The 55,350-nt window shown below is 58.1% G+C and carries 59 protein-coding genes (2 of these 59 running past the window's edge); 26 read left to right on the forward strand and 33 right to left on the reverse strand.

Annotation, left to right across the window (positions count from 1 at the left end; all coding sequences use genetic code 11):
• Positions 1-295, reverse strand: partial view of an exonuclease subunit SbcD gene (gene sbcD / locus HMPREF3142_RS05255; protein WP_012542712.1) — the start only. 911 nt of this gene lie to the left of the window's left edge; 295 of the gene's 1,206 nt are visible here — the first part of the coding sequence; the start codon lies at positions 293-295; the stop codon falls past the left edge of the window.
• A 182-nt stretch (positions 296-477) separates the two neighbouring features.
• On the opposite strand from sbcD, the gene phoB reads away from it, so the two are divergent.
• Both phoB and phoR read left to right on the forward strand, forming a co-directional pair.
• On the forward strand, positions 478-1,167 hold the full coding sequence (phoB, locus tag HMPREF3142_RS05260; RefSeq protein WP_002890343.1) for a phosphate response regulator transcription factor PhoB: 690 nt from the start codon (positions 478-480) through the stop codon (positions 1,165-1,167).
• 21 nt (positions 1,168-1,188) lie between these two features.
• Positions 1,189-2,484 carry a phosphate regulon sensor histidine kinase PhoR gene (phoR, locus tag HMPREF3142_RS05265; RefSeq protein ID WP_012968845.1) on the forward strand — a complete coding sequence of 432 codons (1,296 nt, stop codon included), beginning with the start codon at positions 1,189-1,191 and terminating at the stop codon, positions 2,482-2,484.
• 79 nt (positions 2,485-2,563) lie between these two features.
• Here the strand turns inward: phoR and HMPREF3142_RS29275 are convergent, their stop codons facing one another.
• Positions 2,564-2,905, reverse strand: a complete 342-nt coding sequence (locus tag HMPREF3142_RS29275) for a hypothetical protein (RefSeq protein WP_153242733.1) — start codon at positions 2,903-2,905, stop codon at positions 2,564-2,566.
• Here HMPREF3142_RS29275 and brnQ point away from each other — a divergent pair.
• From brnQ to malZ, 3 genes are all read left to right on the forward strand, one after another.
• Positions 2,897-4,216, forward strand: coding sequence for a branched-chain amino acid transporter carrier protein BrnQ (brnQ, locus tag HMPREF3142_RS05270; protein ID WP_012542710.1), 1,320 nt, complete (start codon positions 2,897-2,899; stop codon positions 4,214-4,216). The genes HMPREF3142_RS29275 and brnQ overlap by 9 nt on opposite strands.
• A gap of 86 nt (positions 4,217-4,302) precedes the next feature.
• Entirely contained in the window at positions 4,303-5,676 is a 1,374-nt protein-coding gene (gene proY, locus HMPREF3142_RS05275) for a proline-specific permease ProY (protein ID WP_070611727.1), read from the forward strand.
• A gap of 150 nt (positions 5,677-5,826) precedes the next feature.
• Entirely contained in the window at positions 5,827-7,644 is a 1,818-nt protein-coding gene (gene malZ, locus HMPREF3142_RS05280; protein WP_064170781.1) for a maltodextrin glucosidase, read from the forward strand.
• Here the strand turns inward: malZ and HMPREF3142_RS05285 are convergent.
• Positions 7,641-8,543 (reverse strand): LysR substrate-binding domain-containing protein, encoded by a 903-nt coding sequence (locus HMPREF3142_RS05285; protein ID WP_012968843.1) that lies wholly within the window; start codon positions 8,541-8,543, stop codon positions 7,641-7,643. The two genes, malZ and HMPREF3142_RS05285, sit on opposite strands and share 4 nt — an antisense overlap.
• Positions 8,544-8,811: 268 nt before the next feature.
• On the opposite strand from HMPREF3142_RS05285, the gene HMPREF3142_RS05290 reads away from it, so the two are divergent.
• From HMPREF3142_RS05290 to HMPREF3142_RS05300, 3 genes are all read left to right on the forward strand, one after another.
• Positions 8,812-9,453: a hydrolase gene (locus tag HMPREF3142_RS05290; RefSeq protein ID WP_002890357.1), complete on the forward strand. Its 642-nt coding sequence runs from the start codon at positions 8,812-8,814 to the stop codon at positions 9,451-9,453.
• Positions 9,454-9,638: 185 nt separating this feature from the next.
• Positions 9,639-10,184, forward strand: coding sequence for an antibiotic biosynthesis monooxygenase (locus HMPREF3142_RS05295; RefSeq protein WP_008805362.1), 546 nt, complete (start codon positions 9,639-9,641; stop codon positions 10,182-10,184).
• 24 nt (positions 10,185-10,208) lie between these two features.
• Positions 10,209-12,077, forward strand: coding sequence for an amidohydrolase (locus tag HMPREF3142_RS05300; RefSeq protein ID WP_046620445.1), 1,869 nt, complete (start codon positions 10,209-10,211; stop codon positions 12,075-12,077).
• Between the two features lie 59 nt (positions 12,078-12,136).
• On the opposite strand, the gene fba is transcribed toward HMPREF3142_RS05300, so the two are convergent.
• From fba to HMPREF3142_RS05325, 5 genes are all read right to left on the reverse strand, one after another.
• On the reverse strand, positions 12,137-12,991 hold the full coding sequence (fba, locus tag HMPREF3142_RS05305) for a class II fructose-1,6-bisphosphate aldolase (RefSeq protein WP_162493339.1): 855 nt from the start codon (positions 12,989-12,991) through the stop codon (positions 12,137-12,139).
• Positions 12,992-13,026: 35 nt separating this feature from the next.
• Complete coding sequence (locus HMPREF3142_RS05310; RefSeq protein WP_008805365.1) at positions 13,027-13,989, reverse strand: carbohydrate kinase family protein; 963 nt, start codon at positions 13,987-13,989, stop codon at positions 13,027-13,029.
• Positions 13,990-14,054: 65 nt separating this feature from the next.
• Complete coding sequence (locus HMPREF3142_RS05315) at positions 14,055-15,446, reverse strand: PTS ascorbate transporter subunit IIC (RefSeq protein WP_012542705.1); 1,392 nt, start codon at positions 15,444-15,446, stop codon at positions 14,055-14,057.
• Positions 15,447-15,466: 20 nt separating this feature from the next.
• On the reverse strand, positions 15,467-15,754 hold the full coding sequence (locus tag HMPREF3142_RS05320) for a PTS sugar transporter subunit IIB (RefSeq protein ID WP_012968839.1): 288 nt from the start codon (positions 15,752-15,754) through the stop codon (positions 15,467-15,469).
• A gap of 5 nt (positions 15,755-15,759) precedes the next feature.
• Complete coding sequence (locus HMPREF3142_RS05325) at positions 15,760-16,203, reverse strand: PTS sugar transporter subunit IIA (protein ID WP_012542703.1); 444 nt, start codon at positions 16,201-16,203, stop codon at positions 15,760-15,762.
• 55 nt (positions 16,204-16,258) lie between these two features.
• Between HMPREF3142_RS05325 and HMPREF3142_RS29280 the strand changes: the two genes are divergently transcribed.
• Positions 16,259-16,405: a hypothetical protein gene (locus HMPREF3142_RS29280; RefSeq protein WP_012542702.1), complete on the forward strand. Its 147-nt coding sequence runs from the start codon at positions 16,259-16,261 to the stop codon at positions 16,403-16,405.
• A 144-nt stretch (positions 16,406-16,549) separates the two neighbouring features.
• Here HMPREF3142_RS29280 and HMPREF3142_RS05330 read toward each other — a convergent pair whose 3' ends face one another.
• Both HMPREF3142_RS05330 and acpH read right to left on the reverse strand, forming a co-directional pair.
• Positions 16,550-17,152, reverse strand: coding sequence for a peroxiredoxin (locus HMPREF3142_RS05330; protein WP_004178733.1), 603 nt, complete (start codon positions 17,150-17,152; stop codon positions 16,550-16,552).
• Positions 17,153-17,279: 127 nt separating this feature from the next.
• Positions 17,280-17,861, reverse strand: coding sequence for an ACP phosphodiesterase (gene acpH / locus HMPREF3142_RS05335; RefSeq protein WP_070611729.1), 582 nt, complete (start codon positions 17,859-17,861; stop codon positions 17,280-17,282).
• 74 nt (positions 17,862-17,935) lie between these two features.
• Here acpH and HMPREF3142_RS29285 point away from each other — a divergent pair, with 74 nt between their 5' ends.
• The 8 genes from HMPREF3142_RS29285 (at position 17,936) to HMPREF3142_RS05370 (ending at position 24,851) form a co-directional block, all read left to right on the forward strand.
• Positions 17,936-18,052, forward strand: a complete 117-nt coding sequence (locus tag HMPREF3142_RS29285) for a hypothetical protein (RefSeq protein WP_004218831.1) — start codon at positions 17,936-17,938, stop codon at positions 18,050-18,052.
• Positions 18,053-18,116: 64 nt separating this feature from the next.
• A complete protein-coding gene (gene queA / locus HMPREF3142_RS05340) occupies positions 18,117-19,181 on the forward strand; it encodes a tRNA preQ1(34) S-adenosylmethionine ribosyltransferase-isomerase QueA (RefSeq protein WP_002890390.1) in 1,065 nt (354 codons plus the stop codon).
• A gap of 109 nt (positions 19,182-19,290) precedes the next feature.
• Complete coding sequence (gene tgt, locus HMPREF3142_RS05345; protein WP_002890395.1) at positions 19,291-20,418, forward strand: tRNA guanosine(34) transglycosylase Tgt; 1,128 nt, start codon at positions 19,291-19,293, stop codon at positions 20,416-20,418.
• Positions 20,419-20,440: 22 nt separating this feature from the next.
• The gene (yajC, locus tag HMPREF3142_RS05350; protein WP_002890398.1) at positions 20,441-20,773 is read left to right on the forward strand and encodes a preprotein translocase subunit YajC; all 333 of its coding nucleotides are present in this window, start codon (positions 20,441-20,443) and stop codon (positions 20,771-20,773) included.
• Positions 20,774-20,799: 26 nt separating this feature from the next.
• A complete protein-coding gene (secD, locus tag HMPREF3142_RS05355; RefSeq protein WP_008805370.1) occupies positions 20,800-22,647 on the forward strand; it encodes a protein translocase subunit SecD in 1,848 nt (615 codons plus the stop codon).
• A gap of 10 nt (positions 22,648-22,657) precedes the next feature.
• Entirely contained in the window at positions 22,658-23,629 is a 972-nt protein-coding gene (secF, locus tag HMPREF3142_RS05360) for a protein translocase subunit SecF (RefSeq protein ID WP_008805371.1), read from the forward strand.
• 136 nt (positions 23,630-23,765) lie between these two features.
• Positions 23,766-24,131, forward strand: coding sequence for a VOC family protein (locus HMPREF3142_RS05365; RefSeq protein WP_023322139.1), 366 nt, complete (start codon positions 23,766-23,768; stop codon positions 24,129-24,131).
• A gap of 24 nt (positions 24,132-24,155) precedes the next feature.
• A complete protein-coding gene (locus HMPREF3142_RS05370) occupies positions 24,156-24,851 on the forward strand; it encodes a helix-turn-helix transcriptional regulator (RefSeq protein ID WP_008805373.1) in 696 nt (231 codons plus the stop codon).
• 42 nt (positions 24,852-24,893) lie between these two features.
• On the opposite strand, the gene HMPREF3142_RS05375 is transcribed toward HMPREF3142_RS05370, so the two are convergent.
• Positions 24,894-25,778, reverse strand: a complete 885-nt coding sequence (locus HMPREF3142_RS05375; protein WP_004204836.1) for a nucleoside-specific channel-forming protein Tsx — start codon at positions 25,776-25,778, stop codon at positions 24,894-24,896.
• 300 nt (positions 25,779-26,078) lie between these two features.
• Positions 26,079-26,618: a SadB/YajI family lipoprotein gene (locus HMPREF3142_RS05380; protein ID WP_008805374.1), complete on the reverse strand. Its 540-nt coding sequence runs from the start codon at positions 26,616-26,618 to the stop codon at positions 26,079-26,081.
• A 147-nt stretch (positions 26,619-26,765) separates the two neighbouring features.
• On the opposite strand from HMPREF3142_RS05380, the gene nrdR reads away from it, so the two are divergent.
• The 6 genes from nrdR (at position 26,766) to pgpA (ending at position 30,860) form a co-directional block, all read left to right on the forward strand.
• Positions 26,766-27,215, forward strand: a complete 450-nt coding sequence (gene nrdR, locus HMPREF3142_RS05385; RefSeq protein WP_002890417.1) for a transcriptional regulator NrdR — start codon at positions 26,766-26,768, stop codon at positions 27,213-27,215.
• Between the two features lie 3 nt (positions 27,216-27,218).
• Entirely contained in the window at positions 27,219-28,322 is a 1,104-nt protein-coding gene (gene ribD / locus HMPREF3142_RS05390) for a bifunctional diaminohydroxyphosphoribosylaminopyrimidine deaminase/5-amino-6-(5-phosphoribosylamino)uracil reductase RibD (RefSeq protein ID WP_008805375.1), read from the forward strand.
• A gap of 87 nt (positions 28,323-28,409) precedes the next feature.
• Positions 28,410-28,880 carry a 6,7-dimethyl-8-ribityllumazine synthase gene (ribE, locus tag HMPREF3142_RS05395; RefSeq protein ID WP_001021161.1) on the forward strand — a complete coding sequence of 157 codons (471 nt, stop codon included), beginning with the start codon at positions 28,410-28,412 and terminating at the stop codon, positions 28,878-28,880.
• Positions 28,881-28,899: 19 nt separating this feature from the next.
• Positions 28,900-29,319: a transcription antitermination factor NusB gene (nusB, locus tag HMPREF3142_RS05400; RefSeq protein WP_008805376.1), complete on the forward strand. Its 420-nt coding sequence runs from the start codon at positions 28,900-28,902 to the stop codon at positions 29,317-29,319.
• Positions 29,320-29,392: 73 nt separating this feature from the next.
• On the forward strand, positions 29,393-30,364 hold the full coding sequence (gene thiL, locus HMPREF3142_RS05405) for a thiamine-phosphate kinase (protein ID WP_012542699.1): 972 nt from the start codon (positions 29,393-29,395) through the stop codon (positions 30,362-30,364).
• Positions 30,357-30,860, forward strand: coding sequence for a phosphatidylglycerophosphatase A (gene pgpA / locus HMPREF3142_RS05410; protein ID WP_008805378.1), 504 nt, complete (start codon positions 30,357-30,359; stop codon positions 30,858-30,860). The genes thiL and pgpA overlap by 8 nt, the downstream gene beginning before the upstream one ends.
• A 45-nt stretch (positions 30,861-30,905) precedes the next feature.
• Here pgpA and HMPREF3142_RS05415 read toward each other — a convergent pair whose 3' ends face one another.
• From HMPREF3142_RS05415 to xseB, 4 genes are read right to left on the reverse strand one after another with little or no spacing between them, the layout of a single operon-like run.
• The gene (locus HMPREF3142_RS05415) at positions 30,906-31,880 is read right to left on the reverse strand and encodes an aldo/keto reductase (protein WP_012542698.1); all 975 of its coding nucleotides are present in this window, start codon (positions 31,878-31,880) and stop codon (positions 30,906-30,908) included.
• 60 nt (positions 31,881-31,940) lie between these two features.
• On the reverse strand, positions 31,941-33,803 hold the full coding sequence (dxs, locus tag HMPREF3142_RS05420) for a 1-deoxy-D-xylulose-5-phosphate synthase (RefSeq protein ID WP_016160374.1): 1,863 nt from the start codon (positions 33,801-33,803) through the stop codon (positions 31,941-31,943).
• Positions 33,804-33,821: 18 nt separating this feature from the next.
• On the reverse strand, positions 33,822-34,721 hold the full coding sequence (ispA, locus tag HMPREF3142_RS05425; RefSeq protein WP_070611731.1) for a (2E,6E)-farnesyl diphosphate synthase: 900 nt from the start codon (positions 34,719-34,721) through the stop codon (positions 33,822-33,824).
• A 1-nt stretch (position 34,722) separates the two neighbouring features.
• The gene (gene xseB, locus HMPREF3142_RS05430; protein ID WP_002891398.1) at positions 34,723-34,965 is read right to left on the reverse strand and encodes an exodeoxyribonuclease VII small subunit; all 243 of its coding nucleotides are present in this window, start codon (positions 34,963-34,965) and stop codon (positions 34,723-34,725) included.
• Positions 34,966-35,146: 181 nt separating this feature from the next.
• Here xseB and thiI point away from each other — a divergent pair, with 181 nt between their 5' ends.
• Complete coding sequence (gene thiI / locus HMPREF3142_RS05435; RefSeq protein WP_064170783.1) at positions 35,147-36,595, forward strand: tRNA uracil 4-sulfurtransferase ThiI; 1,449 nt, start codon at positions 35,147-35,149, stop codon at positions 36,593-36,595.
• 70 nt (positions 36,596-36,665) lie between these two features.
• Here thiI and HMPREF3142_RS05440 read toward each other — a convergent pair whose 3' ends face one another.
• From HMPREF3142_RS05440 to panE, 3 genes are read right to left on the reverse strand one after another with little or no spacing between them, the layout of a single operon-like run.
• Positions 36,666-37,142: an SRPBCC family protein gene (locus tag HMPREF3142_RS05440; RefSeq protein WP_008805383.1), complete on the reverse strand. Its 477-nt coding sequence runs from the start codon at positions 37,140-37,142 to the stop codon at positions 36,666-36,668.
• Positions 37,143-37,192: 50 nt separating this feature from the next.
• On the reverse strand, positions 37,193-37,786 hold the full coding sequence (yajL, locus tag HMPREF3142_RS05445; RefSeq protein WP_008805384.1) for a protein deglycase YajL: 594 nt from the start codon (positions 37,784-37,786) through the stop codon (positions 37,193-37,195).
• A complete protein-coding gene (gene panE, locus HMPREF3142_RS05450) occupies positions 37,749-38,660 on the reverse strand; it encodes a 2-dehydropantoate 2-reductase (protein ID WP_008805385.1) in 912 nt (303 codons plus the stop codon). Before panE ends, yajL begins: the two co-directional genes overlap by 38 nt.
• Before the next feature lie 217 nt (positions 38,661-38,877).
• Here panE and HMPREF3142_RS05455 point away from each other — a divergent pair, with 217 nt between their 5' ends.
• Complete coding sequence (locus tag HMPREF3142_RS05455) at positions 38,878-39,369, forward strand: YajQ family cyclic di-GMP-binding protein (RefSeq protein WP_002891465.1); 492 nt, start codon at positions 38,878-38,880, stop codon at positions 39,367-39,369.
• A 42-nt stretch (positions 39,370-39,411) separates the two neighbouring features.
• Here HMPREF3142_RS05455 and HMPREF3142_RS05460 read toward each other — a convergent pair whose 3' ends face one another.
• From HMPREF3142_RS05460 to HMPREF3142_RS05495, 8 genes are all read right to left on the reverse strand, one after another.
• On the reverse strand, positions 39,412-40,776 hold the full coding sequence (locus tag HMPREF3142_RS05460; RefSeq protein ID WP_012542696.1) for an MFS transporter: 1,365 nt from the start codon (positions 40,774-40,776) through the stop codon (positions 39,412-39,414).
• 159 nt (positions 40,777-40,935) lie between these two features.
• The gene (locus HMPREF3142_RS05465; protein ID WP_008805388.1) at positions 40,936-42,114 is read right to left on the reverse strand and encodes a Gfo/Idh/MocA family protein; all 1,179 of its coding nucleotides are present in this window, start codon (positions 42,112-42,114) and stop codon (positions 40,936-40,938) included.
• Positions 42,115-42,443: 329 nt separating this feature from the next.
• Complete coding sequence (locus HMPREF3142_RS05470) at positions 42,444-43,808, reverse strand: MFS transporter (RefSeq protein ID WP_012542695.1); 1,365 nt, start codon at positions 43,806-43,808, stop codon at positions 42,444-42,446.
• 10 nt (positions 43,809-43,818) lie between these two features.
• Positions 43,819-44,637 carry a sugar phosphate isomerase/epimerase family protein gene (locus tag HMPREF3142_RS05475; protein ID WP_070611732.1) on the reverse strand — a complete coding sequence of 273 codons (819 nt, stop codon included), beginning with the start codon at positions 44,635-44,637 and terminating at the stop codon, positions 43,819-43,821.
• Positions 44,638-44,696: 59 nt separating this feature from the next.
• On the reverse strand, positions 44,697-46,388 hold the full coding sequence (locus HMPREF3142_RS05480; RefSeq protein ID WP_070611735.1) for an FAD-dependent oxidoreductase: 1,692 nt from the start codon (positions 46,386-46,388) through the stop codon (positions 44,697-44,699).
• A 10-nt stretch (positions 46,389-46,398) separates the two neighbouring features.
• The gene (locus HMPREF3142_RS05485) at positions 46,399-46,719 is read right to left on the reverse strand and encodes an NIPSNAP family protein (RefSeq protein WP_004204812.1); all 321 of its coding nucleotides are present in this window, start codon (positions 46,717-46,719) and stop codon (positions 46,399-46,401) included.
• A gap of 13 nt (positions 46,720-46,732) precedes the next feature.
• On the reverse strand, positions 46,733-48,409 hold the full coding sequence (locus HMPREF3142_RS05490; RefSeq protein ID WP_046620475.1) for an FAD-dependent oxidoreductase: 1,677 nt from the start codon (positions 48,407-48,409) through the stop codon (positions 46,733-46,735).
• On the reverse strand, positions 48,406-49,227 hold the full coding sequence (locus HMPREF3142_RS05495) for a shikimate dehydrogenase family protein (RefSeq protein ID WP_012542692.1): 822 nt from the start codon (positions 49,225-49,227) through the stop codon (positions 48,406-48,408). The genes HMPREF3142_RS05490 and HMPREF3142_RS05495 overlap by 4 nt, the downstream gene beginning before the upstream one ends.
• Positions 49,228-49,379: 152 nt before the next feature.
• Here HMPREF3142_RS05495 and HMPREF3142_RS05500 point away from each other — a divergent pair, with 152 nt between their 5' ends.
• Positions 49,380-50,138 (forward strand): IclR family transcriptional regulator domain-containing protein, encoded by a 759-nt coding sequence (locus tag HMPREF3142_RS05500; RefSeq protein WP_004177256.1) that lies wholly within the window; start codon positions 49,380-49,382, stop codon positions 50,136-50,138.
• Positions 50,139-50,174: 36 nt separating this feature from the next.
• Here the strand turns inward: HMPREF3142_RS05500 and HMPREF3142_RS05505 are convergent, their stop codons facing one another.
• From HMPREF3142_RS05505 to cyoA, 6 genes are all read right to left on the reverse strand, one after another.
• Positions 50,175-50,507 carry a hypothetical protein gene (locus tag HMPREF3142_RS05505; protein WP_004177255.1) on the reverse strand — a complete coding sequence of 111 codons (333 nt, stop codon included), beginning with the start codon at positions 50,505-50,507 and terminating at the stop codon, positions 50,175-50,177.
• Between the two features lie 250 nt (positions 50,508-50,757).
• Entirely contained in the window at positions 50,758-51,645 is an 888-nt protein-coding gene (gene cyoE / locus HMPREF3142_RS05510) for a heme o synthase (RefSeq protein WP_002891629.1), read from the reverse strand.
• An 11-nt stretch (positions 51,646-51,656) separates the two neighbouring features.
• The gene (locus HMPREF3142_RS05515; protein WP_002891634.1) at positions 51,657-51,986 is read right to left on the reverse strand and encodes a cytochrome o ubiquinol oxidase subunit IV; all 330 of its coding nucleotides are present in this window, start codon (positions 51,984-51,986) and stop codon (positions 51,657-51,659) included.
• On the reverse strand, positions 51,986-52,597 hold the full coding sequence (locus HMPREF3142_RS05520; RefSeq protein ID WP_002891635.1) for a cytochrome o ubiquinol oxidase subunit III: 612 nt from the start codon (positions 52,595-52,597) through the stop codon (positions 51,986-51,988). Before HMPREF3142_RS05520 ends, HMPREF3142_RS05515 begins: the two co-directional genes overlap by 1 nt.
• Positions 52,587-54,578 (reverse strand): cytochrome o ubiquinol oxidase subunit I, encoded by a 1,992-nt coding sequence (gene cyoB, locus HMPREF3142_RS05525; protein ID WP_012542690.1) that lies wholly within the window; start codon positions 54,576-54,578, stop codon positions 52,587-52,589. The genes HMPREF3142_RS05520 and cyoB overlap by 11 nt, the downstream gene beginning before the upstream one ends.
• 19 nt (positions 54,579-54,597) lie before the next feature.
• Positions 54,598-55,350, reverse strand: the 3' portion of a protein-coding gene (cyoA, locus tag HMPREF3142_RS05530) for a cytochrome o ubiquinol oxidase subunit II (RefSeq protein ID WP_008805398.1). 192 nt of this gene lie beyond the right edge of the window; 753 of the gene's 945 nt are visible here — the last part of the coding sequence; its start codon lies off the right edge, out of view; the stop codon is at positions 54,598-54,600.

Raw genomic sequence — 55,350 nt, forward strand, 5'->3', positions numbered from 1 at the left:
AGGCGAGAATATCGCGGGACTCATTGAGCATCGCCACTGAATCGTGATTGCCCGCCAGCACCACCAGGCGACAGCCGGTCTGCTGCAACTGGACGACAAAACGGTTATACAGCTCGCGGGCATAGCTCGGCGGCGAGCCGGTATCAAAAATATCGCCAGCCACGATAATGGCGTCGACTTCATGCTCCTGCGCGCGGGCCAGCAGCCAGGTAAGAAAAGCGTCGTGTTCTGCCGCGCGGCTTTTGCTGTAAAAATTCTGGCCCAAATGCCAGTCGGAGGTGTGAAGGAGGCGCATAAATCTTCCCTAGCGAAAAAAGCATGGGCGGCAGTATATCATTTGTCGGCGCGGGGTAAGTCCGCGTCATGCTTCAAATTACCCGATCATCAGACCGTCATTTTTTTCATAAATCTGTCACAAAAGTGACGCATAATGACGCCGCACTTCTATACTGATGGCTAAAAAACACAGGGTAAATAATGGCGAGAAGAATTCTGGTCGTTGAAGATGAAGCTCCAATCCGCGAAATGGTCTGCTTTGTTCTGGAGCAAAATGGCTTTCAGCCCGTCGAGGCGGAAGATTATGACAGCGCGGTGAATCAACTCAATGAACCCTGGCCTGATTTGATTCTCCTTGACTGGATGCTGCCGGGTGGTTCCGGGCTGCAGTTTATTAAGCTGCTCAAGCGCGAGGCGATGACGCGGGATATCCCGGTTGTGATGCTGACCGCGCGTGGAGAAGAAGAGGATCGTGTTCGCGGCCTGGAGACCGGCGCGGACGACTACATTACCAAGCCTTTCTCACCGAAAGAGCTGGTGGCGCGAATCAAAGCGGTGATGCGCCGTATTTCGCCGATGGCGGTGGAAGAGGTGATCGAAATGCAGGGTCTGAGCCTCGACCCTTCGTCGCATCGGGTGATGACCGGCGACAGTCCGCTGGACATGGGGCCGACGGAATTTAAATTATTGCACTTCTTTATGACCCATCCTGAGCGAGTGTACAGCCGCGAGCAGCTGCTGAACCACGTCTGGGGAACCAACGTCTATGTGGAAGACCGCACGGTGGACGTCCATATTCGCCGCCTGCGCAAAGCGCTGGAACACAGTGGCCATGATCGCATGGTGCAAACGGTTCGCGGCACGGGGTATCGTTTCTCCGCCCGTTTCTGAATTTTGACAGGAGTGTGACCCGTGCTGGAACGGCTGTCATGGAAAAGGCTGGCGCTGGAGCTCTTTTTAGCGTGTATTCCGGCCCTGATTCTGGGGGCGTTTGTGGGTCATCTGCCGTGGTTTTTACTGGCGGCAGTGACCGGTTTGCTGATCTGGCATTTCTGGAATTTGATGCGCCTGTCGTGGTGGTTGTGGGTGGATCGGAGCATGACTCCTCCGCCTGGACGCGGCAGCTGGGAGCCGCTGCTGTATGGTCTGCATCAGATGCAGATGCGTAATAAAAAGCGTCGACGCGAGCTGGGAAGCCTGATTAAACGCTTTCGCAGCGGGGCGGAATCGCTGCCGGATGCGGTTGTACTGACCACGGAAGAGGGGGCCATTTTCTGGTGTAATGGCCTGGCGCAGCAGATTTTAAACCTGCGCTGGCCGGACGACAGTGGCCAAAATATTCTCAACCTCCTGCGTTATCCCGAGTTCGCCAACTATCTGAAACAGCGTGATTTTTCTAAGCCACTCAACCTGGTGCTGAATAACGCTCGCCATCTGGAAATTCGCGTGATGCCTTACACCGATAAGCAGTGGCTGATGGTGGCGCGCGACGTGACGCAGATGCATCAGCTGGAAGGGGCGCGGCGGAACTTTTTCGCCAACGTCAGCCATGAACTGCGCACCCCGCTGACGGTGCTGCAGGGCTATCTGGAGATGATGCAGGAGCAGGTACTGGAGGGGGCGACGCGGGAAAAAGCCCTGCACACCATGCGAGAGCAAACTCAGCGTATGGAAGGGCTGGTGAAGCAGTTGCTGACGCTGTCGCGCATTGAAGCCGCGCCGGCGCTGGCGATGAATGACCGCATCGACGTGCCGATGATGCTGCGGGTGGTGGAGCGCGAGGCGCAAACTCTCAGCCAGGAGAAACAGACGCTGATCTTCACCGTTGACGAGCAGCTCAAGGTGCTGGGTAATGAGGAGCAACTGCGCAGCGCCATTTCCAATCTGGTCTATAACGCGGTGAACCACACCCCGCCGGGGACCGAAATTCGCGTCAGCTGGCAGCGGACCCCGCAGGGGGCGCTGTTCAGCGTCGAGGATAATGGGCCAGGCATTGCGCCAGAGCATATTCCCCGTTTGACCGAGCGTTTTTATCGGGTGGATAAAGCTCGCTCCCGGCAAACGGGGGGCAGCGGCCTGGGACTGGCGATCGTCAAACACGCGGTCAACCATCATGACAGCCGGCTGGAGATCGACAGCACGGTGGGCAAGGGAACCCGTTTTAGCTTCCTGCTCCCGGAACGATTAATTGCCAGAAACGACGCCTGATCGGCGTGCTGTCAGCTTATCTTGCCAATGACCAGCCCCGGCTGGTCATTTTCGTTGGCATCCTTTTTTCCTCGCCTATTTAATGAACGCGTGCTGCTTTTTTGTTCGCATGATAAGCCACGGGTTTTCCATCAATATGGTAAATGATTCTGGTGTGAAACTGATAACCAGCATAATCATCTGCTTTTGCGATCGTGCCTTGCTTTAAAACGTTATAAGCGTTTAAATTGCGCCTGCGCAGTCGATGACAGACTGCTTTTGCGTGGTAATACCAAAAACAATTCTTTCCCACGCCGCTTCGGGAGCATATCTCGCTGAGTTTACCGGCAATGGCCGCTGTATCGTCCCTGAGAGGGGAGCGCGGTATTTTTCCATTTTTTACAACACCACATCCACAGGCAGTAATGAATTTATGACCCATCAGTTAAAATCTCGCGACATCATAGCGTTGGGCTTTATGACCTTCGCGTTGTTTGTTGGCGCAGGCAACATAATTTTCCCTCCGATGGTTGGCTTACAGGCGGGCGAGCACGTCTGGACAGCGGCGATCGGCTTCCTGATCACTGCGGTGGGTCTGCCGGTGCTGACGGTGGTGGCGCTGGCGAAAGTCGGCGGCGGCGTTGAAAGCCTGAGCACCCCGATTGGTAAAGTGGCGGGTATCCTGCTGGCGGTGGTGTGTTATCTCGCGGTGGGACCGCTGTTCGCGACCCCGCGCACCGCGACCGTCTCCTTTGAGGTCGGTATTGCGCCGCTGACCGGCGACGGCCCGCTGCCGCTGCTGATCTACAGCGTTATCTATTTCGCGCTGGTGATTCTGGTCTCCCTCTATCCGGGCAAACTGCTGGACACCGTGGGCAACTTCCTTGCGCCGCTGAAAATTATCGCCCTGATTGTGCTGGCGGTCGCGGCCATCATCTGGCCAGCGGGCCCGATCAGCGACGCGCTGGAAGCGTATCGTACGGCGCCATTCTCCAATGGCTTCGTCAACGGCTACCTGACCATGGATACCCTCGGCGCGATGGTGTTCGGGATCGTGATTGTCAATGCGGCACGCTCCCGCGGCGTCAGCGAAGCGCGTCTGTTGACCCGCTACACCGTCTGGGCTGGCCTGATGGCAGGCGTTGGCCTGACGCTGCTGTACCTGGCGTTGTTCCGTCTGGGTTCTGACAGCGCCACTCTCGTGGACCAGTCCGCCAACGGCGCGGCCATTCTGCACTCCTACGTGCAGCACACCTTCGGCGGGGCGGGCAGCTTCCTGCTGGCGGCGCTGATCTTCATCGCTTGTCTGGTGACGGCGGTGGGCCTGACCTGCGCCTGCGCCGAGTTCTTTGCCCAGTATCTGCCGTTCTCCTATCGCACGCTGGTCTTTATCCTTGGCCTGTTCTCGATGGCGGTCTCCAATCTGGGGCTGAGCCATCTGATTCAGGTGTCAATTCCGGTGCTGACCGCTATCTATCCGCCGTGTATCGCACTGGTTGTATTAAGCTTTACCCGCAGTTGGTGGCATAATTCGTCCCGCGTTATCGCGCCGGCCATGTTTATCAGTCTGATGTTTGGTATCATTGACGGGATTAAGTCATCGGCGTTTGCCGCGATTCTGCCGGCCTGGACCGCGCGTCTGCCGCTGGCGGAGCAGGGCCTGGCCTGGCTGATGCCCACCGCCGTGATGGTGTTCCTCGCGGTGATCTGGGATCGCGCAGCCGGACGTCAGGTGGCCTCCAGCGCCCATTAACAGGCGTTAAGGAAAAGCGTTTAACCACGGGACTTCGGGTTCCGTGGTTTTTTATTTTTTGTGTTAAACGGCATTGAAAAACCACGATGGAAAGTAGTAACAAGCTTAAGCGCGGGCTAAGCACCCGGCATATCCGCTTTATGGCCCTGGGTTCCGCCATCGGCACCGGGCTTTTTTACGGCTCAGCCGACGCCATTAAAATGGCCGGACCCAGCGTGCTGTTGGCCTACATTATCGGTGGCGTCGCGGCATATATCATTATGCGGGCGCTCGGTGAGATGTCGGTCCATAACCCTGCCGCCAGCTCATTTTCCCGCTATGCCCAGGAAAACCTCGGCGGACTGGCGGGCTATATCACCGGCTGGACCTACTGCTTCGAAATCCTGATCGTCGCCATCGCCGACGTCACCGCCTTCGGTATCTACATGGGCGTCTGGTTCCCGACGGTGCCGCACTGGATCTGGGTGCTCAGCGTGGTACTGATCATCTGCACCGTCAACCTGATGAGCGTCAAGGTGTTTGGTGAGCTGGAGTTCTGGTTCTCGTTCTTCAAAGTGGCCACCATTATCATCATGATCCTCGCCGGGTTCGGCATTATTATCTGGGGGATCGGCAACGGCGGCCAGCCGACCGGCATTCATAACCTGTGGAGCAACGGCGGCTTCTTCAGCAACGGCTGGCTGGGGATGGTGATGTCGCTGCAGATGGTGATGTTCGCCTACGGCGGCATCGAAATCATCGGTATTACCGCCGGTGAGGCGAAAGACCCGGAGAAATCCATTCCGCGCGCGATCAACTCGGTGCCGATGCGTATTCTGGTGTTCTACGTCGGCACACTGTTCGTCATTATGTCCATCTATCCGTGGAATCAGGTGGGAACCGACGGCAGCCCCTTTGTCCTGACCTTCCAGCATCTGGGCATTACCTTCGCGGCCAGTATTCTTAACTTCGTGGTCCTGACAGCCTCCCTGTCGGCGATTAACTCCGACGTGTTCGGCGTGGGCCGTATGCTGCACGGTATGGCTGAGCAGGGCAGCGCGCCGAAGGTGTTCGCTAAAACGTCGCGCCGCGGTATTCCGTGGGTGACGGTGATAGTGATGACTATTGCGCTGTTGTTTGCGGTGTATCTCAATTACATCATGCCGGAAAACGTCTTCCTGGTGATCGCCTCCCTGGCCACCTTCGCCACGGTGTGGGTGTGGATTATGATCCTGTTGTCACAGATTGCCTTCCGCCGCCGTCTGTCGCCCGAAGAGGTCAAGGCGCTGAAATTCAAAGTGCCCGGCGGAGTGGTGACCACGGTAGTCGGCCTGGTGTTCCTGGCCTTTATTATCGCCCTGATCGGCTATCATCCGGATACCCGTATCTCGCTGTATGTCGGTATGGCGTGGATCGGCCTGCTGCTGCTGGGCTGGGTCTTTAAGACCCGTCGCGATCGCCGCCTGGCGCAGGCACAGTAAATGCACCGCCCCGGTCAGCATCACGCGACCGGGGCGGCTTGCAGTCCCGCGTCCTCCCCCGTTATCCTCCCCCAAAAAATCCTGTGATGATGAGTTCTGCGCCTGACGGCTATGGCAAGGTGTGCCCATTCTGCACAATGAGGATTCACGATGTTGAAGGCATGGCACCTTCCGGTTGCACCCTTTATCAAGGTGCAACAGGACCGACTGTTTATTACCCTGTGGTTAAGCGGTGAGTCGCTGCCGCAGCGGATCACGCTGCGCGCGGAAGAGGATAACGAAGAGCTGTCGCTGCCGATGCAGCGGCTCCGTCAGGCGCCGCAGCCAGGCGTGGTGGCATGGCGCGGTGAAATCTCTCTCGCCAGCGGCCAGCCGCGCCGCCGCTACAGCTTTAAGCTGCTGTGGGCCGACCATCAGCGCTGGTTTACGCCACAAGGTTTCACCCGTTTCCCGCCGGCCAGGCTGGAACAGTTTGCCATTGACCTGCCGGACGCCGGCCCGCAGTGGGTGGCCGATCAGGTGTTCTATCAGATTTTCCCCGATCGCTTTGCCCGCAGCGCCGCGCGTGACGCCGACCAGGATGCGGTCTATTACCATCACGCGGCGGGACGGGAGATTGTGCGCAAGGCATGGGACGAACCGCTAACCGGTGAGGCGGGCGGGTCGACGTTCTACGGCGGCGATCTCGACGGCATCAGCGAAAAACTTCCCTACCTGAAGCAACTCGGCGTCACCGCCCTCTATCTGAACCCGGTTTTCGCCGCCCCCAGCGTGCATAAATACGATACCGAGGATTATCGGCGCGTCGATCCGCAGTTTGGCGGCGACGCGGCGCTGCTCCGGCTGCGGCACAACACCCAGCGGGTGGGGATGCGCATGATCCTCGACGGGGTGTTCAACCATACCGGCGATTCCCATCCCTGGTTCGACCGACACCAACAGGGCAGCGGCGGCGCCGGCCATTATCCGGACTCCCCGTGGCGCGACTGGTTTACCTTCTCAGAGGAGGGGCAGGCGCACAACTGGCTGGGCTATGCCAGTCTGCCGAAGCTCGACTATCGCTCGACCAGCCTGGTCAACGAGATCTATGCCGGCGAGGACAGTATCGTACGCCACTGGCTGAAAGCGCCGTGGAGCATGGACGGCTGGCGTCTGGACGTGGTGCATATGCTGGGCGAAGGCGGCGGGGCGCGGAATAACCTGCAGCATATCGCCGGCATCACTCAGGCGGCAAAACAAACGCAGCCGGAAGCCTTTGTCTTTGGCGAACATTTTGGCGATGCGCGACAATGGCTGCAGGCGGATGCCGAAGATGCGGCGATGAACTATCGCGGCTTTACCTTCCCGATCTGGGGATTCCTCGCCAATACCGATATCTCTTACGATCCGCAGAAGATAGACGCCCAGACCTGCATGGCGTGGATGGATAATTATCGCGCCGGGCTGTCGCATCAGCAGCAGCTGAGGATGTTCAACCAGCTCGACAGCCATGATACGGCGCGCTTTAAATCGCTCCTTGGTAAAGACGTAGCGCGCCTGCCGCTGGCGGTGGTGTGGCTGTTTAGCTGGCCGGGCGTACCGTGTATCTACTACGGCGACGAGGTGGGCGTGGATGGCAACAACGATCCGTTCTGCCGCAAACCGTTCCCGTGGGATCCGGCGCTGCAGGATACCCAACTGTTGGCGCTGTATCAGCGGATGGCGAAACTGCGTAAGGCCCAGCAGGCGCTGCGCTACGGCGGCTGTAAGGTGATTTACGCCGAGGATAACGTGGTGGTGTTTGTCCGGGTCTACAAACAGCAGCGCGTGCTGGTGGCGATTAACCGCGGGGAAGCCTGCGAGGTGGTTATCGAGGATTCGCCGCTGCTGAACGTGGCCGGGTGGACGCTGCTGGAAGGCGCCGGCGCCTTTCAGGACGGGGTGCTGACCCTTCCGGCCATCTCCGCCAGCGTCTGGTCCGGCCGTTAACGGTAGAGCTGGCTCAGCAGGTCGCCGCGGAGGAGCGCCTCCCGCCACCAGCGCTGAGCCAGCCCGTCATTCCCGCTGCGCCAGGCCATGTAGGTGATATCTTTTTCCCGCCAGCAGGCGACGCTTTTTTCCACCAGACTGCCTTTTTCCAGCCACGGGCGAGCGATATGGCGCGGTAGAAAGCCGCAGCCCAGCCCGGCGCACAGCAGTTCGACTTTACTGGCGAAATCATCGACGCCGATTTGCGGCTGCTCGTCGAGGAGATTGCTGTTTAGCGGATGGCAATAACGGGCGCTGTCGCGGATCACGATGGCCCGATGTTGGCTGAGCTGTTTATTGGTCAGTGGCTCCTTCGCCTGAGCCAGCGGGTGGGCGGGGGCAACCACGAAAATATTATCCAGTGCGCCGAGGGTTTGCCATGACCACTCTGCAGAGGTCGGAGGCTCATTGATGGCGCCGAGGATAATATCCGCGCCATGGTGGGTCAGCTCTTCCCACGAACCGGCGAGGGTGTGATGACTGAAGTTCAGCCGCGTCTGCGGGTTTTGCGCATAAAATTCGGCGATCAGCGGTAGCAGGGCAGAAAAGGGAAACGAAGCATCGAGAGCGATCGCCAGCTCTCGCTCCCAGCCCGCGCTCAGCTGCTGCGCCTGCTTTTCCAGATCTCTGGCGGCGCTCAACAGCTGCCGTCCCTTCTCCAGCATCAGCCTACCGGTATCGGTAAACTTCGCCCGGTGGCCAGAGCGATCCAACAGCACAATATCCAGATCGCTCTCCAGCTTCTGGATCATATAGCTCAGGGCGGCGGGGGTTTTATACAGCGACTCCGCGGCGGTGGCGAAGGACCCGTGTCTGTCCAGGGCATCAAGGATCATGAGTACATCAAAATTCACACGCATGGGGGAGCTATCCATTAATTTATTTTCCCTTGTTGTACCTAAGCACAATAATCAATGCCAGTGAATAAATCAGAACAGTTTGGCGTAAAAATTTGATTAATGCGGATGCGAGCAAATCCTTGCTACGGGCAAAAAAATAAACCACAAAAAAACTTTAATAACTTGTTAGAAATAACTGGCTATACTCACCATGCTTTATCAGTCAGGATCCACACGACGCATTAACCATCATGTCATCTTTTTAACTCATTGATTAAGAAGGTATTTAATGTCTATTCGTGAACTGCTCGATCCCACTAATTCCGCACTTATCTTTATTGACCACCAGCCGCAGATGTCATTTGGCGTGGCGAATATCGATCGCCAGACCCTGAAAAATAACACCGTGGCGCTGGCGAAAGCGGGCAAAATTTTTAATGTGCCGGTGATTTATACCTCCGTAGAGACCAAAAGCTTCAGCGGTTATATCTGGCCGGAATTATTGGCCGTGCATCCTGACGTCAAGCCGATTGAACGTACCTCGATGAACTCCTGGGAAGACGACGCGTTTGTGGCGGCGGTGAAAGCGACCGGCCGTAAAAAGCTGGTGATTTCCGCCCTGTGGACCGAAGTCTGCCTGACCTTCCCGGCGTTGATGGCGCTGGAGGCGGGCTACGAGGTCTATGTGGTGACGGATACCTCCGGCGGCACCTCTGTCGACGCCCATGAGCGGTCTATTGATCGGATGGTGCAGGCGGGGGCGGTGCCGGTGACCTGGCAACAGGTGCTGCTGGAGTACCAGCGCGACTGGTCGCGCAAAGCGACCTACGATGCGGTGATGGACCTCGTACGCGAACACAGCGGCGCCTACGGGATGGGCGTGGATTACGCTTATACCATGGTGCATGGCGCGCCGGAGCGTAAAGCGTAAATCACTTCATCCTTCAGGCTGCCTGATCTTCGGCTGCGTTTACCCGTCCCCGGTCGCTGACTTATCTCCGCTCAGGGGGACGTGCCGGCTTGCCGCCTCGACGTAGCATGAATGATGTTGTGTATGGTCATCTGTGGCTAATGGCGGGAACAATCCCGCCATTCCCCTGAAGCAAGGAACTCTCTATGGCGCAGCAAAAATCGGTGACCCTGGTCATCAGCCATCTGCTCGATCCGCAACACGGCCAGCGCTACGAGGAGTGGCTCGGTAAAATTATGCCCATTGCGGCCGAGTTTCCCGGCCATCTCGGCGCGAATGTGATCCGGCCCGCCGCAGGGCAGAATCTGTGGAGCGTCATAATCCGCTTCGATACCCTGGAGCACCTCTACGCCTGGACGCAGTCGGAAACCCGTCGGCAGCTGGTGGCAGAGATTGCGCCGCTGCTGACGGAAGGCGATCGGACGGAGGTGCGGACCGAGCCGGCCTTCTGGTTTACCCCGCCGACGGCGAACGTGCGCCAGCCGCGGCGCTGGAAACAGTTTCTGATCACCCTGCTGGTGATTTTTCCCAGCACCAACCTGGTGCCTGCGGTCACCGGTATGCTGTTGCCGTCGCTCAAAGGGAGCCTGCTGCTGCACCTGATCAATGATGCCTGCGTGGTTGCGCTGGTGGTCTGGTTCTGGATGCCCATCGTGACCCGCCTGTTTGCTGGCTGGTTAAAGAAAAACTGAGTCAGCCTCCTCAAGGAGTGCGTTATGTCGCAAACTGCCACACTGATTCTGACCCACGGTCAGATTCATACCCTCGATCGCGCGAATCCCCTGGCGGAAGCCGTGGCCATCGCCGACGGAAAAATTGTTGCTACCGGAAGCCACGATCGGATCATGAGCTTTGCCGCCGAGGGGACGCAAATCGTCGATCTCAAAGGGCATACGGTGATCCCGGGCCTCAACGATTCTCACCTGCACCTGATCCGCGGCGGGTTGAACTACAACCTTGAGCTCCGCTGGGAGGGCGTTCCCTCGCTGGCCGATGCCCTGCGAATGCTTAAGGATCAGGCGGAACGCACACCGTCTCCGCAGTGGGTGCGGGTGGTCGGCGGCTGGAGCGAATTTCAGTTCGCTGAGCGGCGGATGCCGACCCTGGAAGAGCTGAACGACGCGGCGCCCGATACGCCGGTGTTTGTGCTGCATCTCTACGATCGCGCGCTGCTGAACCGCGCGGCGCTGAAAGCCGTGGGGTATACCAAAGAGACGCCGGATCCGGTGGGCGGAGAGATCGTCCGCGATAGCCGCGGCAACCCGACCGGGATGCTGATCGCCAAACCGAACGCCATGATCCTTTACGCTACGCTGGCCAAAGGGCCGAAGCTGCCGCTGGATCTGCAGGTGAACTCTACCCGCCAGTTTATGCGCGAGCTGAACCGACTGGGGCTGACCAGCGCCATCGACGCCGGGGGCGGCTTCCAGAACTATCCGGAAGATTACGAAATTATCGAACAGCTGCACGCGAAAGATCAGATGACCGTGCGCATCGCCTACAACCTGTTTACCCAGCGGCCGAAGCAGGAGCTGGAGGATTTCGAACGCTGGACCGATATGCTGAAGCCGGGGCAGGGGACCGACTTCTATCGCGCCAACGGCGCCGGCGAGATGCTGGTGTTCTCGGCGGCGGATTTTGAAGATTTCCTGCAGCCGCGGCCGGATCTGCCGCAAGGCATGGAGGATGAGCTGGAGCGGGTGGTGCGCCATCTGGTGGAGCATCGCTGGCCGTTCCGCCTGCATGCCACCTACGACGAGTCTATCAGCCGGATGCTGGACGTGTTTGAGAAGGTGAACCGCGATATCCCGTTTAATGGCCTGCACTGGTTCTTCGATCATGCCGAGACCATTACCGAGCGTAACATTGAGCGGGTGAAGGCGCTGGGGGGCGGTATTGCGGTGCAGCACCGGATGGCCTTCCAGGGCGAATACTTTGTCGATCGCTATGGTAAAGAGGCGGTGAAACATACTCCGCCGGTAGCGAAAATGCTGGAACTGGACGTGCCGGTGGGGCTGGGCACCGATGCCACCCGCGTCGCCAGTTATAATCCGTGGACCGCACTGTACTGGCTGGTCTCCGGGCGCACCGTTGGCGGGATGGCGATGTACGACGACGACAACCGCCTGCCGCGCGATGTCGCGCTGGAGCTGTGGACGGCGGGCAGCGCCTGGTTCTCCAGCGAGCAGGGCAAGAAAGGCCGTCTGGCCGCCGGTCAGCTTGCCGATCTGGTGGTGCTGTCGAAAGACTACTTCAGCGTCGCGGAAGAGGAGATCAAAGGCATTGAGTCCGTGTTAACGGTGGTTGATGGCAAAGTGGTGTACGCTGCCGGTCACTTTTCGCCGCTGGCGCCGCCGCCCATTCCGGTGCTACCGGAGTGGTCACCGGTGGTGAAGGTCCCGGGCCATTACCGTTCCGCTCCGCCGGCGGCGGCTAAAATCGGCGCCATGGTGCAGATGCACCAGTGCTGCGGCAGCTGCGGCGTTCACGGCCACCAACATGATATTGCGCGCAGGTCGTCGATTCCGGTCTCCGATGAGCAAGCTTTCTGGGGCGTGCTGGGCTGCTCCTGCTTTGCCTTCTGATACCTTGACGCCTCCGCCCCGGCAGCTTCGGGGCGGAGGTTTCAGCCGCAGGCCCGGCGTCAATAGCGCTGCTGTGAGCCAAAAAGCGCCATGCGGCGGGCAATCATCTCACGTACCGGCTGCAGTCCCTGGGTGATGACTTTCCGCGGATCGTTCACATCGTGCCCGGTATCGGCGGCAAAGATCGCTTTCACCTGCTGGCACCAGGCGTACATGTTTTCGGTATTGACGTTAATCTTGGCGGTGCCGCAGGCAATCGCCCGGCGCATATCCTCATCGGCAATACCGGTGCCGCCATGCAGCACCAGCGGGACCTTCACGCGCTCGGCTATGGCTTTCATCTCAGTAAATCCCAGTCGGGCTTTACCTTTATACAGACCATGGGTGGAACCCAGCGCGGCGGCGAGGCAATCCACCTGCGTTTCTGTCACCAGGGTGTAGCACTCTTCAGGATCGGCGTAAATGACCTCGGAGTTAACGATACCATCTTCACTGCCGGCGATGGTCCCCAGTTCGGCTTCCACGGAGATGCCCTTGCTGTGCGCCAGCGCCACCAGGTGGCGGGTGATGGTCAGGTTTTCCCTGAACGGCAGATGTGAACCATCAAACATAATGGAACTGAAGCCGGCAGCGATCGCGGCTTCGCAGGCCTCCTGGGTAGTGCCGTGATCCAGATGCAGAGCCACCGGAATATCAATATGTAAATAATCTATGGCATTAACCACAATATCATGAATACATTTTAGCCCGAGCATATGCTTAACCGTGCCGCCGGACACGCCCAAAATAACCGGTGAGCGGCACTGCTGGGCGGTGCTTAATACGGCGCCGACCCATTCCAGATTATTAATGTTGAACTGACCGACGGCGTAACCGTTCTTTAGGGCATGCTGAAGCATGTCCTTCATCGACACTAACATATTCACCTCTTGATATGTATTAAACGCAGTTATTCTTCAAAATATTGCTTTAAATTTCTCTCGTAGCTATTTAGCGAGTGGTGGACGACCGCCAGATCTGGCATCGATTCCCGTACCCCTTTTTTCTCAATAGAAATAGCGGCGGTCAGGCTGGCAAATAAAATAATATTATCTATATGCCACGAATAATGGACGCCATAGGTAAAGGCACCGTGAAAAACATCCCCGGCGCCGGTGGTATCAACGGCATTGCACAGCCAGGACGGGACGATCTGCAGCATACCGCTCTTTAAGAAGGCGCAGCCTTTTTCGCCAAGGGTGATAAATGCCTCGCCGCGGCAAATTTTATTCAGTTCAATCAGGGCCGCTTTAATGTCTGCTTCGGTGCTCAGTGAACGATAGCTCATATAATCGCGGGCAAAATGTTCGCTTACGACAAAATAGTCAGTCCAGGCCGCCAGTTTAATATTGCTGGCACGCAGTGAACCCCCGTCCATCACGACTTTGGCGTGGGGCAGTTTCTTAATTAAATATTCACTTATTTCTGCCTCATGGCCGTCAATTAAAATGGTGACCGGCTCCTCGCTGGCAATCAGCCGCTCGGCGAGGTCGTCCAGTTTGAGCTTTTGATCGTAGGTCAGGGAAGGTGGCGTTTGCATCTTGCGGGTAATAATCGTCCGCGAACCCGTTAAGCGATTGACCAGCACCGAGGCCAGCGGAGTGATCATGTCATCGGAAAAAACCACCTGGCTGGTATCCACGCCCGCCTCGGCAAACTCATCGATAATGCGCTGGCCGTAAAGGTCCTGATGCAGATGACCAATGTAATAGACTTCCTCACCCCATAATCCCAGCAGCCATGCCGCATTGGCCGCTGGGCCGCCGCCGCTTTCTATAAAATCATGACAAAAGTTTTTGGTATTCTCCTGAGGCCATTCATTGAGAAAGAAAAACTGATCGAAACAAGCAAATCCAATGGACAAAATAGCCATAACCACTCCTGATTATTGGTCAGCGGCGGGAAGCGTGACCTCCCCGCCGGGAAAAATGACGTCGCTTATTCATTTTTCTGCTTCGCCGTGAGCTCCTCATAGCTGAGCGTATCGCCAACCACCCGTACGTGACGGAAACAGAAAGGCGCCAGCAGCGCGACGAGCAGCACCAGACAAATCAGGTAGATAGTGACCTGGCCAAACTGGGTGAAGGCGTTACCGATAATGATGCCCCATACCGCGAAGTCGAAATCGGCGAAGGTGCTGTTTTCAAACCCGAGGTTGCCGAGCGCCGGCAGCAGCATCGCCGGCAGGAAGGCGAGGAAGATCCCCCCGATAAAGGAGGCGATGATACATCCGCGCTTGCCGCCCAGCTTGTCGGCGAAGACGCCGGACGTGCCGCCGCAGAAGAAGTGCGGCACCATGCCGGGAATAATCAGCGCCATGCCCAGCCCGCCGAGCAAGAGCATCCCGACCAGCCCGCCCACGAAGGAGCTGATGAATCCCACCACCACGGCGGTGGGGCTAAAGGTGAAGAATACCGCGCAGTCAACGGCCGGGATGGAGTCCGGGATCAGCTTCTGGCTGATGCCCTGGAATGCCGGCACCAGATCGCCGAGGATCAGCCGCACACCGTTGTACACAATGGCCACGCCAACGGCGAATTGCAGGCCGGTCAGCACCGAGAAGATCAGCATGTTTTGGTCGGTGATGGTGCTCAGGTATGCCGACCCGGCGACAGCGCTGCAGACAAAGTAGATAACAAACATCACGATACCGGTGGTGACGGTGGTATCGCGCAGAAAGCCCCACTTTTCTGAAATTTCGGTATCCGCGAAGGAATTTGCCGGATTGCCGGTCCGGCTGGCGATCCATGCCGAGAGGTAGTAGCCGAGGGAGCCGAAATGACCCATGGCGATCCCACCGTCTTCCGTGACCTGCTTGGTGTAACGCTGACCAATCGCGGGGGAGATGGCCGACCATGACCCCAGCAGGAATCCGCCGATCAGGATCAACATCCAGCCATGGAACTCCGCCGCCTGCAGGACAGCGGAAAACAGGCAGGCGAGGAAGAACGAGTGATGGCCGGTCAGAAAGATATATTTATACTTGGTACAGCGGGCGATAATCAGGTTGAAAATAAAGCCTAACAGCAAAATACTCATGGTTTCCACGCCCAGCATCTTCTGGGCGACGGAGACAATGGCTTCATTGTTTGGAATAACGCCGCGGATATTAAACCCGGCCTCGATAATACCGCCCAGCGGGTTGAGATTGGCAACGATAACGCCTGCGCCAGCGCTCAACATTAAATAGCCTAGAATCGGTTTTAATGTGCCGGTAAGGAGTTTGTTACCGGGGGAGCGCAGCGCCACTAAACCGACAAAAGCAATCAGCCCCATTAAAAAAGCAGGTTGACTGAATATTTCCGCTAAGAAACTAAGAATAGCCTGCATGGTCGTTCCCTCTATGTTAATTAAGAGTGATTCGCCGCAATTTTGGTCAGCGCGTCGGTAATATCCTCGGCGATTTTCGCTTTATGGACATAGCTGCGAATGATGGCGACATGACAGTGGGCTGGAAATTGATTTGCCAGTTCTTTGATCGTGACGTAAAGGTCGGCTTTTTCGCCGACGGCGTTAGCAAAATCGACCGAGGCGACGTCCGCTTTGATACCTAATTCTTCACAGATCTTTTTGACATTATTCGCAGCCATCAATGAACTGCCAATACCGTTACCACAAACTGTTCTGATAACTAACATAATGACTACTCCATTTGTTTTTGGATGAAATGTAAGACTGAATTCACGTCATTTTCCTGCTGAAGGAAGGTCACAATATCTGACTCGATCAGCGAGGCTATCAGTTGGATCATTTTGATATGACTGTCAGCGTCCGCGCCGGCGATAGCGATGATCACGGTAACCGGATCGAACTCATCGTGGCCGAAGGAGATTGGCGTGGCGGTGGTGACAAGCGAAAATCCGGTTTGCAATGCCCCTTTTTCCGGCCGGGCGTGCGGCATGGCAATCCCGTCGTCTATGACGATGGCAGCGCCGAAATCTTCATATACCGTCAGCATCTCGTTGACATATTCGGCGCTGCAAATCTGACGCCTGGCGAGTAATGAACCCGCCAGTTCGATGGCCTCTTCCGCACGGGAAATATTCTGCTTAAGGGCGATTAACGACGGGTCAAAAATAATTTCCATCCTCAGCTCCTGAACGTATTCCTGTTCCTGAGTAAAATCATGACTAAATACATTGATGAAAATGATGGATGAGATCACATCCGGGGTTTTAAATATTGATGGGGATCACATCGACGGCAAAGTACCGGCAGAAAACGATATAAATAATTTATGTATTTTTCAGTGGGTTATGAAGGCTTTGTATTTTGACGCTGAAATTTGACAGAGAAAAAGTGAGAGGTAGGGCGAATTTTTTCGGCAGAAGTGTATCTCTGGTCACAAATATCGGCGGGTCATTTTCTTAAATTTTGACACTGCTAACAAAAAAGGCCCGCCTGAGCGAGCCTTTTATTAAAACGCCTGCCGATTACAGGCTGGAGACGTTTTCGGTCAGGTATTTTGCTACGCCTTCCGGAGAAGCAGCCATACCTTCTTTTCCTTTTTCCCACTGCGCCGGGCAGACTTCGCCGTGCTCTTCGTGGAACTGCAGCGCGTCAACCATACGCAGCATTTCGTCGATGTTACGGCCCAGCGGCAGGTCGTTAACCACCTGGTGGCGTACCACGCCGTTAGCGTCGATCAGGAAAGAGCCGCGCAGCGCTACGCCTTCGTCCGGATGCTCGATACCGTAAGCTTTCTGGATTTCACGTTTGATGTCAGCAACCATCGCGTATTTAACCGGGCCGATACCGCCCTGGTCTACTGGGGTGTTACGCCATGCGTTGTGAACGAACTCGGAATCGAAGGAAACGCCAACCACTTCCACGCCGCGTTTCTGGAATTCTTCGTAACGTTTGTCGAACGCGATCAGCTCAGACGGGCACACGAAGGTGAAGTCCATCGGCCAGAAGAACAGAACGGTAGGTTTACCGTTGGTGTGCTGTTTGAAATTGAATTTCTCAACGATCTCACCATTACCCAGCACAGCGGCTGCAGTAAAATCCGGCGCTTGACGAGTGACCAGAACCATTTGATTCTCCTGTAATTACTAAGGTTATTTGGAACGCAACGCGGGCAAGTATAGAGCCTGGCCGGTAATAACACAAAGAGGCGCTAACAATCGTTCAGCCAGCTTTTACCTATCAATGATGCAACGATTACAGCTGTTTGTTTTCTGCCAGGCGCATCATCTGCGGATAAAAGCGCCAGAACTGCCCCTCCAGCTGGTCGTAGTGGGTATCCAGATCCTGCCAGGAATCGCGTAGGGCGTCGAGACGCGGACGGCGGCTGGCCATGCCGTTAAGCACGCGCTGAATAAAACCCATCTCCTGATAGCGCTCCAGCCAGCGCTCCGACCACAGGTACTGATTCAGATTGACGAAGCGTGGCGGCGAGTCGGGCAGGATGGGGACGATCTGCTGCTCGGCGTAGCGCACGAACTCGTCCAGCGGCAGGTCAGGGGAGAGCTGCGCCCAGTGCTGCGACAGGAAATGATCCCACATGACATCGAGGGTGATGGGGGCGACGCGACGGGTCTGCGGGCGAAACCACTCCCGCGCCTCTTTGACTTCCGCCAGGTTGTCAGTCATCACGTCAATCCGGCGATGCATATAGATGCCGTCGATGATCTCCGCCGGATAGTCGCCCTGCGGGTTGCCGCGCACAAAATCGGCCATCAGGTTGCCGGGCAGCGAGCTGTCGGCGAGATGGGCGAGGTGCAGGTGGGCGAGAAAATTCATAAAACGACATCCTTTAAATACGAGCGGGCAGGTGGAATCACCGATGTTGCGCTGAACGGCGCCTCGGTGTCCGCATGGCATGCTGCCTGGCTGCGCGCGGCACCTTTGCCACCGGTAAGGCATTCGGTTGCCGCATGGCGGCATTCGGAATGATTTGGAATATAGATTATGTCATTCATCCGGAGGGGTAAAGGTTGCAGGCGGAACGCCCCGGCACTAGACTACCCGCCTCTTTATTCAGTCTGAGTTACCGTCATGCGCGTTACCGATTTTGCTTTTGAACTACCCGAATCTCTGATCGCCCACTATCCGATGCCTGAGCGCAGCAGCTGCCGCCTGCTCTCCCTGGACGGGCCGACGGGCGCGCTGACGCATGGCACCTTCACCGACATCCTCGATAAGCTCAATCCCGGCGATCTGCTGGTGTTTAACAACACCCGGGTGATCCCGGCGCGTCTGTTCGGCCGTAAGGCCAGCGGCGGCAAGATTGAAGTGCTGGTGGAGCGGATGCTGGATGATAAGCGCATCCTGGCCCATATTCGCGCCTCAAAAGCGCCGAAGCCGGGCGCCGAGCTGCTGCTGGGCGATGACGAGAGCATTAAGGCCACGATGCTGGCGCGTCATGGCGCGCTGTTTGAAGTGGAATTTAACGACGAGCGTCCGGTGCTGGAGATCCTCAACGGGATCGGCCATATGCCGCTGCCGCCCTACATTGACCGCCCGGACGAAGACGCTGATCGCGAACTCTATCAAACCGTCTACGGCACCAGGCCGGGCGCGGTAGCCGCCCCGACCGCCGGTCTGCACTTCGACGAACCGCTGCTGGACAAACTGCGCGCTAAAGGCGTTGAGATGGCGTTTGTCACCCTGCACGTGGGGGCGGGGACTTTCCAGCCGGTGCGCGTCGACAGCATTGAAGAGCACACCATGCACTCTGAATATGCGGAAGTGCCACAGGAGGTGGTCGATGCGGTGCTGGCGGCGAAAGCGCGCGGCAACCGCGTGATTGCGGTAGGCACCACCTCGGTACGCTCGCTGGAGAGCGCGGCGCAGGCGGCGAAAGACGCCCTGATCGCGCCGTTCTTCGACGATACGCAGATTTTCATCTACCCGGGTTATCAGTACCAGGTGATCGATGCGCTGGTAACCAACTTCCATCTCCCTGAATCCACACTGATTATGCTGGTGTCGGCGTTTGCGGGTTATCAGCACACCATGAACGCCTATAAGGTGGCGGTGGAGCAGAAATATCGCTTTTTTAGCTACGGGGATGCGATGTTTATCACGTACAATCCGCAGGCTATTTCTGAGCGTCCCTGACAAGGCCGGCCCGCCGGCGTTTTGGACGCCATGACGCATTTTTTAGCCACGGAATCATTCCGTGGCGAGTATGAAAACGTCGGACTGTTTTTCTGACGCAGGAGCAAGCATGAAATTTGAACTGGATACCACCGACGGTCGCGCCCGCCGCGGTCGCCTGGTGTTTGAGCGCGGCGTGGTGGAAACACCGGCCTTTATGCCCGTTGGCACCTACGGCACCGTCAAAGGGATGACGCCGGAAGAAGTGGAAGCCACCGGCGCGCAGATTATTCTCGGCAACACCTTCCACCTGTGGCTGCGCCCGGGTCAGGAGATCATGAAGCTGCATGGCGATCTGCACGATTTTATGCAGTGGAAAGGACCGATCCTTACCGACTCCGGCGGCTTCCAGGTGTTCAGCCTTGGCGATATCCGTAAGATCACCGAGCAGGGCGTCCATTTCCGCAACCCGATCAACGGCGATCCTATTTTCCTCGATCCGGAAAAATCGATGGAGATTCAATACGATCTCGGTTCCGACATCGTGATGATCTTCGACGAATGTACGCCGTACCCGGCAGACTGGGATTACGCCAAGCGCTCGATGGAAATGTCTCTGCGCTGGGCCAAGCGCAGCCGCGACCGTTTCGATAGCCTTGGCAATAAAAATGCGCTGTTCGGCATCATTCAGGGCAGCGTTTACGAAGATTTACGTGATATCTCGGTGAAAGGTCTGGTAGAGATTGGCTTTGATGGCTACGCTGTCGGCGGTTTGGCGGTCGGTGAGCCGAAGGAAGACATGCACCGTATTCTGGAGCACGTCTGCCCGCAGATCCCGGCCGATAAACCACGATACCTGATGGGCGTCGGGAAGCCGGAAGATCTGGTGGAAGGGGTACGTCGCGGTATCGATATGTTCGACTGCGTCATGCCGACGCGCAACGCGCGTAACGGCCACCTGTTCGTCACCGACGGCGTGGTGAAAATCCGCAACGCGAAGCACAAAAGCGATACCGCACCGCTGGACGCCGAGTGTGATTGCTATACATGTCGCAATTATTCACGCGCTTACTTGCATCACCTCGACCGTTGCAACGAAATATTGGGCGCGCGTCTCAATACCATTCATAACCTGCGCTACTATCAGCGTTTAATGGCTGGTTTACGCAAGGCTATCGAAGAGGGTAAATTAGAGAGCTTCGTGACCGATTTTTACCAACGTCAGGGGCGCACCGTGCCTCCTTTGAACGTTGATTAATTTTAATAATGAGGGAATTTCAATGAGCTTTTTTATTTCTGATGCGGTAGCGGCAACGGGTGCACCGGCGCAGGGCAGCCCGATGTCTCTGATTCTGATGCTGGTGGTGTTCGGTCTGATTTTTTACTTCATGATCCTGCGCCCACAGCAGAAGCGCACCAAGGAACACAAGAACCTGATGAACTCCATCGCCAAAGGTGATGAAGTGCTGACCAACGGCGGTCTGGTCGGTCGCGTGACCAAAGTAGCGGAAACTGGCTACATTGCTATCGCGCTGAACGATACCACTGAAGTGGTTATCAAACGTGACTTCGTTGCTGCCGTTCTGCCGAAAGGCACCATGAAGGCGCTGTAATCTAACTTTTCCCAAAGGGAACTGCCGTGTTAAACCGTTATCCTTTGTGGAAGTACGTCATGCTGGTCGTCGTCATTGTCGTCGGCCTGATCTATGCGCTTCCCAACCTGTATGGTGAGGATCCGGCTGTTCAAATCACTGGCGCGCGCGGCGTCGCCGCCAGTGAGCAAACGCTGATCCAGGTCCAGAAAACTTTACAAGAAGAAAAAATAACCGCGAAGTCTGTGGCACTGGAAGAGGGCGCTATTCTTGCGCGCTTCGACACCACTGATACCCAGCTGCGTGCGCGTGAAGCGCTGCTTACCGTGCTGGGTGACAAATACGTCGTGGCGCTAAACCTTGCTCCGGCAACCCCACGCTGGCTGGCGGCACTCTATGCCGAGCCAATGAAGCTGGGTCTTGATCTGCGCGGCGGCGTGCACTTCCTGATGGAAGTCGACATGGACACCGCGTTAGGCAAACTGCAGGAACAGAACATCGACAGCCTGCGCAGCGAACTGCGTGACAAAGGCATTCCTTACGCGACCGTGCGCAAGGAAGACAACTATGGTCTGAGCATCGTCTTCCGCGACAGCGCGGCGCGCGACCAGGCTATCTCTTATCTCAGCCCTCGCCATCGCGATCTGGTTATTTCCTCTCAGGGTGACAACAGCCTGAAAGCGGTGATGACCGATGAGCGCCTGAAAGAAGCCCGTGAGTACGCGGTTCAGCAGAACATTAACATTCTGCGTAACCGTGTGAACCAGCTGGGCGTCGCCGAACCGCTGGTTCAGCGTCAGGGTGCTGACCGCATCGTGGTTGAGCTGCCGGGTATCCAGGATACCGCGCGGGCGAAAGAGATCCTTGGCGCAACCGCGACCCTCGAGTTCCGTCTGGTCAATACCAACGTGGACCAGTCCGCCGCTGCCTCTGGCCGCGTGCCGGGCGACTCGGAAGTGAAAGAGACGCGTGAAGGCCAGCCGGTGGTGCTGTACAAGCGAGTGATCCTGACCGGTGACCATATCACCGACTCGACCTCCAGCATGGATGAGTACAACCAGCCGCAGGTCAACATCTCGCTGGACAGCGCGGGCGGTAATATCATGTCTAACTTCACCAAGGACAATATCGGTAAGCCGATGGCGACCCTGTTCGTGGAGTATAAAGACAGCGGTAAGAAAGACGCTAACGGTCGCGCTATCCTGGCGAAAGAGGAAGAGGTGATTAACATCGCCAACATCCAGTCGCGTCTGGGTAACAGCTTCCGTATCACCGGTATCAGCAACCCGAACGAAGCACGCCAGCTGTCGCTGCTGCTGCGTGCCGGTGCGCTGATTGCCCCGATTCAGATCGTCGAAGAGCGGACTATCGGCCCAACCCTTGGTATGCAGAACATCAAGCAGGGTCTGGAAGCCTGTCTGGCCGGCCTGGTGGTCTCTATCCTGTTCATGATCCTCTTCTATAAGAAGTTCGGTCTGATTGCGACCTCGGCGCTGATTGCCAACCTGGTGCTGATTGTCGGCATTATGTCCCTGATCCCGGGGGCGACGCTGACCATGCCGGGCATCGCGGGTATCGTGTTAACCCTTGCGGTGGCGGTCGATGCTAACGTTCTGATCAACGAGCGTATCAAAGAAGAGCTGAGCAACGGGCGTACCGTTCAGCAGGCGATTGACGAAGGTTATCGCGGCGCGTTCAGCTCGATCTTCGACGCCAACGTGACGACGCTTATCAAAGTGATCATCCTGTACGCGGTCGGTACCGGTGCCATTAAAGGGTTTGCGATTACCACCGGTATCGGTATCGCGACCTCAATGTTTACCGCTATCGTCGGCACCCGTGCCATCGTGAACCTGCTGTACGGCGGCAAGCGCGTTAAAAAGCTGTCTATCTGAGGAGTGCGTTGTGGCACAGGAATATACTGTTGAACAATTGAACCACGGCCGTAAAGTCTGGGACTTTATGCGCTGGGACTACTGGGCCTTCGGCATTTCAGGTTTTCTGCTGATTGTGTCGATCGCCATCATCGGCGTCCGCGGCTTTAACTGGGGGCTCGATTTCACCGGCGGTACGGTGATCGAGATTACCCTTGAGAAGCCGGTCGATCTGGACCAGATGCGCGACTCCCTGCAGAAAGCGGGCTTTGAAGAGCCGCAGGTGCAGAACTTTGGCAGCAGCCGCGACATCATGGTACGTATGCCGCCGGTGCATGACGCCAACGTCAGCCAGGAACTGGGCAGCAAGGTCGTGACGGTGATTAACGAATCGACCAGCCAGAATGCGGCGGTGAAGCGAATTGAGTTTGTCGGCCCGAGCGTCGGCGCGGACCTCGCGCAAACTGGCGCCCTGGCGCTGATTGCCGCGCTGGTCTGTATCCTGATCTACGTCGGCTTCCGCTTCGAATGGCGTCTGGCTGCCGGGGTGGTTATCGCCCTGGCGCACGATGTGGTGATCACCATGGGCGTACTGTCGCTGTTCCATATCGAGATCGACCTGACCATTGTGGCCTCGTTGATGTCGGTTATCGGCTACTCGCTGAACGACAGTATTGTGGTATCGGACCGTATCCGTGAAAACTTCCGTAAGATCCGCCGCGGTACGCCGTACGAGATCTTCAACGTGTCGTTGACCCAGACGCTGCACCGTACCTTGATCACCTCCGGGACCACCCTGATGGTGATCCTGATGCTGTTCCTGTTCGGCGGCCCGATTCTGGAAGGCTTCTCGCTGACCATGCTGATCGGTGTCTCCATCGGTACGGCTTCCTCTATCTACGTCGCCTCTGCGCTGGCGTTGAAACTGGGTATGAAGCGCGAGCATCTGCTGCAGCAGAAGGTCGAAAAAGAAGGGGCGGACCAGCCGTCTATTCTGCCGTAATCCGGTTCAGTTGAGATAAAGCCATCCCGGCCCAGGCGGCCGGGATTTTTTTGTCCGCGATAAAACCTGCTGACAGTATGCTGTCAGGAGCCCTCCCATACACTCCTTCTGAACTCACTAACGAGCAGGAGGAAGTATGAATAACGTGATTAACTGGTTTGAAATTCCGGTCGCCGATATGGATCGCGCCGTCGCGTTTTATGAGCAGGTGATGCAGGTGACGCTGCGTCGCGAAACCATGGACTGCGCCGAGCTGGCGGTGTTCCCGCATCAGGATCCGGCCCCCGGCGGCGCGTTGGCCAAATTTGAGGGTATCGCCCCTTCAGCGCAGGGCGCTATTATTTACCTGCATACAGACCATCTTGCCGCCACCCTGGACCGCGTTGCCTCGGCGGGTGGGGCGTGTGTTTTCGGGCCGCTGACGCTGCCGAATGATATTGGCACCATCGCGCTGTTTACTGACAGCGAGGGCAACCGCGTCGGCCTGCACCAGCCGGCTTAACCTAAACGTTTTGTGAAGTGAGACATGACCCGACGCGCCGACCGTTTATTTCAGATTGTGCAGATCCTGCGCGGCAGGCGGCTCACTACCGCCGCGCTGCTGGCGGAGCGGTTGGGCGTGTCGGAGCGCACCGTGTATCGCGATATTCGCGATCTCTCCCTCTCCGGCGTGCCGGTGGAGGGCGAGGCGGGGAGTGGTTATCGCCTGCTGGCGGGCTACGATCTGCCGCCGCTGATGCTGACCACCAAAGAATCCGAAGCGCTGATCGCCGCGATTCGGTTGCTGAAAACCTGGGGCGGTGAGGCGCTGTCGCAATCGCTGGAATCCGCCCAGGAGAAGATGCTGGCGATCCTGCCGGAGGCGCGCCGGCGCCAGGCGGAGCAGACCCGCCTGTTTGCCCCCGATCTCGGCGCCCATCGCTATGCCAAAACCTATTTTGACGTCATTCATCAGGCGGTCTCCGGCCAGCAGGTGCTGCAGTTGCGCTATCAGGATGAGTCTGGCCGGGTAACCGAGCGCGACGTGCTGCCGCTGGGGCTGTTTTTCTGGGGGGAGCGCTGGCTGCTGGTGGCCTGGTGCGAGCTGCGTAATGATTATCGTAACTTTCGCCTCGACCGTTGTCTGGCGGTCAGGGCGACCGAGCGTCGATTCAGCGAGTGTGCCGATCGCTCGTTAAGCGATTTTCTGCGCAAAGTGCGGTGCGACGTGTGGGAGAAATAAAAACGCCCGGCTGGCCCGGGCGCTGTCTTGCTGTATCCGCAATTAGAAGTTGTAACCGACCACGAAGTAACCACCCCAGCCGGTCGAGCGGACGCTGAAATCGCCATCGCCGAAGTTCAGCTTGGCATCGTCAGCCCACTGGCCGCCGTTATGGAAGTAACGGGCCACCACCGAGTAGTGCCAGTGCGCGTAGTTCAGCGCCAGGATGTGGCTGGAGGCGATGGAGTTGCTGGTGCGCGCGTGCTTCCCGTTCAGATCGTAGAAGTTGTCATCGCCGAGGTCAGAACCCCAGTCGAAGTTGGTGAAACCGATGTAGCTCAGCGAGCCGCCCCACAGGTCGGTCAGCGGCACGAAGTATTTCACTTTGAAGCGGTAGCCGTCCCACTCGTTTTCGTTGGACGCGCCGTAGTTCTGCCACTGGTATTTGGCGTAGACGTTCAGTGACAGGCTCATCGGCAGGCCGGTATCGATATCGGTACCCAGACCCATATACCAGGTGCTCTGCTCCTGAGAGTCGTTACGGCCCATATCGTAGATATAGTTGTTCGCGAAGTACCACTCTTTGAACGGCCCGAAGCTCAGATCGGTATTGGTCAGCTTATCGATAGAGAAACGCGGTTCGATCTCCATAAACAGCGGCGAGCCGTTGTTCCAGATACCTTTTGCCGTGCTGTTGCCGCCGAAGAATACCGGGGCATCGATATAGCCGTAGAAATCAAACCAGTCTTTTTTGGCGAACGCTTCATATTCCAGGTAGGTATCGTTACGGATCTGCGGTCCAAAACGGGTGTGGTAGCTGCCCACCACGTTAACACTCTGGTGCCACCAGTCAGACAGGTACTGCGGTTTATCGTTTTCTGCCGCGCCCGCAGTAAAAGAAGTGGAGAGCGCCACAACCGCACCCGCTGCCAGTAATGTTTTTTTCATAGTAATGCCACTGTTTAAATTGAGCCTGAAGGCGTTAAAAGAAGTGCCGAAGCGTTTCTAAATATTTCGTCTTTCTGTGGGGGTCTATTATAGGAATCATTGCTCACAAAAATACGTGTTGTTTCACATAACCAGAACATGCGTAATCGATTGCGTTCACGATTCTATGCATTTCTTGACAAAATGCTACTGAAAATCGCCATACAGAACGATTTCTAATGAACTCTTGTGAAAAGTTGTAAGTGGATAAGAAAGACGGAGCTGGAGGTAGCCGGGCGGGGCAGGGCCCGGCGTGAAGATTTACTGTGCGGCGGCGGGCTGGATATCGTGGACGCGAATAAAACCGACTTTGTCGGGCGTCACGTTCAGACGCAACGGGATATCCACATCGCTGGGGGCGAGGATGCTGGCCGGGGCGCTAATCAGCTGATCCTGAACATTGACTTCCTGATAGCTGTGGGTGGTGCCGGTGATCTGCCCGGAGGCGACGGTGGCGGTAAAGGCCGGCAGCGGATCGTTGGATTCACCCTGAATGCGTAAAGTCAGGCGTGACCCGTCGCCGTCCGGCGTAATGCTGCCCACCGACATGCGCAGGGTGCCGATCTGGCTCTCCAGCCGCGCCGGGGTTTTGGCCTCCGGCAGCAGATAGACGCCGCGGGTGGATTTGGCGTTCAGCGCGTTTTGTTGGGTGATTTTGATCGTTTGCTGATTGAGCTGGGTCATCTCCTGGCTCAGGGTACTCACGCTCTGGTGCATCTGGCGGATTTCGCTTTGCTGGGCGCAGGCGGTCAGGGTAAACAGGCTGCCCGCGATGGCGAGTTTCAGGTAACGTCTTGTCATGGTCAGGATTCCGTTTGCAGAGGATGCTTAATGGTAGCCAAACCGCCTGCCTCTCTCATAGATCCTTTGTCTCAAAAGCTCTTTCTTTGTAGTCAGGTCACTTCGCGGTAAACTACCCTTCAGTTTAACTACCTGTCAGGACGCGCTATGCATTGCCCTTTCTGTTTCGCCGTGGATACCAAAGTGATCGACTCTCGTCTGGTGGGGGAAGGCTCTTCCGTGCGTCGCCGTCGGCAGTGCCTGGTCTGTAATGAACGCTTTACCACCTTCGAAGTGGCGGAGCTGGTGATGCCCCGGGTGGTGAAGAGTAACGATGTGCGTGAACCCTTCAACGAAGACAAGCTGCGCAGCGGGATGCTGAAAGCGCTGGAGAAACGTCCGGTTAGCGCCGATGACGTGGAAATGGCGGTCAACCATATCAAAACCCATCTGCGCGGCACCGGCGAGCGCGAAGTGGCCAGCAAAATGATTGGCAATCTGGTGATGGAACAGCTGAAAAAGCTGGATAAAGTCGCCTATATTCGCTTTGCGTCGGTCTATCGCAGCTTTGAAGACATCAAAGAATTCGGCGAAGAGATCGCCCGCTTACAGGACTAAGCCATGCAGGACGAAATGTACATGGCGCGAGCGCTGAAGCTTGCCGCGCGCGGACGCTTTACCACCCATCCTAACCCTAACGTTGGCTGCGTCATTGTGAAAGACGGCGAGATCGTCGGCGAGGGCTTTCACTATCGCGCCGGTGAGCCGCACGCCGAAGTGCACGCGCTCCGCATGGCCGGCGAAAAGGCGCAGGGCGCCACCGCCTACGTCACCCTTGAGCCCTGCAGCCACCATGGCCGTACGCCGCCGTGCTGCGATGCGCTGATCGCCGCCGGCGTTAGCCGCGTGGTCGCTGCGATGCAAGACCCAAACCCGCAGGTGGCGGGGCGCGGTCTGTATCGTCTGCAGCAGGCCGGTATTGACGTCAGCCACGGGCTGATGATGAACGAAGCGGAAGCGCTGAATAAGGGCTTCCTGAAGCGGATGCGCACCGGTTTTCCCTGGGTGCAGCTGAAGCTGGGCGCCTCGCTGGACGGCCGCACGGCGATGGCCAGCGGTGAAAGCCAGTGGATCACCTCCCCGCAGGCGCGACGCGACGTGCAGCGTCTGCGCGCCCAAAGTCATGCCATCCTCACCAGCAGCGCCACCGTGCTGGCGGACGATCCTGCGCTGACCGTGCGCTGGCAGGAGCTGAGCGCGGATACTCAGGCGCTGTATCCCGAAGAGAATTTGCGCCAACCGCTGCGCGTCGTCATCGACAGTCAGAACCGCGTCACGCCTGAGCACCGTATTGTGCAGCAGGCAGGAGAAACGCTGTTTGCCCGCCTGCGTGCGGATGAGCGCCAGTGGCCGGAAAGCGTTCGTACGCTGCTGGTGCCGGAATATAACGGCCATCTCGATCTGGTGTTGCTGATGATGCTGCTTGGCAAACAGCAGGTGAACAGCGTCTGGGTGGAGGCGGGAGCGACGCTCGCCGGGGCGCTGCTGCAGGCTGGCCTTGTCGACGAGCTTATCGTCTATATTGCGCCTAAACTGTTAGGCAATGCGGCGCGTGGATTATGCGCGCTGCCGGGGCTTGAAGAACTGAGCCAGGCACCCCATTTCAAATTCAATGAGATACGTCAGGTTGGCCCGGATGTCTGCCTGCATTTAACCACTGCGTGAGGCTTTCCTGATTATTAGGAAGCAGCGCTCAGAATAATATGATAAAATCCGCCCCCCTTGCGGGGCACATGAACCCGAAGGAAGAGTATGAACATTATTGAAGCTAACGTTGCTACCCCGGACGCTCGCGTCGCCATCACCATTGCGCGTTTCAACAACTTTATCAATGACAGCCTGCTGGAAGGTGCGATTGACGCCCTGAAACGCATTGGTCAGGTAAAAGATGAAAACATCACCGTTGTTTGGGTTCCAGGCGCGTATGAGCTGCCGCTGGCGGCTGGCGCACTGGCGAAAACCGGTAAATATGACGCGGTGATCGCGCTGGGTACGGTGATCCGCGGCGGTACTGCCCACTTTGAATATGTGGCTGGCGGTGCCAGCAATGGCCTGGCGCATGTCGCTCAGGACAGCGAAATCCCGGTAGCCTTTGGTGTTCTGACCACTGAAAGTATTGAACAAGCCATCGAGCGCGCTGGCACCAAAGCCGGTAACAAAGGCGCAGAAGCTGCGCTGACCGCGCTGGAAATGATTAACGTATTGAAAGCCATCAAGGCCTGATTTTTGTAAGGGGAATTCCGTGAAACCTGCTGCTCGTCGCCGCGCCCGTGAGTGTGCCGTCCAGGCGCTCTACTCCTGGCAGTTGTCCCACAACGACATCGCTGATGTCGAATACCAGTTCCTGGCGGAACAGGACGTAAAAGATGTAGATGTTCTGTATTTCCGTGAACTGCTGTCCGGAGTGGCGACTAACAGCGCGTACCTCGACGGCCTGATGAAGCCCTACCTGTCCCGTCAGCTGGAAGAGCTGGGCCAGGTGGAAAAAGCGGTGCTGCGTATCGCGCTGTTTGAGCTGTCCAAACGTGACGACGTACCGTATAAAGTGGCCATCAATGAAGCTATCGAACTGGCGAAAACCTTCGGCGCTGAAGATAGCCATAAGTTCGTCAACGGCGTGCTGGACAAAGCGGCTCCGGTAATTCGTCCCCGCAAAAAGTAAACGCCAGGCCGGGCTTTGCAGGATCTGATCCCGCGAACCCGGCCTTATTTTTTTCTTTGCTGAGGCATAACGTATGGCATGCGGCGAATTTTCCCTGATTGCCCGTTATTTTGATCGCGTTAAAAGCGCCCGCCTTGATGTTGAAACCGGCATCGGCGATGACTGCGCGCTCCTGAATATCCCCGAGAAAAAAACGCTGGCAATCAGCACCGACACCCTGGTGGCGGGCAATCACTTCTTACCCGATATCGACCCTGCCGACCTCGCTTATAAAGCGCTGGCGGTGAACCTGAGCGACCTCGCGGCGATGGGCGCGGAACCGGCGTGGCTCACGCTGGCGCTGACTTTGCCAGAGGTGGATGAAACCTGGCTGGAAGCCTTTAGCGACAGCCTGTTTGTCCAGCTGGACTATTACGATATGCAGCTGATTGGCGGTGATACCACCCGTGGCCCGCTCGCCATGACGCTGGGTATTCACGGCTTTGTGCCGCCAGGGCGCGCCATGAAACGCGCTGGCGCGAAGCCAGGAGACTGGATCTATGTCACCGGCACCCCGGGAGACAGCGCCGCCGGCCTGGCGGTGCTGCAGAACCGGCTGACGGTGGATGAACCGTCTGACGCCGACTACCTGCTGGCTCGTCATCTGCGCCCGATGCCGCGCGTGCTGCAGGGTCAGGCGCTGCGTGACCTGGCGACATCGGCTATCGATCTTTCCGACGGCCTGATCTCCGATCTGGGCCATATTCTTAAAGCCAGCGGCTGCGGCGCGCGCATCGATCTCGATGCCATGCCGTATTCCGACGCGATACTGCGCCAGGTGGAGCCCGAGCAGGCGCTGCGCTGGGCGCTCGCCGGCGGGGAAGATTACGAACTGTGCTTTACCGTACCGGAGCTGAACCGCGGGGCGCTGGACGTGGCCCTTGGCCATCTTGGCGCGCGTTTTACCTGTATCGGACAGATTGCGCCGGAGAGCGAAGGGCTGCAATTTATCCGCGATGGTAAGCCGGTCGCGCTTGATTTAAAGGGATACGATCACTTTGCGTAGTCGAGACGAGGCGTTACGCCGCCTGAGCATGCGTAACCCGTGGCATCTGCTGGCGACTGGCTTTGGCAGCGGCTTAAGCCCGGTGGTACCGGGGACGATGGGGTCGCTGGCGGCGATCCCGTTCTGGTATCTGATGACCTTTCTCCCCTGGCAGCTCTACTCGCTGGTGGTGATGATGAGCATCTGTATTGGCGTCTATCTGTGCCATCGCACGGCCAAAGATATGGGCACCCATGACCACGGCAGTATAGTCTGGGATGAGTTTGTCGGGATGTGGATCACCCTGATGGCGTTGCCGACCCTGGACTGGCAGTGGGTGGCCGCTGGCTTCGTGATTTTCCGTATCTTCGATATGTGGAAGCCGTGGCCGATTCGCTGGTTTGACCGCAATATCCACGGCGGAATGGGGATTATGGTCGACGATATCGTCGCCGGCGTGATCTCGGCCGGCGTGCTGTATGTCATTGGCCATCACTGGCCCATCGGTCTGCTTTAATCGTCTCTCCCCGGTAGCATCATGCTGCCGGGGAAACCACACCTGTTACTTAAATCCCACCACCGGATGCGGCTGATACGGCGCCTCCAGCTTGTCGATCTGTTCCGGAGAAAGCGTCAAATCCACCGCCTGCAGCAGGTCGTCGAGCTGTTCCTGACGCGATGGACCGATAATCGGCGCGGCAACGCCAGGTTTACTTAACAGCCAGGCGAGGGCGACCTGGGCGCGGCTGGCGTCGAGTTCTTCCGCCACGTCCGCGAGATTCCCGGCGATCTGCGCGTCGTTTTCTTCGCTGGCGCTGTAAAGCGTTTTGCCGAACTCATCCGAAACCAGCCGGGCGGTGGTCTCTCCCCAGGGGCGGGTCAGTCTGCCGCGCGCCAGCGGGCTCCACGGGATCACCGCCACGCCGTTGTGCTGACACAGTGGCAGCATCTCATTCTCTTCTTCCCGGTAAATCAGATTGTAGTGATCCTGCATGGTGACAAAGCGCGCCCAGCCGTTCTGCTGCTGGAGCGCCAGCGCCTGGGCAAATTGTCGGGCATGCATGGACGAGGCGCCGATATAGCGCGCTTTGCCGGCTTTCACCACCTCGTCCAGCGCTTCGAGGGTCTCTTCAATCGGGGTGGTATAGTCCCAGCGGTGGATCTGCAGCAGGTCGACATAGTCCATCCCAAGACGGCGCAGGCTGTCGTCGATGGAGCGCAGGATCTGCGCCCGGGAAAGCCCTTCCGCCAGATCGCCGACCTGGTGATACACTTTGGTGGCGACAACCACCTCATCACGGCGGGCAAAGTCGCGCAGGGCGCGGCCAACGATCTCTTCACTGCTGCCGTCGGAGTAGCTGTTTGCGGTATCGAAGAAGTTGATGCCGCCTTCAATGGCGTGCTGGATAAGCGGGCGGCTGCTCTCTTCCGGAAGCGTCCAGGCGTGTCTGCCGCGGTCCGGCTCGCCGAAGGTCATGCAGCCGAGGCAGAGTCGGGAAACCCGTAAGGCAGTATCACCGAGGGGGATATAGTGCATAGTGCGCTCCTGCTATTCATCAAGGGTATCTCTTAAGCATAGCAGGAGCGGAAGGGGCAATTATGCCAGCCAGTCGCGGATTTTGGCTTCAATACCGGCGGCATCAAGGCCGAGGTCGGCGCGGATCTCTTCCTGAGTGCCCTGAGGAATAAAATAATCCGGCAGGCCAATATTGAGCACCGGTACCGCCCGGCGATGGGCCATCAGCACTTCGTTCACGCCGCTGCCGGCGCCGCCCATGATGGCGTTCTCTTCCAGCGTCACCAGCGCGTCGTGTTCGCCGGCCAGCTGCAGGATCAGCGCCGTATCCAGCGGCTTCACAAAGCGCATATCCACGAGGGTCGCGTTGAGTTTATCCGCTACCGCCGCGGCTTCCGGCAGCAGGGTGCCAAAGTTGAGGATCGCTATTTTCTCGCCCTGACGTTTCACCACCCCTTTGCCGATCGGCAGCGATGCCAGCGGCTCGAGCGTCGCGCCGGTGCCGCTACCGCGCGGATAGCGCACGGCGCAGGGGCCGTCGCTGTAATGGTAGCCGGTATGCAGCATCTGGCGACATTCATTTTCATCGCTCGGGGTCATCACCACCATATCCGGAATACAGCGCAGGAAGGAGAGATCGAACGCTCCCTGATGCGTCTGGCCGTCTGCGCCGACTATCCCGGCGCGGTCGATAGCAAACAGCACCGGCAGCTTCTGGATAGCCACATCGTGGATCACCTGATCGTAGGCTCGCTGCAGGAAGGTGGAGTAGATCGCCACCACCGGCTTGTAGTCGCCAATCGCCAGCCCGGCGGCGAAGGTGACCGCATGCTGCTCGGCAATAGCGACGTCAAAGTACTGATCGGGGAATTTCTTCGAAAACTCCACCATCCCTGAACCTTCGCGCATCGCCGGCGTGATCGCCATCAGCTTGCTGTCTTTGGCCGCCGTTTCGCACAGCCAGTCGCCGAAGATTTTCGAGTAGGAAGGGAGACCGCCGCTGCTTTTGGGCAGTACGCCGCTGGTATGGTCGAATTTTGGCACCGCATGGAAGGTGATCGGGTCTTTCTCGGCAGGCTCATAGCCGCGGCCCTTTTTGGTCATAATATGCAGGAACTGCGGGCCTTTCAGGTCGCGCATGTTCTTCAGCGTGCTGACCAGACCGAGCACATCGTGGCCATCGACCGGCCCGATGTAGTTAAAACCCAGCTCTTCAAACAGCGTGCCCGGCACCACCATCCCTTTGATATGTTCTTCGGTTCGTTTAAGCAGCTCTTTAATCGGCGGCACCCCGGAGAAGACCTTTTTACCCCCTTCGCGCAGGGTGGAGTAGAGCTTGCCGGAGAGCAGCTGCGCCAGATGATTGTTCAGCGCGCCAACGTTCTCGGAAATCGACATTTCATTGTCATTCAGCACCACCAGCAGGTCGGGTTTGATATCCCCGGCGTGGTTCATCGCTTCAAACGCCATGCCGGCGGTGATCGCCCCGTCGCCAATCACGCACACTGCGCGCCGCTGCTTATCCTCTTTCGCGGCGGCGATAGCCACCCCGATACCGGCTGAAATGGAGGTCGAGGAGTGGCCGACGCTCAGCACGTCATACTCGCTTTCACCGCGCCACGGGAAGGGGTGCAGGCCGCCTTTCTGGCGAATGGTGCCGATTTTGTCCCGGCGGCCGGTCAGAATTTTATGCGGGTAGGCCTGATGGCCGACGTCCCAGATCAGGCGATCGAACGGCGTGTTATACACGTAGTGCAGCGCCACGGTCAGTTCCACCGTGCCGAGGCCAGAGGCAAAGTGACCGCTGGAGCGGCTGACGCTGTCCAGCAGATAGCGCCGCAGCTCATCACACAGCTTCGGCAGGCTCTCTTTTGGCAACAGGCGCAACTCCTGGGTGGAATCTACCAGCGCCAGGGTCGGGTATTTGGCAATATCAAAACTCATCAGAGACTCATTTATTGTTTATTTATCGCGCTGAATAATGTAATTCGCGAGCGCTTCCAGTGCCGAAGTATCCAGAGATTGTGCGGCCAGCTCATCTAACGACCAGCGGGCATCAGCGATCAGGTCGTGCGCTTTCTTCCGGGCTTGCTCAAGACCCAGGAGGGCGGGATAGGTGCTTTTACCCAATTGCTGGTCGGCACCCTGACGTTTGCCAAGGGTCGCAGTATCCCCTACCACGTCGAGAATGTCATCCTGGACCTGGAAGGCAAGACCGATATTTTCCGCATAGCGATCCAGCGCGGGCAGGGCAGCGCGGCCGCGTTCGCCGGCGCTCAGCGCCCCCATCCGGACGGCGGCGCGGATCAACGCCCCCGTTTTGTGGCGATGGATACGCTCCAGCGCCTGCAGATCCACCTGCTGTCCTTCCGCCTCCAGATCCAGCGCCTGGCCGCCGCACATACCCGCCACGCCGCTGGCCTGCGCCAGTTCGGAGACCATCGCCAGCCGGTCCCGATCAGAGACGTCGGCCATCGGCGCATCACTCAGTATAGAGAACGCCAGCGTTTGCAGGGCATCTCCCGCAAGAATTGCGTTGGCTTCGCCAAATTTAATATGACAGGTCGGCAGTCCGCGACGCAGATCGTCATCATCCATCGCCGGCAAATCATCATGCATCAGGGAATAAGCATGAATACATTCGACCGCCGCGGCGGGGGCATCGAGCGTGGTGCGGCTGACGCCGAACATCGCGCCGGTGGCATAGACAAGGAAGGGGCGCAGGCGTTTACCGCCTAAGAGTGCGCCATAATGCATCGCTTCCACCAGCGGAGTGTTCTGAAAGGGCTGCGGCGCGATAAAACGGCGCAATGCCCCATTAGCCTGTTCCACACAGGCCTGCAATTGTTGCGGGAAATCCATTTTATTCAGCGTCCGGCGTAAAAGGCGTGGTCGGGGAATCTTCACTATCCGCCAGCAGGATCTGCACACGCTGTTCGGCCTTCTGCAGCTGACTTTGCCCCTGGCGCGCCAGCTGTACGCCGCGCTCAAATTCGCTTAGCGCTTCCTCTAACGGCAAATCGCCGCTTTCCAGACGGTTAACGATCTGCTCCAGTTCGCCCAGAGCAGTTTCAAAGCTGGCCGGGGCCTCATTTTTCTTTGGCATAGTGAATGTAGACTCTTGTTATGTCGCGACGGCAATACCGGGTATGGTAACGAAGTCACGCGTGTAAGCAAATAACGCGCAATGGTGATATACTCCGCGCCCAGGATGCAGGCACCGGTGTGCGCTGCTTTACAACTTTTGCTTATAGCCCCGTCGGGCTTGCCAACGAACTATTGTCGCCATGAAGTTTATCATTAAATTGTTCCCGGAAATCACCATCAAAAGCCAATCTGTGCGGTTGCGCTTCATTAAAATCTTAACCGGGAACATTCGTAACGTTCTCAAAAACTATGACGAGACGCTGGCCGTCGTCCGTCATTGGGATCATATCGAAGTTCGCGCGAAAGATGAAAATCAGCGCCCGGCTATTCGCGATGCGCTGACCCGTATCCCCGGCATCCACCATATTCTGGAAGTCGAAGACGTACCGTTCACCTCGCTGCACGATATTTTTGAAAAGACGCTGCCGCTGTGGCGCGAGGCGCTGGAAGGCAAAACCTTCTGCGTGCGTGTGAAGCGTCGCGGCAAACATGAATTCACCTCAATTGAGGTGGAACGCTACGTTGGCGGCGGTCTGAATCAGCATATTGAAACGGCGCGCGTGAAGCTGACCGACCCGGACGTCACCGTCAATCTCGAGATTGAAAACGATCGCCTGCTGCTGGTGAAAGGCCGCTATGAAGGCATCGGCGGCTTCCCGATCGGCACCCAGGAAGATGTGCTGTCGCTGATCTCCGGCGGCTTTGACTCCGGCGTTTCCAGCTATATGCTGATGCGCCGCGGCTGCCGCGTGCACTACTGCTTCTTTAACCTTGGCGGCGCCGCCCATGAGATTGGCGTTCGCCAGGTCGCACATTACCTGTGGAACCGCTTCGGCAGTTCGCACCGCGTTCGCTTTGTGGCGATTAACTTTGAGCCCGTGGTCGGCGAAATCCTTGAAAAAGTGGACGATGGTCAGATGGGTGTCGTGCTCAAGCGCATGATGGTCCGCGCCGCGTCAAAAGTCGCGGAACGCTACGGCGTGCAGGCGCTGGTCACCGGCGAAGCGCTGGGCCAGGTTTCCAGTCAGACCCTCACTAACCTGCGCCTGATCGACAACGTCTCCGATACTCTGATCCTGCGTCCGCTGATTTCGCACGATAAAGAGCACATCATCGACCTGGCGCGTGAGATCGGCACGGAAGATTTCGCCCGCACCATGCCGGAATACTGCGGCGTGATCTCGAAGAGCCCGACCGTGAAGGCGGTGAAGGCGAAGATTGAAGCGGAAGAAGAACACTTCGATTTCAGCATCCTCGATAAAGTGGTGGAAGAGGCGAGCAATATCGACATTCGCGATATTGCCCAGCAGACGGAAGCCGCCGTGGTTGAAGTGGAAACCGTGACCGGCTTTGGCGCTAACGACGCGATCCTCGACATCCGCTCCATTGACGAGCAGGAAGACAAGCCGCTGAAGGTCGAGGGCGTTGAGGTCGTTTCGCTGCCGTTCTACAAGCTGAGCACCAAATTTGGCAATCTTGATCAGAGCAAAACCTGGCTGCTGTGGTGCGAGCGCGGGGTGATGAGCCGTCTGCAGGCGCTCTATCTGCGCGAGCAGGGCTTCAGCAACGTGAAAGTTTATCGCCCGTAACGGGTTGCCATCCATATTGAAAAAGGCCTTCCCCGATGGAAGGCCTTTTTGTCATCCCCGGGCCAGCGCATTAGCGCAGGGTCATCGCCAGGTCATTCAGCTGATCGATGACGATATTCCAGCCCTCAAAAAATCCCATCTGCTCATGCTGCTCGCGAGTTTCATCATCCGCATGCAGCACCGTGGCCGTATAGCGACATCCGTCTTTTTCGTCGGCAAAGGTGATGATGGCCGTCATGGCAAAAGGGGACACGGCAGGACGATAATCCGCCGTCAGCATCGAGGTCATGACGATTTTTTGTTGCGGGATGACCGCAAGAAAACAGCCGGGATTATCGCTGCGTTCACCGTCAGGGCCGTGCATCACGGTATGAAAAGCCCCGCCAGAGCGAAAATCAAAGGCCAGCACCTCAGTAGACCAGGGCTTCGGGCACCACCAGGTTTTGAGTAATGCCGGGTCGGCCCACGCGCGCCACAGGGCAGAGGCTGGCGCGCTGAGCAGGCGGCTGATGACAAGATCGCGAGAATCGGTTGCGCTACGGGACATGCTACGACTCCTCAGGAAAAGGGGAGCCAGTCCGCGGCGCGGACCGGCTATCAGGCTTCGTAGTAATTATAGATGCCGGCGGCCATTACCAGCTGCGAGGCGACCTCATACGCTTTCTCGCGACCCACCAACAGGTCAATCATTTTCAGGGCGAAATCAATCGATGTCCCCGGTCCCTGGCTGGTTAACAGATTCACCCGTGGATCCCAGACCACCCGTTTATCCTGCCACTGATCGGCGGGGATATGTTCCTTCAGCGCCGGAAAACCGGTCATGTTACCGATCGGGAACAGCTGATGGGGCACCAGCACGGTCGCCGGGGCGGCGCAGATGGCGGCCACAATGCGGCCTGAGAGGTGGAACTGTCGGACGGTTTCCACCAATAGCGGGCTGTCGCGGAAGCACTCTGCGCCCTTGATGCCGCCCGGGAGGACGATGATATCGAAATCACCATCGGCCACCTCGACCAGCGGCGCATCCGCCAGCAGTTTGACGCCGCGCGAGCAGACGATGGTCAGGCCGCCGTCGCTGGCGACGCTGGCGGTGGTTACCTTCACTCCGCCGCGGACCAGCAGGTCGATAGTGGTGACCGCTTCGGTCTCTTCGCTACCAGGGGCGAGGCAAATCAGTGCCGACGCGCTCATATTCATTCTCCTTACGCTTGATCAATTCAAATAAGCGGGCGTTTTCCGGTACGGCAACGCCGTGGGCGCGGGCGCGGTTGAGCAGAAAACCGGTGATATAGTCGATCTCCGTGTGCCGCTGGGCGCGGATGTCCTGCAGCATGGATGAGATATTTTCTGCCGTACTTTCAATCACCTGTTCGACATAAAATAGCAGGTTTTCCGCCGAGGTATGAATACCTTCGCGCTCCATCACCGCCGCCACTTCCTGGCAAATGGCGGCAACCTCCTGCGGATAGTGGCGCAGATCGCCGTTTTTACATCCTTTGAGGGCGGTCAGAGGATTAATGACGCAGTTTACCGCCAGCTTGCGCCAGGTGGCCGAGTAGATATGGTTGTGCCAGGCGACATCCGGCAGTACGCTTTGCAGGACTTCCGCGAGATAGCTGTAGTCCTCCTCGTAGCTCTTCGCCGGACCGATATGGGTGGTGCCCTGGGCGACGTGGATGATCACATTCCCGTCGCGACGCGCTGCCTGGGTGGTGGAGGCCAGCAGCAAAGGCTGTTTCACGCCGCGCAGCTCCTCGACGGTGCCCATGCCGTTATGCACCAGCACAATTGGCGTAGTGACCGGCAGGATCCCGGCCAGGTGCTTCACCGCATTCGACACCTGCCAGGCCTTTAAGGTGACGATCAGCAGCTCGCTGCTGGCGAGAAAATCGGGGTCGTTGGCCGTCAGTGATTCGTTGAACACCGAGCCGTCGGTTTCAATGACATTGACGCTACAGAATGGCTGCGGTACGCGTAGCCAGCCCTGGACTTCATGTCCCTGTTTGCACAACGCGGTCAGCCATAGTTGTCCCAGTGCACCGCATCCCAGTACGGTTACTTTCATTGTTCCTCCTCATCTGCCGCTACCCCAGGCGCTGATGGCTAAAGTCTATCTCGTCGCTTTTCGCATTGTCGGACGGAAAGGGGGATTCGGCGTCGTCGGGCAGCACGGGGAAATAGCGCGAGCGTTGCGTAATCAGCTAAGCTTCCGGGATAACAAGTTGAGTTATGCCGCGTTGCAGGTATTATGCAACGCAAAAGAAACGGAAGGAGAGGAAAAGATGCCATCTTTCGATATTGTCTCTGAAGTTGATCTTCAGGAAGCCCGTAACGCGGTGGACAACGCGAGCCGCGAAGTCGAGTCGCGTTTTGATTTTCGTGGCGTTGAAGCCACTTTTGAATTAAACGACGCCAACAAAACCATTAAGGTGCTGAGTGAGTCTGACTTCCAGGTGAACCAGCTGCTGGATATCCTGCGCGCTAAGCTGCTTAAGCGCGGCATTGAAGGTACCTCCCTCGACGTGCCGGAAGATATCGTGCACAGCGGTAAAACTTGGTTTGTTGAAGCGAAGCTGAAGCAGGGCATTGAAAGCGCGGTGCAGAAGAAGATCGTCAAACTGATCAAAGACAGCAAGCTGAAAGTGCAGGCGCAGATTCAGGGCGAAGAGATCCGCGTGACCGGTAAGTCCCGCGACGATCTGCAGTCGGTGATGGCGCTGGTGCGCGGCGGCGATCTGGGGCAGCCGTTCCAGTTCAAAAACTTCCGCGACTAACGCGGCGGCAGACAGCAAAAAGCGGGGAATTCCCCGCTTTTTTTATACCCCTTTGATGAGCTGCTCGATCTCGAAGCGGTTGGTGACCTTGCTGTCGATTTTGATATACACCGAGCGCTCCTCAGGTACCACCAGCGCCTGATGAACCCCGTTGGCGTTCAGCAGACGCGTCTGTAGCGCGCTGTCGACCACCACGCCATCCGGCACCTCCACCCGCAGGCTGCTGACGTACGGCGGCTCGCTCATGGTACTGGCCACCAGCAGCCACAGCATTGCCAGCAGGGCGCCCAGCAAGAACACGGTTTGCGAATCAAAGAAACCATCGACCCAGCCGCCAAGCGCGCCGCCAATCGCCACGCCGAGGAACTGGCTGGTGGAGTAGACGCCCATTGCGGTGCCTTTATAGCCCGCCGGCGACTCCTTGCTAATTAACGATGGCAGCAGCGCTTCCAGCAGGTTAAACGCCAGGAAGAAGAGCTGGACGCCCGCCACCAGTTCCCAGAAGTAGCCTCCAGCGCCCCAGAGGACAATTTCCGCAATCAGCAGGATGGCGACGCAGAGCAGGAAGACGCGCTTCATTTTGCGCTTCACTTCGGCATAGATGATAAACGGCACCACCGAGATGAACGAGATAACCATGGTGACCAGGTAAATCTTCCAGTGCTCGGCGGCCGGAAAGCCAGCAGCCTCCAGTTGGCCGGGCAGCGCGACAAAGGTCGACATCAGCATGATGTGCAGGCACATGATGCCAAAATTGAGCTTCAGCAGGCGTGGTTCCACCAGTACTTTGCTAAAGCAGCCCTTCACCATCCCGGATTCGCGGTTGAGCACGTGGTTATGGCTGTTGGGTACCACCCACAGGGTGAGCAGGATGCCGATGGTCGCCAGAATGGCGATCATCCAGAACAGCGCGTGCAGACCCAACTGGTGGGTGACAATCGGCCCCAGCACCATGGCGATGGCGAAAGTGACGCCGAAGCTGACGCCGATAAAGGCCATCGCTTTGGTGCGGTTCTGTTCGCGAGTGAGATCGGATAGCAAAGCCATGACCGCGGCGGCGATAGCGCCGGAGCCCTGCAGGGCGCGGCCAAGAATGATGCCCCAGATAGAGTCGGTGAGCGCGGCGATGACGCTGCCGAGTACAAAGATGAGCAGGCCGCCGACGATCAGCGGCTTACGGCCAATACGGTCAGATAACAGTCCGAAGGGGATTTGGAAAATCGCCTGCGCCAGGCCGTAGATACCGATCGCCAGGCCAATCAGCGCTTCACTGGCGCCCTGCAACGCCATGCCATACGTGGTCAGAACCGGCAGGACCATAAACATGCCAAGCATGCGCAGGGAGAATACCGTCCCCAAACCCCAGGTCGCGCGCAGTTCCCCTGGCGTCATTTTGTTATCGTTCATTACCACCTCAATATAAAAACTGCGCCTAGTGTAGCGGTGGGGGGTAAGAAGCGTAAATAAATGTTTGTTTAACAGATATTACGGGGCTGTTGCGCGATGAGACAAGTTGGTAAAAATCAATAAACCAGTGGAGGGGGACTCCACTGGCGAGGGGAAAAATTAAGGTAAAGTAAAGTCAACCCACTGGCTGCCAGCGTCAGCCGATTTGACGCACTGTTCGACCCAATAGACGCCGTGCAGCCCGGCTTCAACGTCCGGATACCAGAAGTCTTGCAGGAAAGCGCGATCGTCACGGTCCGTGGCGTCAATCGCCTGCGCATAGCGGCGATAGAGGTTGGCCCAGGCTTCGAATAGCCCTTCCGGATGGCCGCCGCCGATGCGGTCATCCGCCAGCGCGTTCGGCGACAGGTAGGGCATCCCGCGCTCCAGAATGCGCGCCGGCTCGCCCTGCACCTCATAGCTGAGCTGGTTAGGATGCTCATCCCACCATTCGATACTCGCTTTTTCGCCGACGATACGCACTTTTTGCGAGTGCATGGCGCCGCTGTTGACCGCGCTGGTCCACATCGAGCCAACCGCGCCGTTGTCATATTCCATCAGGACAAAGGCGTTATCTTCCAGCGGCGCGCGGGAGGGGACAAAGCTCTGGCGGGAGCACATCAGCCGTTTGATATTGAGCTGCGGCGCCATGGTTTCGGCGACAAACAGCGGATGGGTGGCCAGATCGCCCAACACATAGCTGGGCCCGGCAAACTTCGGCGTCACGCGCCAGCGGGTGGATTCAGCCTGCAGCTCGACGGCCTGGTTATGAAAGCCGTGGGCGAACTGCATATTGACGATGCGGATCTCGCCGAGCAGTCCATCGGCAATCATCTGCCGCGCCTGCTGGATCATCTGATAGCCGGCATAGCCGTAGGTGACGCCGACGATTTTGTTCTGTTTTTTGCTCAGGTCCACCAGCTCGCGTGCTTCTTCGGCGCTAAAGCAGAGGGGCTTTTCACAGATGACGTGGAGGCCCGCTTCCAGCGCCGCTTTGGTGATGGCGAAATGGGTATTGTTCGGGGTGGTGACCGAGACGACCTCGATGCCGTCAGGGCGCTGCGCCTCTTCACGAAACAGGGTCTGGTAGTCGGCGTAGCAGCGCTCCGGCGCGATGCCCAGTTGCTCGCCGAACGCGCGTCCGCGCTCGGCATCGACGTCAAGCGCGCCGGCCAGCAGGGTATAAACATTGTCACGCAGCGCCGCACAGCGGTGGCTGTAGCCGATTTGACTGGTTCCCCCGCCGCCGACCATGCCCCAACGCAGGGAGCGGGATAAGGGTTTCAGGCCGTTTAACATGGTGCTCTCCTTTTTGAAATCATTCGCACTCTGAGGCGCTCAATGCCGACGCCTGCGGCAACGCGCATCCGGATAGACTGACCTTAACTTAAGGAAATGTTTGTTCTGTTTCAATTGTGTTGTGGAATTTATTTTCCATATATGCGAGGGGGATCGAATTAGCGAAAGTTTCTTTTGGGCTGCGTTGAAAAGATGAGCGAGGGCTTATCGCCTCCCGGAGCAGAGCAGATTCTTGCGGGTGTTTTTCGTTCCGACCAAATATGAAATAAATTTTCTTTTTAGCCGCTGAGCCGGTGCAATCCGCAGATTGCACCGGGGAGCCGATGCCGCTATGACGCTCCGCGCACAGACGCGGGGGAAGGTGAAGCGGCGGGAGGATTACCGGCCGCAAAGATGCCTTTCGCCGCCAGACCTGCGACGGTGAGGGCTGCCGGGATACCGAGGATCAAAAAGACGCTTTCAAAGGGCAGGTTGAGCGCCATCATCTCGGCGCCGGCAAAGGCGCTGAGAATGGCGCCGATGCGCCCGACGCCATGCATCCAGCTGGATCCCGTCGCCCGCGCCTGCGTAGGATAGTAGCGGGCGGAGAGGGCGTTCATACCGGTATTAGCGCCGTTCAGACAGGCGCCGCTGATAAACGCCAGCATACAGAGCAAGGCAAAGCTGCCCGCGGCGTAGCCCATTGCCATGGTGAACAGGCCGCCAACGGCGTAGATCATCCCCAGCGCGCGATGAGGGTTGATCCTGTCCATCAGCCAGCCGGCAAACAGCGAGCCGAGGGTGCCGCCCGCCTGGTAGATCGCTGTCATGATGGCCGCCTGGCTAACGGTCATTCCCACCGCTTTAACCAGCGTTGGCAGCCAGCTACCGAGGATATAGACCAGGAACAGCCCCATAAAGTAGACCAGCCATAGCATCAGTGAGCCGAAGCCGTACTGGCGGGAGAGCACAATGCGCATCGCGTTGCCGGCCGCCGGCTGCGCCGGCAGGGTAAACGTCACGTTGTCGCTGATTTGTCCGGGATAGAGACGGTTAAGAATGGCGCGAATGCGCGCCGCTGGCGCTTGTTTGATCACCAGAAAACGAACCGACTCCGGCAGCAGCCAGATAAGCAGCGGGGCAAACAGCAGCGGCAGAATGCCGCCGAGCGCCATCAGCGAGTGCCAGCCAAACTGCGGGATCAGCCACGATGCTGAGAATCCTCCTGCCGCCGCGCCGAAGGTGAAGCCGCAAAAGATGACGGTAATAATAAATGAACGCTGGCGTTCCGGAGCGTACTCCGACACCAGCGTCCCGATGTTCGGCATCGCGGCGCCCAACCCCAGGCCGGTCATAAAGCGGAAAAACATCATCTGTTCAATGTTGTGCGAGAAGGCGGTGGCGATGGTCCAGAAGCCGAAGAAAAAGACGCTATTGATAATGATTTTCTTGCGCCCCAGCCAGTCGGCGAGCGGGCCAGAGAAAATCGCGCCCAGCGCGAGGCCGATCAGCGCGGCGCTGATCACCACGCCTAGCTGGTGGTTGCTTACCCCCCATTCCAGCTTTAGCGTCGGGGCGATAAACCCCATGATCGCGATATCAAAACCATCGAGAGCGATAACGCAAAAACCGAGAAAAATGATCTGCTTTTGAAAGCGGCTCAGCGGGTTACGGTTTATTAACTCTCTGACATCCAGGCGTTGAGTCTGTGTCATAGCGTATTCCTTATGCGCAGGAGCGCAGGTAGGGCTGCGCGGCATTGAACAGTAATTGCGCCCGCTGGAGCGGCGGCAAGGCGCCCTGCTCGCCGTCGAGCGGCACTTCGAGGGAGACCGGCAGCGTTGCCGGCAGGGCCGACATTAGACCGTGCAGATCCAGACCGCCTTCCCCTGGCACGTTGCGCGCCGAGCGGGCCTGGCGGATGAGTTCCTGTTCGCTCTCCGGCCTCTGCGCCGCGCCATCGCAGAGCTGCATATAGTTGAGACGATGCGCGGGCAGGCTGGAGAGGGCGGCGAGCGATTCTCCCGCGCGCCAGAAATGAAGGGCGTCCACCAGGATGCCGATATCCTCCCGCCCGCTGGCGGCGATCATCGCCTGCGCATCGGCGATAGTGCGCAGTTGGGTCCAGGGCATCGGCTCAAGGTTCATGGTCAGCCCATAGGGGCGACCGGCCGCGGCGAGGATAGCCAGGTTGTCGGCGCTGCGCTGAAGGTTGTCATCATTGCCGGCGACTAACACCTGTCCGGCGCCAAGACGCGCCGCAGTCTCCATAAACCGCTGCAGCCGATCGTCGAGGGTAAACCCGGGGGTCAGGCGGACGATCTCCACGTCTGAGACGCGGATGCCGGTTTCCATCAGCGCAGACAGCGTCGCGCGGACGGCGGGGGTATCGCCCAGCATGTCGTAGTCCGGGTCGGCCGGTGTGGCGGGGAGCAGCCGCAGACCAACGTGGGTAAAACCGGTTCTGGCCGCTATCCGCACCTGTTCGGGGGGAGGGACATCGAGCAGGGTCAGCGCGGCGAGCGATAGGGTACGCATGTTCATAAAGGGCTCCGGTACAGTTGCAGGTGAAGATAGTTATGGGTATTGCCGTCCCTGGTCGTTTATTGCTTTGTTTTTATTGTGTTTTCCGCCAGATTTTTACCCACCAGATAGCCGAAGGTCATGGCGGGTCCGAGGGTTATCCCTCCGCTGGGGTAATAGCCGCGCATCACGCTCGACATGTCGTTGCCGATGGCGAACAGGCCCGGTATCGGCTGCTGCTGTCCATCCAGCACCCGGGCGTGTTCGTCGGTTTGCAGTCCGCTGAAGGTGCCCAGCGAGCCGGGCAGAATGCGCACCGCGTAAAACGGCCCTTCGCGCAGCGGTCCGAGCGTCACCTGATGGTCACCCTGAGCGCGGTTATAGGCTGATGCCCCGCGGTGAAAATCGACGTCTTCGCCAGTGCTGGCGAAGTGGTTAAAGCGTTCAACGGTTTCCGCCAGCGCATTGGCGTCGATGGCGCACTGCTTCGCCAGCTCCCCCAGCGTGTTTCCCCGCAGCAGGTAACCGGTACGCAGCCAGGCGGTGGGGGTGAACGGGAACGGTCTGGCATGACCCAGACCGTAGCGACGCAGCGCGCGACGATCGGCCAGCAGCCAGGCCTGCGGTGTGTCGCCCGCGGGGGTGGCCGCCAGCAGGGCGGCGATAAAATCATGATAAGAGTCGGCCTCGTTAACAAAGCGTTTGCCGCTGGGCAGGACAGCGATCACCCCAGGCTTGGCGCGTTCCACCAGGTGGGGAAACATCAGCTGCTGGCCGCTGGCCAGGGTGACGCGGGACACCGGCGCCCAGGCCAGCGGGTGGCGCAGGCGGGTGTCGAACTGGCCGCCGACGGATTCGCCAAGCCTGATCCCCTCGCCCTGATTGTCCGGTGGTGCGGCGGAAAAATGGCCGTAACCCTCCGCCGCGTGGGGCACCACCTGCGCCAGCCGCTGCCGATCGTGGGGAAAACCGCCGCAGGCCAGCACCACGGCCCCTGCTTCGACGTGAATCTCCCCACCGTCGCTGCGCAGCACCGCGCCGGACACGCCCTTCGGACCCTGCAGCAGCCGGACCACCGGGGCATTGAGCTGAAAACGCACTCCGGCGTCGAGGGCGGATCGCAGCAGACGGGCGATCAGCGCATTGCCATTGACCAGATGCTGCCCTCGTCCGGCGCGCAGCCGCTGCCAGCCGTGGCGCAGCAGGCGGCGGACGGCATACAGCGCGGAGCGCGGCGAGCGGGTGGCATTGAAAAAATGCGCCATATCCGCGCCGCCGGCGATGCCCATCCCGGCAAGGCTGATGGTCTCCAGCGGCGGACGCAGTCGGTGGAGCCAGTCGCCGAGCTGACGGCCATCGTAGGGCTGAGCGGTGACCGACCGCCCACCGCTCGCCGCACCCGGCGACGCGTGAAAGTCCGGCATGGCACTGCCTGAGAGAAACTGCACTGCCGTCCTGTGATGAAAAAAATCCACCATCTCCGGCCCGTGGCGCAGGAAGGTCTGCAGGCGAACGTCAGCAACTTCGCCCCCCATCTCATGCTGCAGATAGGTCAGCGGGGCGTCAGCCGCTTCGTCGATGCCCTCCGCCCGCGCCAGCGGGTTGCGGGGGATCCACAGCCAGCCGCCGGACCAGGCGCTGGTCCCGCCGAGCACCGACGCTTTCTCCGCCACCATGACGCTGGCGCCGTGCATGGCCGCGGTGACCGCGGCAGAGAGTCCCGCCGCGCCGGAGCCGACCACCAGCACATCCACCTTCACAGGCCTGCTCATGATGGACTCCTTACTGCAATGGTGAAAAAGCGGTGGGGCGCATCAGCACCGACTCCAGGCGTTCAACGGCGGCCAGTTCGCGATTTTTCCGCGAAAAGGTCTGCCAGCGTTCGTCCTGCGCCATTCGCGCGCGGCGCACCAGGCGATCGTCCAGGCTTTCATAAGCCCAGATGTGCACCACCTGATTGACCACGCCGATCTCGGTAAAAAAGAAACCGATCAGTTTGCCGAGATGGTCGGTCTGCACCGCCAGGGCATCGCTTTGGTACAGCGCCAGCCAGTCGGCCATTTTCAACGGATTGATGGTGTACGTGCGTTTTTCGTAGATCATGATGTTTTCCTGATTAGTGGGGGGAGTGTTGTGCCAGATGGCAGGCGGCGAGGTAGCCAAACGTCAGCCCCGGGCCGAGGGTGATGCCGGGACCCGGGTAGGTGCCGGCCATCAGCGAATCCATGTCATTTCCCACCGCGTACAACCCCGCGATGGGTTTTCCTTCCGCGTTGACGACCTGCGCATCGGCGGTGGTGACCAGGCCCCGCGACGTCCCCAGATCGCCGGTATAAAGTTTGATGGCATAGAACGGCGCGCTGAGCAGGGGGGCGTTACAGGCGTCAGGCTGATGGCCCGGATCGCCCATCGCCCGGTTATAGCTGTTGCCGCCTTTAGCAAATTCCCGATCCACGCCCTGCGCGGCGTCGCGGTTGTAGCGGGCAACCGTCTCGCTCAGCGTTTGGGCATCCAGACCAAGCTGTTGCGCCAGCGTCTCCAGGGTGTCGGCTTTGTACAGATAGCCGGCGGCGATCAGGGCGTCATTATTGACCGGCGCCGGGCGTGCCAGCCCGAGGCCGTAACGCTTCATCGCCTGGGCGTCGCAGAGTAAAAAGCAGGGGGCATTTTCCGCTGCATCCTGCATTGCGCTGGCGAAATGGTGATAGGAGTTAGACTCGTTGACGAAGCGTACCGCCCGCTGATTGACGGCAATCACGCCCGGTTTGGCCCGGTCGGTTACCAGATGGGGGAAGCGCTCCTCGCTGCCGTCGGCCCGGGTCAGCACCGATACTGGCGCCCAGAAAAAGTTGGAGGCCCGATCGGCTCCCTCGCGAGCGTTAAGCGCCGCCGCGAGATGCAGCGCGGCGCCATCGTTGGCCGGCGGCGACATGGTGAAGTGTTCGCGGGTATGTGGCCGATAGCGCGCCGCCAGCGCGCCCGCGGCAAAGCCGCCTGCGGCCAGCACCACCCCGCGGCGGGCGTGCAGCGTCTCTCTTTGCCCCTGATACTCAATCTCCACCCCGCGGACCGCGCCTTGCGCTTCGCACAGCGCCAGAACATTGACATTCAGCCGCAGGTTCATGCCTTTACGCAGCGCCGTTGTCGCCATGCGGGCTATCAGCGCATTGCCCATCGCCAGGCGGGTGCCGCGAGGGTACTTCACCCGGTCGCGGGCGTAGCGCAGCAGTAGCCGGGTGCAATGGGCCAGGGAGCGTAGCGAGCGCCGCATGTCGAGAAAATGTTGAATGTCGACGCGGTTGACCATCATCCCGCCAAACAGCAACATCCCCGGCGGCGGCGAACGCAGGTCGCGAAACGCGTCCCCCAGTTCACGACCGTCATACTCCACCACCTCCAGCGCACGACCGACGTCGACCGCGCCGGGTTCATCCGGATAGTAATCAGGGGAGAGCGGGCGCAGGCTATATTTCACCGCCCCCTCGCGCTCGAGAAAGGCCAGCGCCTCACGCCCGGCGCTAACAAACGCTTCGGCGAGATCTTCACGGTACTGGCTCTCGCCGATAATGGTCCGCAGGTAGGTTTTCATCGCCTCGGCGCTGCCGCTTTTACCCGCCGCACGCGCCTGATCGGTATCGTGCAGCCACACGGCGCCACCGGAGATAGCCGAGGTGCCGCCGAACTGGCCGGCTTTCTCCAGCATCAGCACCGACAGCCCTTTGCAGCTGGCGGTGACCGCGGCGGCAAAGCCAGCGGCGCCGCTGCCGATGACGATCACATCCCAGCTCTTCATGCTGCCGCTCCCTGCGCCGGCGGGATGGCGCCGATAAACTGGCCCATCAGCGTCATCTGCGCCAGCGCCATTTCCGGCCCGGTCTGCACCCGGCAGCCGCGGGCGGCGGCGAAAGTGAGCAACGGCGTCATCACCGGGGCGGTGACAACATCAGCCACGTGGGTGGCGCTGTCGAGCGTATCCAGCAGCGCCTGCGGCAGGGGCAGCTCATCAAATCCGGCCATGCCGGCCGGCGAGCCATTAACCAATAGATCGACGCCGTGAAGGGTGTCCGGCAGCGCGCTCAGTTGTACCGCCGGGAAGGCCTCAGCCAGAAGGTCATGCAGGCGTTGCCGGGTGGTCGGGTTTTGATCGTGCAGGGCCAGCTGACGGATCCCCGCCTCGCACAGTCCCCAGGCGATGGCGCTGCCGACGCCGCCGCAGCCGGAGAGCAGCGCCTGCTTACCTGCCGGCTGAAAACCCTGCGCCTCGGCGGCGAGCTGAAAGCCGACGCCGTCCAGCATATCGCCCTGCAAACGGCCATCCGCCAATTTGCGGATCACATTGATGGCGTTGAGTCGGCGGGCGCGGGGGGTGAGCTCGTCGACCAGCGCGGCGGCGCGCTGCTTATGCGGCACCGTCACCAGCACGCCGGTCATGTTCTGCCAGCCACGCAGAGCGTTGAGGTAGTCGACTACCGCGTCCGGGGCGATATCCACCGGGATCATGACGCTGTCCATGTGCTGTTCAGCAAAGTAGCGGTTGAAGTTATCCGGTGATTTGACCTGCGCGATCGGATGACCAATCACGGCGACAACCTGGGTAGTTCCACTGACCATTTCAAACCTCATTTGTTAAATGAATGTTGTGAAAGTATTTCAGTGGAAGCTGGGAGCGACAACGCAGAATTCGGACATGTCGGTTGTTAATCGCACGATCGCTGCGATAATCGCAGGAAATCGATAATGATGTTGCAAAAATGTGAGCGAATATGCAAAACACTATTCATCCACGCGATCTGATCGTCGGTTTACAAAAAGGGCTGGCGTTAATCCAGCTTTTTTCCAAAACCTGCCCAAAACTCACCGTCGCCCAGGCGGCGAAAATGAGCGGCCTGACGCAAAGCGCCGCGCGGCGTTTTCTGCTGACGCTGCTGCATGAGCGCTATCTGCAAACCGATGGGCGTTATTACTGGCTTACCCCGAAGACGCTGCGGCTTGGTCAGGCCTACGTCGATTCGGCGCAGTTTCCCCGCATGGTGCGGCCGATTGTCGAATACATCGCCAGCCGGACCGAGGAGCACGCCTCGGTAGGGGTGGTGGATGAAGATGAGCTGGTCTATATCGCCCGCAGCCGGCATACGCCGTTTAACTCCACGTCGGTTCGGCTTGGGGAGCGGGTGCCCATCTTCTGTACCGCCGGGGGACGGTTATGGCTGGCTTCGCTGCCGGAAGCTGAGTGCGAGGCGGTTCTGCAGCGTATTACCCGGGAACAACGCACGCCCTATACGGTGACCGACGTCGCGTTGCTGATGGAGAAAATCGCCCAGGTGCGGCGCCAGGGTTATGCCACCATTGAACAGGAGTTTGAGATTGGCATGCTGGTGCTGGCGGTGCCGTTAACTGACAGGGAAGGAACCTGGTGGGGCGCGCTGAGTCTGACCAGCCATCAATCGCGCACATCGCTGGAAGCGTTATGTCACGACCATCTCGATCTGCTCTACAGCGCGCAGGCGATGCTGGTGAGCTAAACAGGGCAGCAGATGCGCTGCCCTCAAAGATGTTGCTTACGCCGACGCGTTGTTCAGGAAGCTGTTCCAGTTGCTGGCGGCGTTATCTACGAAGATGTTCCAGTTTTTGCCAGCGGTGAGGACAAAGTTTCCCCAGTTTTCGCTACCAGTGGTCACAAAGGTTTCCCAGTTTGACTGCCCGGTCAGGAAGGAACCAAACGCCATCGCGCTGTCGCCGACGAAGGAGGCAAACGCGCTGCCGGAGGTGAGAACAAAAGAGGTGAAGCCGACGCCCGAGTTGGCAACAAAGCTGGCGAAGCCGCTGGCCGCGCCGAACAGGTTAAAGCCACCGGAGATGTACTCCATTTCGTTTAGTGTTAACTCTTTCATTGCAATTCCTTGTAGTAATGATTTTCCAAATGGGTGGGTAAACCCGGTGCAAAAGGTAGCACTGCTGTCGTGCACAGCGCGAGTCAGGTCCGCTGTGTATTAGCTCATTTTTTACTCATTTTTTGGCAGGAGAGCAGCGTAAACGGCCGGAAGAGGGGAGGGGAGTATGAAATGAGAAAGAAAGCGGTGAGGAAGCAGAAAAGAAAAAGCCCCGTAAAAACGGGGCTTTATATCGCACTGGAGTGGGAGATTATCTCACGTAAGCCAGCAGACTATGTGAATCCGGCACCATAAAGTCAACGGACATCATCACGGACAGCGCGGTGATGGCGACGATGGAAAAGACGAACAGCTTACGCGCCCAGACTTTGTCATCGGCCACTTTATAGCCACGCAGCGCCATGCCCAGCCACCAGACGCTGACCGCTGCCGCCACGACCAGGTATTTATACCCGGCGTAGCCGCCCAGCGAGAGCATCAGGGTCGCCACGGCAAAGGCAACGATGTACAGCGTAATATGGTTTTTGGCGACCGAAATGCCTTTCACCACCGGCAGCACCGGAATGTTCGCCGCCTGATAATCCTTAAAGCGGAAAATCGCGATGGCGTAGGAGTGAGGCATTTGCCACAGGCTAAAGATAGCCAGCAGGATCGCCGCACCGCTGTCGAAATCACCGGTGACCGCGCAGTAGCCAATCACCGGCGGCGCGGCGCCGGAGAGTGAGCCAATCAGCGTGCCATAGACGGAGTGGCGTTTCATGTACAGGCTGTAGACGCCGACATAAACCACGAACCCCATCACCCCCAGCCAGCAGGCCAGCGGATTTGCGCCGAACCACAGCAGCATGAAGCCAGCAATACCCAGCAAGGTGGCGTACACCAGCGAAGCTTCTGGCGAGATCAGCCCTTTGACCAGCACCCGGTTTTTCGTCCGTTCCATCTTACGATCGATGTCCCGGTCGATGTAGTTGTTGAATACACAACCCGAGGCGACCACCAGGGATACTCCAAGGAGCGTCCAGACGAACAGCGGATAGTCGATGTGGCCTTTGGAGGCCAACAGGAAACCGCCGATCACGGAGATCAGGTTGCCAAAAATAATGCCTGGTTTCGTTACTTGCAGGTATTGCTTAAACATACTCGCCGCTCTTAGTGCATCATCATGTTGTAGTTCAGGTTCCACATAATCCAGATGGAGCCGACAACCACGATCGCAATGATGATTACGGTGAAGATAAATGCGGTCAGGTTCCAGCCTTCATCGGACTTGCTGTTCATATGCAGGAAGTACACGAGGTGTACCACGATCTGCACCACAGCGGTCACCAGAATGGTGCCAAGGATAACCGCATGCGAGGCGGAGCCACTCATCACCATGGCGAACGGAATGACCGTCAGGATGATGGACAGGATAAATCCTGTCATGTAGCTCTTCACGCTGCCGTGAGAAGCGCCGCTATGATCGGTAGAATGACTCATTACATCGCCCCCATCAGATAGACAACCGAGAACACGCAGATCCACACGACGTCCAGGAAGTGCCAGAACAGGCTCAGGCACAGGATACGCGTGCGGTTAGTGCTAGTCAGGCCACGACGTGAAACCTGGAACATCAGCACCGCCATCCAGATAAGGCCAGAGGTCACGTGCAGACCGTGGGTGCCGACCAGCGCGAAGAACGCCGACAGGAAACCGCTACGATCCGGACCGAAGCCTTCCATGATCAGGTGATGGAATTCATAGATTTCCATCCCGATAAAGCCAGCGCCAAACAACCAGGTCAACGCCAGCCAGGAAACCACCTGGCTCTTGTTGTTTTTGTACATGGCGATAGCCGCCATGCCGTAGGTGATGGAGCTGAACAGCAGCAGTGCGGTTTCAACCAGAACGAACGGCAGTTCGAAAATATCTTTGCCCGTCGGTCCGCCGGCTGTGCCGTTCACCAGAACGGCATAGGTAGCAAACAGCGTAGCGAAGATGATGCAGTCGCTCATCAGGTAGATCCAGAAACCGAATACCTTCATCGGTCCTGTATCATGGTGCCCGTGTTCATGCGCGTGGGCAGTATGCGCAAGAGTATCAGTTGCCATTTTTCAGCCCTGCTTTGTTAATCTCATCGAAATGCTGTTTTTCCAGTTTTTCGACTTCTGCAACCGGTACGTAGTAATCCACGTCCTCGTCAAAGCTCTTAATAATCCAGGTCGCTACGATGCCGATGAAGCTGGCAATCGCCATCCACCAGATATGCCAGATCATGGCGAAACCAAATACCGTAGCGAAGGCGGCAATGACGATGCCGGCGCCGCTGTTTTTCGGCATATGAATTTCTTCATAGTGAGCAGGCTGTTTGTACGCTTCACCTTTCTCTTTCATTTCCCAGAAGGCATCACGCTCGTGAACCTGAGGAACGATAGCGAAGTTATAGAACGGCGGTGGAGAAGAGGTTGCCCACTCCAGCGTACGACCACCCCATGGGTCACCGGTCAGGTCACGGTTCTGATCGCGGTCGCGAATAGACACGTAGAACTGAATCAGCTGGCACAGGATACCGCAGGCGATCAGCGCTGCACCGCAAGCTGCAACAACCAGCATCGGGTGGAACTGCGGATCGATCTGCTGGCTCAGACGACGGGTCATACCCATGAAGCCCAGCACGTACAGCGGCATAAACGCCACGAAGAAGCCGATGATCCAGAACCAGAAAGCGCGTTTGCCCCAGGTTTCGTTCAGGGTGAAGCCAAAGGCTTTCGGCCACCAGTAGGTCAGACCTGCGAAGCAACCGAATACTACGCCGCCGATGATAACGTTATGGAAGTGCGCGATCAGGAACAGGCTGTTATGCAGAACGAAGTCCGCGCCCGGTACCGCCAGCAGCACGCCAGTCATCCCACCGACGGAGAAGGTCACGATAAAGCCGATAGTCCACATCATCGCTGAGTTGAAGACGATGCGACCCTGATACATGGTGAACAGCCAGTTGAAGATCTTAACCCCGGTCGGGATCGCGATAATCATGGTAGTAATACCGAAGAAGGCGTTTACGTTCGCGCCAGCACCCATGGTGAAGAAGTGGTGCAGCCAAACGATGAACGACAGAACGGTAATACAGACGGTTGCCCACACCAGAGAGGTGTAACCGAACAGACGCTTACGCGAGAAGGTCGCGGCGATTTCGGAGAAGACCCCGAACACCGGCAGAACCAGGATGTACACTTCCGGGTGACCCCAGGCCCAAATCAGGTTGATGTACATCATCATGTTGCCACCCATATCGTTGGTAAAGAAATGGGTGCCCAGGTAACGATCCAGGGTCAGCAGCGCGATGGTGACGGTCAGAATTGGGAAAGAGGCGATAATCAGGATGTTAGCGCACAGAGATGCCCAGGAGAATACCGGCATCTTGAACATGGTCATGCCCGGGGCGCGCATCTTGATAATGGTCACGAAGAAGTTAATACCGGTCAGGGTAGTACCGATACCGGAGAGCTGCAGCGCCCAAATCCAGTAATCGACCCCTACGCCAGGACTGTATTCAATTCCCGACAGCGGCGGATAGGCCAGCCAACCGGTCTGCGCGAACTCACCGACGCCCAGAGACAGGTTAACCAGAATCACGCCCACAACGGTGAACCAGAAGCTCAGGTTGTTGAGGAACGGGAAGGCCACGTCGCGCGCGCCGAGCTGAAGCGGAACCACCAGGTTCATCAGACCGATAACGAACGGCATCGCCACGAAGAAGATCATGATAACGCCGTGGGCGGTAAAGATCTGATCGTAGTGATGAGGCGGCAGGAAGCCTGCTTCCCCGGCCGAGGCCAGCACCTGCTGGCTACGCATCATAACGGCATCAGCAAAGCCACGCAGCAGCATGACGATTGCCACGATAACGTACATGATACCGAGACGTTTGTGGTCGACAGAAGTCAGCCACTCGTTCCACAGGTAGGACCACTTACCGAAGTAAGTGATGGCAGCCAGAAGCGCCAGTCCCCCAATGATAATCGCAGCCACCGTAACCACGATAATGGGTTCGTGGTAGGGCACTGCATCCAGTGTAAGTTTTCCGAACATCGTTTTCTTCCTCGGCCCCTTAGTGAGCGGTTTCCGCGTGGCTCATGTCCATGCCTTCCATCCCGTCGTGAGCAGCGTGCTCGCCTTCAGGTTTGGACATGTTCATGCTCTCGTGAGACATGAATTTGTTCACAACATCTTTGAACAGATCCGGCTTCACGTTAGAGAAGTATTCCACTTTGTTGTATTCGCTAGGCACAGCCACTTTATCGAACGCGGCCATGGAGTCCATGGAGTTCGGCGACTGTTTGGCTTTTTCAACCCACTGATCGAAGGTTGCACGATCCGGAGTAGCAATCGCTTTGAACTTCATACCTGAGAAGCCCGGGCCACTGTAGCTAGCGGAGATACCGTCATAAGTACCAGCTTCGTCAGCAATGAGGTGCAGTTGAGTCTGCATCCCGGCCATTGCGTAAATCTGGCTACCTAAGCGCGGAATGAAGAACGAGTTCATCACCGAGTTAGAGGTCACTTTGAAGTGTACCGGTACGTTCGCCGGGAAGGCGATTTCGTTAACGGTAGCAATACCCTGTTCCGGATAGATAAAGAACCACTTCCAGTCCATCGAAACGACTTCGATGGTGATTGGTTTCTCGTCGTGGGCAAGCGGTTTGCTTGGCTCCAGTGCGTGAGTGGTTTTCCAGGTCAGAACGGCCAGGAACAGGATGATCAGAATAGGTACCGTCCAGACCACAGCTTCCACTTTGTTGGAGTGTGACCAGTTCGGGCTATACTTCGCATCTTTATTGCTCGCGCGATACTTCCAGGCAAA

Source organism: Klebsiella sp. HMSC16C06, assembly GCF_001808325.1.
Lineage (GTDB): Bacteria > Pseudomonadota > Gammaproteobacteria > Enterobacterales > Enterobacteriaceae > Klebsiella > Klebsiella variicola.

Excerpts from the sequence above, each read along its gene's own strand:
- phoB (WP_002890343.1), top strand. The coding sequence starts at position 478 with ATGGCGAGAAGAATTCTGGTCGTTGAAGATGAAGCTCCAATCCGCGAA.
- brnQ (WP_012542710.1), top strand. The coding sequence starts at position 2,897 with ATGACCCATCAGTTAAAATCTCGCGACATCATAGCGTTGGGCTTTATG.
- HMPREF3142_RS29275 (WP_153242733.1), bottom strand. The coding sequence starts at position 2,905 with ATGGGTCATAAATTCATTACTGCCTGTGGATGTGGTGTTGTAAAAAAT.
- proY (WP_070611727.1), top strand. The coding sequence starts at position 4,303 with ATGGAAAGTAGTAACAAGCTTAAGCGCGGGCTAAGCACCCGGCATATC.
- malZ (WP_064170781.1), top strand. The coding sequence starts at position 5,827 with ATGTTGAAGGCATGGCACCTTCCGGTTGCACCCTTTATCAAGGTGCAA.
- HMPREF3142_RS05285 (WP_012968843.1), bottom strand. The coding sequence starts at position 8,543 with ATGCGTGTGAATTTTGATGTACTCATGATCCTTGATGCCCTGGACAGA.
- HMPREF3142_RS05290 (WP_002890357.1), top strand. The coding sequence starts at position 8,812 with ATGTCTATTCGTGAACTGCTCGATCCCACTAATTCCGCACTTATCTTT.
- HMPREF3142_RS05295 (WP_008805362.1), top strand. The coding sequence starts at position 9,639 with ATGGCGCAGCAAAAATCGGTGACCCTGGTCATCAGCCATCTGCTCGAT.
- HMPREF3142_RS05300 (WP_046620445.1), top strand. The coding sequence starts at position 10,209 with ATGTCGCAAACTGCCACACTGATTCTGACCCACGGTCAGATTCATACC.
- HMPREF3142_RS05310 (WP_008805365.1), bottom strand. The coding sequence starts at position 13,989 with ATGGCTATTTTGTCCATTGGATTTGCTTGTTTCGATCAGTTTTTCTTT.
- HMPREF3142_RS05315 (WP_012542705.1), bottom strand. The coding sequence starts at position 15,446 with ATGCAGGCTATTCTTAGTTTCTTAGCGGAAATATTCAGTCAACCTGCT.
- HMPREF3142_RS05320 (WP_012968839.1), bottom strand. The coding sequence starts at position 15,754 with ATGTTAGTTATCAGAACAGTTTGTGGTAACGGTATTGGCAGTTCATTG.
- HMPREF3142_RS05325 (WP_012542703.1), bottom strand. The coding sequence starts at position 16,203 with ATGGAAATTATTTTTGACCCGTCGTTAATCGCCCTTAAGCAGAATATT.
- HMPREF3142_RS29280 (WP_012542702.1), top strand. The coding sequence starts at position 16,259 with ATGAAAATGATGGATGAGATCACATCCGGGGTTTTAAATATTGATGGG.
- HMPREF3142_RS05330 (WP_004178733.1), bottom strand. The coding sequence starts at position 17,152 with ATGGTTCTGGTCACTCGTCAAGCGCCGGATTTTACTGCAGCCGCTGTG.
- acpH (WP_070611729.1), bottom strand. The coding sequence starts at position 17,861 with ATGAATTTTCTCGCCCACCTGCACCTCGCCCATCTCGCCGACAGCTCG.
- HMPREF3142_RS29285 (WP_004218831.1), top strand. The coding sequence starts at position 17,936 with ATGGCATGCTGCCTGGCTGCGCGCGGCACCTTTGCCACCGGTAAGGCA.
- queA (WP_002890390.1), top strand. The coding sequence starts at position 18,117 with ATGCGCGTTACCGATTTTGCTTTTGAACTACCCGAATCTCTGATCGCC.
- tgt (WP_002890395.1), top strand. The coding sequence starts at position 19,291 with ATGAAATTTGAACTGGATACCACCGACGGTCGCGCCCGCCGCGGTCGC.
- yajC (WP_002890398.1), top strand. The coding sequence starts at position 20,441 with ATGAGCTTTTTTATTTCTGATGCGGTAGCGGCAACGGGTGCACCGGCG.
- HMPREF3142_RS05365 (WP_023322139.1), top strand. The coding sequence starts at position 23,766 with ATGAATAACGTGATTAACTGGTTTGAAATTCCGGTCGCCGATATGGAT.
- HMPREF3142_RS05370 (WP_008805373.1), top strand. The coding sequence starts at position 24,156 with ATGACCCGACGCGCCGACCGTTTATTTCAGATTGTGCAGATCCTGCGC.
- HMPREF3142_RS05375 (WP_004204836.1), bottom strand. The coding sequence starts at position 25,778 with ATGAAAAAAACATTACTGGCAGCGGGTGCGGTTGTGGCGCTCTCCACT.
- HMPREF3142_RS05380 (WP_008805374.1), bottom strand. The coding sequence starts at position 26,618 with ATGACAAGACGTTACCTGAAACTCGCCATCGCGGGCAGCCTGTTTACC.
- nrdR (WP_002890417.1), top strand. The coding sequence starts at position 26,766 with ATGCATTGCCCTTTCTGTTTCGCCGTGGATACCAAAGTGATCGACTCT.
- ribD (WP_008805375.1), top strand. The coding sequence starts at position 27,219 with ATGCAGGACGAAATGTACATGGCGCGAGCGCTGAAGCTTGCCGCGCGC.
- ribE (WP_001021161.1), top strand. The coding sequence starts at position 28,410 with ATGAACATTATTGAAGCTAACGTTGCTACCCCGGACGCTCGCGTCGCC.
- thiL (WP_012542699.1), top strand. The coding sequence starts at position 29,393 with ATGGCATGCGGCGAATTTTCCCTGATTGCCCGTTATTTTGATCGCGTT.
- HMPREF3142_RS05415 (WP_012542698.1), bottom strand. The coding sequence starts at position 31,880 with ATGCACTATATCCCCCTCGGTGATACTGCCTTACGGGTTTCCCGACTC.
- dxs (WP_016160374.1), bottom strand. The coding sequence starts at position 33,803 with ATGAGTTTTGATATTGCCAAATACCCGACCCTGGCGCTGGTAGATTCC.
- ispA (WP_070611731.1), bottom strand. The coding sequence starts at position 34,721 with ATGGATTTCCCGCAACAATTGCAGGCCTGTGTGGAACAGGCTAATGGG.
- xseB (WP_002891398.1), bottom strand. The coding sequence starts at position 34,965 with ATGCCAAAGAAAAATGAGGCCCCGGCCAGCTTTGAAACTGCTCTGGGC.
- thiI (WP_064170783.1), top strand. The coding sequence starts at position 35,147 with ATGAAGTTTATCATTAAATTGTTCCCGGAAATCACCATCAAAAGCCAA.
- HMPREF3142_RS05440 (WP_008805383.1), bottom strand. The coding sequence starts at position 37,142 with ATGTCCCGTAGCGCAACCGATTCTCGCGATCTTGTCATCAGCCGCCTG.
- yajL (WP_008805384.1), bottom strand. The coding sequence starts at position 37,786 with ATGAGCGCGTCGGCACTGATTTGCCTCGCCCCTGGTAGCGAAGAGACC.
- panE (WP_008805385.1), bottom strand. The coding sequence starts at position 38,660 with ATGAAAGTAACCGTACTGGGATGCGGTGCACTGGGACAACTATGGCTG.
- HMPREF3142_RS05455 (WP_002891465.1), top strand. The coding sequence starts at position 38,878 with ATGCCATCTTTCGATATTGTCTCTGAAGTTGATCTTCAGGAAGCCCGT.
- HMPREF3142_RS05460 (WP_012542696.1), bottom strand. The coding sequence starts at position 40,776 with ATGAACGATAACAAAATGACGCCAGGGGAACTGCGCGCGACCTGGGGT.
- HMPREF3142_RS05465 (WP_008805388.1), bottom strand. The coding sequence starts at position 42,114 with ATGTTAAACGGCCTGAAACCCTTATCCCGCTCCCTGCGTTGGGGCATG.
- HMPREF3142_RS05470 (WP_012542695.1), bottom strand. The coding sequence starts at position 43,808 with ATGACACAGACTCAACGCCTGGATGTCAGAGAGTTAATAAACCGTAAC.
- HMPREF3142_RS05475 (WP_070611732.1), bottom strand. The coding sequence starts at position 44,637 with ATGAACATGCGTACCCTATCGCTCGCCGCGCTGACCCTGCTCGATGTC.
- HMPREF3142_RS05480 (WP_070611735.1), bottom strand. The coding sequence starts at position 46,388 with ATGAGCAGGCCTGTGAAGGTGGATGTGCTGGTGGTCGGCTCCGGCGCG.
- HMPREF3142_RS05485 (WP_004204812.1), bottom strand. The coding sequence starts at position 46,719 with ATGATCTACGAAAAACGCACGTACACCATCAATCCGTTGAAAATGGCC.
- HMPREF3142_RS05490 (WP_046620475.1), bottom strand. The coding sequence starts at position 48,409 with ATGAAGAGCTGGGATGTGATCGTCATCGGCAGCGGCGCCGCTGGCTTT.
- HMPREF3142_RS05495 (WP_012542692.1), bottom strand. The coding sequence starts at position 49,227 with ATGGTCAGTGGAACTACCCAGGTTGTCGCCGTGATTGGTCATCCGATC.
- HMPREF3142_RS05500 (WP_004177256.1), top strand. The coding sequence starts at position 49,380 with ATGCAAAACACTATTCATCCACGCGATCTGATCGTCGGTTTACAAAAA.
- HMPREF3142_RS05505 (WP_004177255.1), bottom strand. The coding sequence starts at position 50,507 with ATGAAAGAGTTAACACTAAACGAAATGGAGTACATCTCCGGTGGCTTT.
- cyoE (WP_002891629.1), bottom strand. The coding sequence starts at position 51,645 with ATGTTTAAGCAATACCTGCAAGTAACGAAACCAGGCATTATTTTTGGC.
- HMPREF3142_RS05515 (WP_002891634.1), bottom strand. The coding sequence starts at position 51,986 with ATGAGTCATTCTACCGATCATAGCGGCGCTTCTCACGGCAGCGTGAAG.
- HMPREF3142_RS05520 (WP_002891635.1), bottom strand. The coding sequence starts at position 52,597 with ATGGCAACTGATACTCTTGCGCATACTGCCCACGCGCATGAACACGGG.
- cyoB (WP_012542690.1), bottom strand. The coding sequence starts at position 54,578 with ATGTTCGGAAAACTTACACTGGATGCAGTGCCCTACCACGAACCCATT.